A 57,671-nucleotide genomic window follows, 5' to 3' on the forward strand; every position below is an offset into this window, starting at 1 on the left:
GTAGGACAGGTCGGCCAGCGCCGCGCCGTCGTACTCGCCGAGCACCTCCGGCTCCTCGCCCAGTTCGCGGCTGTAGTGCGACAGACGTTCGGCGGCGAGCAGATAGCGCTTGTCGTCGGCGCCACGCACGTGCACGTAGCGCACGTCGGGGTGCACCGCGATCGCGAGGTTGGACGGGAGGGTCCACGGCGTGGTGGTCCAGATCAGCGCGTTCGCGCCGTCCAGCGCGGCGAAGGGGTGCTCGGCGGGGACGGACAGGCGCATGTCGACGGTGACCGCGGGGTCCTGACGCATCTTGTACGCGTCGTCGAGGCGGGTCTCCTGGTTCGACAGCGGCGTCTGCTCGTACCAGCTGTAGGGCAGCACGCGGAAGCCCTGGTAGATCAGGCCCTTCTCGTGCAGCGACTTGAACGCCCACATGACCGACTCCATGAAGTCGAGGTCGAGGGTCTTGTAGTCGTTGTCGAAGTCGACCCAGCGGGCCTGGCGGGTGACGTAGTCGCGCCATTCACCGGTGTAGCGCAGCACCGACGACTTACAGGCGGCGTTGAACTCGGCCAGCCCCATCTCGTCGATCTGAGCCTTGTCGGTGATGCCGAGCTGCTTCTCGGCTTCGATCTCGGCGGGCAGACCGTGGGTGTCCCAGCCGAAGCGGCGGTCGACCAACTTGCCGCGCATGGTCTGGAAGCGCGGGATCAGGTCCTTGACGTAGCCGGTCAGCAGGTGGCCGTAATGCGGCAGGCCGTTGGCGAAGGGGGGCCCGTCGTAGAAGACGAACTCACCCTCACCATCGCGGTTGTCGATGCTGGCGCGGAAGGTGTCGTCGCGGGCCCAGTAGTCGAGCACCTGGGTTTCGAGCTCCGGGAACGTGGCGCCCGCAGCCGCGCCGAAATCGACCCGGGGGTATGCGCTACCGGTAGTTGTCTCGTCCGCCATCGCGGATTGCTCCTCGTGCCGCCGCGCCGTGAGCGCGGAATGTGGGCACGGGGACGATGTCGGCGCCGGTGCGCCGTACCGCGGTACCACCCCGTTTGCTCGCGCTGTCCCTCACCGAGGAGCGGCATGAGCCTCTCGTTGTGTGAGCTGTGACGGGCTCACCCGTTCGGTTCTACTGAGCGCTGCGCGCCGTTCTTCCGAAGGCTCCCCGGTGATAGCCGGATCGGCGCCATGTGTAGTTCGATTCTAACCGGACGCGTCCAGTCGATATTCCGCGCCCGTTCAGTTCCGCCGGGCGTGTCGGCCGGGTGGGACCGGTTCGTTCTCGGGTTTTCGGCTGGTCAGCGCGCTCACGAGCAAACTCGCGGCACCGACAACACAGATCAGAATGCACCCCCACGCCCATACCACCGAACCGGTGGCGAGCGCCGCGACGAGCAGTGCGAAGCCGATCGCCGCAAGAACAAGCGTCAAGACGAGCATGGTGACTCCCAAGCCAACCGAGCAGCCCGACGATAACTGGGCATTCCCGAATCACGCGACGCGCTGCGCCGCGCGACTCGGAAACTAGTTTACTTGCCGCCCTTGGCGAAGGAAGCGGGAGCCAGACTGTTGGCCGAACCGTTGGTGTCGCCCGCGAACTCGCCGCCGTCGACCGGCACGGCCGACCCACGGTTCTCGAGCTCTTCCAGCTGCGATTCCAGGTAGGACTTCAGGCGCACGCGGTACTCGCGCTCGAAGGTCTTGAGCTGCTCGATGCGACTTTCCAGCACCGTGCGCTGCTGGGTGATGGTGGCCATGATCTCGGCGTGCTGACGCTCGGCGTCGGCGGTGAGCGCCTCGGCCTTGTCCTTGGCCTGCCGGATCTGGGTGTCGGAGCGATTCTGCGCGTCGGACAGCATCGCGTCGGACTTCTGACGCGCGTCGGCGATCATCGCTTCCGAACGGGTGCGGGCGTCGCCGACCAGTCGCTCGGAGTTTGCTCGCGCGTTCGAGAGCAGTCCCTCGGCCTCGGTCTTGGCGTCGGTGGTGAGGCGGTCCGCCATCTCCTGCGCCAGGGTGAGCACCTTCGCGGCCTGCATGTTCGCGTCCGGGCCGTTGTTCTGCACCGGCGCCGCGACGGGCATCGGGGCGGGCGGCGCGACCGGGACCGGCTGCGGAACAGGTTCCGGCGCGGGAGGAGGTACCTGCTGCACGGGCGCCTTGGCGGCGCTGACCGGGGCAGGTCCGCGGTTCTTCTTGGCGTCGGCCAGCTCGGTGTCGAGTTCGGCGACCCGCTGACGCAAGTCGGCGTTCTCCTCGATCAGGCGCGAAAGCTCCTGTTCGACGAGATCCAGGAAGGCATCGACCTCGTCCTCGTTGTAGCCGCGCTTACCGATCGGCGGTTTGCTGAACGCGACGTTGTGCACATCGGCAGGAGTCAGCGGCATCGAAGGATCCCTTCACGCGTCTTTTGGAGAACTAGCAAGCGGTCTACTCGTTTCATTGTGTCACACGGAGGTCACGGGCTGCCCGAGCCTACCCACGATCGACATCAGGATGAAGACGAGGAAGAGCAGGACCATTATCGAAAGATCGAGACGAATCCCCCCAAGATTCACAGGAGGTATCAACCGCCTCAGAAGTTTCACCGGAGGGTCGGTAACAGTGAAGATCACCTCTAAGACGATCACCACTACACCAGTCGGGCGCCAGTCGCGCGCGAAACTGCGAATGAACTCGACGATCACCCGACTGATGAGCAACAGCCAGAAGATGAAAAGCACGAGGTACAGAACCGCGAACAGGGCCACGGCTTCACTCTGCCGCAAAATCGGCAGGGTGCAAAATGGCCGCGCCGCGCAGTGCGCGGGCGGCCATCTCGACATCGGGTGCGCGTTGTCTATTTCTGGTTGTAGAAGCCGTTTTCGGCGATACGGCGGCGTTCTTCCGCTGATACGTCGACGTCGGCCGGTGAGAGCAGGAACACCTTCGTCGCTACCTTGTCGAACGAACCACGCAGCGCGAAAGCGAGTCCGGCCGCGAAATCGACCAGCCTTTTGGCATCGGCATTGCTCAGGTCGACCAGGTCCATGATGACCGGATTCCCTTCACGGAACCGTTCACCGATGATCCTGGCCTCGCCGTAGTCGCGTGGACGCAGCGTGGTGATCTTGGACAAGGGACCTCCGTCCTCGAAGATCCCAGGACGCCGCGCGGGCGCGGGCTCGGGGCGCATGCGCTCCTCCAGCCTGCGCTCCTCGGCGTCGGGATCGACCGCGAGCGCACCACGAGTGGAGCCGCGCATACCGGGTGCGACGCCGCCTGCCCGGAAGGACCGGCCCGACGACGGCGCCGTTTCGATCCTGGTGGGGCGACGCGGCGTCTCATAGCGATCGTCGGCGTAGGTGTCGGCGACATAGTCGTCACGACGCGCCTGGTAGGCCGACTTGTACGCCGGCTGTGGGAAGTCGTCGGCCTCGTCCTCGAAACGGTCGGAGCCGTACCGGTCTTCGGCATAACGGTCGTAGCTGCGCGGGCGGACGCGACCCGCGCGCTCCTCCGCGCCGCGAGGGGCATGATCGTCGACGTAGTCGTCTTCGTACTCATCGAGCGGAACCATGCCGAAGTACGCCTTGAACTTATGCAGGGTACTCATCTGGTCGACCTTCCTTCGGCCCCGGTGGCGGCCGGGTGTTGAAGTTCTTGCTCAGCGCCTCTTCAGCCCAATCGTATGTGTCGAATGTGACTGGTGAGGTTTCTTTGCTACGCCGAGGTTATCGGTCGGGCGCCCATCAAGGCGGTTCCGACACGCACACACGTCGAACCGTGTTCGACCGCAATCTCCAAATCACCCGACATACCTGCAGAAAGGTCGGTGGCCTCGGCGTGTTGCGCAAGCAGCGAAGTGTGCAATGTCGCAAGATTCGCAAACGACACATGACTCGGGACGTCAAGGGGCGGAATCGCCATCAGACCGGCCAGATGCAGGCCGGGCGCCTTCGCTACCAGGTCGGCCAGGGAGAGCAGATCGGCCGGTGCGACACCCCCGCGTCCGGGGTCGGCGTCCAAGCTCACCTGCAGCAGCACCCGCAGCGGCGCGATACGCTCGCCGGCTGCCAGTGCGTCCTGCGCGGCACGGTCGAGAGCGTTTGCCAGCCGTTCGCTGTCGACCGAAGCCACGGTGTGCGCCCACCGCGCCACCGCGCGTGCCTTGTTGCGTTGTAAACGGCCGATCATGTGCCATTCGACGTCGTCGTAGCCGAGCTGATCGACCTTCGCGGAGGCTTCCTGCTCGCGGGACTCGCCGAATTCGCGTCGGCCGAGGGCGTGCAGGATGGCCACGTCGGTGGCGGGAAAGAACTTCGTCACCGGGAGAAGGCTCACCGAACCCGCCGGGCGACCCGCCGACTCGACGGCGGCGTCGATGCGGGAGAGCAAGCCGTCGAGACGAGCTGAGAGCTCCGCGGCGCGTCCCGTCTCGGTCATGCGGCGGAGTCCATCCAGATCACTCCGGCGATGCGGCCGGTGGGCGCGCCACGGCGGTGGCTGAAGAGGGTTTTGTCCTCGATGGTGCAGCGTGGGTCAACCGCGATTCCGCTGACACCCGCCTCGGTGAGCTGCCGGCGGATACCCGCCCGCAGGTCGAGACCTGGGGTCTTTCGGACGGTGGTGGTCGCGCTGCCGGGTAGGTGGGCTTCGACGTCGGCGCGCATGGCTGCGGGGACTTCGTATTGGCGGCCCGAGGCGGCGGGGCCGAGGAACGCGCCGATGCGGTCGACGCGGGCGCCGACCGAGACCATCGCGTCGAGCACGCGCGGCACGATGCCGATCCGGGCGCCGATGCGCCCCGCGTGGACGGCGGCGATGACGCCCGCCTCGTCGTCGGAGAGCAGGATCGGCACACAATCGGCGGTGAGTACCACCAGCGCGAGTCCCGGCACGGTCGTGACCAGTGCGTCGGTCACCGGTACCGGTTCGGCGCGGGGGCCGTCGACGATCTCGACGGTGCGCCCGTGCACCTGCTCCATCCACACCAACCGATCAGGGGTGAGGCCGATGCCTTCTGCCAGCCGAACCCTGTTGCGGCGCACAGCTTCCGGATCGTCACCGACGTGGTCACCCAGGTTGAACGAGTCGTAGGGCGCGGCGGAGAAGCCACCGGTGCGAGTGGTGGTCACCCGGCGAACGGTCACGGTAGGAGGTGCGGAAGTCATGTGTTCGAGCGTAGTGCCGTTGTGAGGCCGCGCGGTCCGCGCCCGGGGTGACGTCGGTCAACCCGGGTAGGAGGTCGCCGATCACGCGGACGAATCGGCGCCGTCGAGATCGCCGAGCCTGCGGGCGATGCCCGCGCGGCCGGTCAGTCCCAGTTTGCGCAGGACCCGGCCGAGATGGTCCTCGACGGTGCGGGGGCTGAGGTAGAGGTGCTCGGCGATGGCCTTGTTCGTGTGGCCGTGGGCGGCCAACTCGGCGACCTCGCGCTCGCGCCTGGTCAGGGCGGCGGGCGCGCCGACTCGCTGGGCGCCTGCGAGCCTGCGCTGCGCGGTCGTCACCTCGTCGAGCAGGCGGATGGCGCCGGTCTCGGTGAAAGTCGCACGGGCGGCGGCGAATCGGCTGGTCGCCTGGCCGAAATCACCGCGTCTGCCCGCGATCGCACCGGCGAACAACTCGGCTTGCGCACGGTGTACCACCATTCCGGCACGCGCGAACGCCGCGATCGCCACCTCGGCCGCCGCGGCCGCTGCCGCGGTATCGCCGATGGCCGCGGCGTAGTCGGCGCGTGCCAAGGCTGCCGCGCCGACCTGGCTGCCGAGTCCGTCGACTGCCCGACTCGGGGGCGCTCCATCGGGGGCAGCAGGGTCGCCGGTGATACAGGAGACGAGCTCTGTGCCTGTGTTCGGGCGCTCGGCCGCTGCCAGTGGAAACTCCGCGTCCACAGTCGCGTCACCGACCGGGGCAGATGCGTCGGGGAGGCGGGCGCCGTGGGTGGTGGCCGTCGCCGAGGCGGCTGCTTCGGCTCGGGTGATCAAGGCGTCGGCGGTCGAGAGATCGCCGGTGACAATCGCGGCGTGGGCCGCTCGGGAGAGGTGGGTCGGGTGCAGAGGGCCCGGGCGGTCCTCGGGGGGCATCGGGCCGGGGACGGCTCGGGCGGTATCGGAGAGGGTTGTCTCCACGACTTGTCGCCACCAGCGCATGGTGGGGCGTGGAAGGGCGGCAACGGTGTGCCACTGGGCGGCGACCGCTGCGGGCGCAGCGGTCAGTTGCAGGGTGCGCAGTTTCAGTGCGCCGGCGAAAGAGAGCAGGTCGGGGTAGTGGAAGGTGGTCGCGGCATCGGTGGCTTCGTCGGCGGCGGCGATGGCGTCGGTGAGGCGGCCGAGTTTGGCCAGGCAGTAGGCACGGACGGTGTGGAGTTCGGCGAGGGCGTAGGTGCGGCCGAAGCGGCGGCTCACCGCGATCGCGCGATCCAGCTGACGTAGGCCGCTCGCGTCGCGGTCGAGGAAGTACGCGCACCAGCCGAACACGGGAGCGGCGTGGACGACTTCGCGCAGGGCGGTGTCGGTGAGCCGGCCGAAGGCACGGTCGCAGGGGTCGTAGAGCTGTGCTGCCTCGACGATTCGCGCGTCGGCGAGCAGCCCGAGGCAGCGCAGGGCGGTCGCGGCGGCGCGCACGGCCGGGTCGTCGATGGCATCGGAGTCGAACAGGGCGGTGAGGCGGGCTCGGCCTTCGGAGTCCTGGTGGTCCTGCGTTTCCAGGATCGCGAGTTCCAGTTGCACCGGTCCGTCACCGGGGCGGCGAGGCAGTGTCGCACCGTGGGCGAGCAGTGTTCGTGCCTGATCGATGCGGCCGAGCATGCGCGCGCACCGGGCCGACAGCAGCAGCGCCTCCAATTGGTGCCTGCCCGCGGTGGCCGCCGCCGGTTCGAGCGTCTCCCCCGCCTGCGCTGCCGCACCGGACAGCAACTGGGCCCGGCCGAGTGCCAGAGCTTCGGCGAGTGGGTCGTCGGTCGCGGGGGCGACGCGCGCGGCGGCCGAGAGCCAGCGCGCGCTCGCCGCCGGTGCGTCGGCGAGCACCTGCTCGGCGGCCAGTCGCAGTTCCGCGCCCGCGATCTCGTCCGCGCCGAGGAGCGCGTGCTCGAGATGGCGTGCGCGCGAGGGCATCGACGCGTCGCGGGCCCGCAGTGCGAGGGCGGCCCGGCGGTGGGCCATCGCGCGCCATCCGTGGCCGGACACGCGATAGGCGGCGGTGCGGATCAGCGGATGGGCGAACGTCACCGCGCCGTCGGCCACACCGACCACGCCGCGCCCGACCAGGCCGTCCACCGCCGCGACCACCACGGACTCCGGCAGAGCAGCTGTCGCGCACAGCAGTTCGAAATCGGGTGGAACCCCACACACCGCGATGGCCTGCGCGACCAGCCGCTCGGTTTCCGGGAGCTGGGCCAGTTCGGCGCGGATCGTCCGATCCAGCGCCGCGAAGTCGTTCGACGCGGGATCGGGTTCCTCCCCGCGCAGCGCCCGGTCCAATTCGCGGTCGGGAAGATCGGCGAGCAGCGTCAGATACAGCGGATTGCCATGGGAGGCACTCAACAGTCTGGCCCGCCGACGCGGATCCTCCCCCGGCAGCAGACCGTCGACATCGGCTTCGGTGAACGGCGGAACCCGCACCTGCACGGTCCGCACCCGCGGCGCCCGCACCAACCGGGCGATCGACGGCGGGCAACTATTTTCGCGGAAGGCGAGCAGCAGCCGGAATCCGCGGACGGGGCGGTTGCGAATCAGAAAGCTCAGCAACCGCAACGATTCGAGGTCCGACCATTGGAGGTCGTCGACGACGAGCAGGGTCGCCTTCGCGCCGAGCGCACGTCGCACCCGTCGAGCCAAGTCGGCACCGTCGGGCGCCGATGGCGCGATCTCACTGCTGTCCAGCGCGGCGAATTCCGGTGCGGCCGGCGCCTCGTCGGCGTCGACCGGGCTCTCGTCCAACTGCTCGACGATGTCGTCGGCGAGGTAGCGCGGTTGGGCCCTGGCGTCTTCGGTGCCGGTGACCATCAGCACTCGACAGCGGGCGGCGCCGACGAACTCGGCGATCAAGCGAGACTTACCGATTCCGGCCGGACCGTCGACCAGCAGCAACCAGGGTGCGTCGGGACCGGTGAAAGTCGTGGTCAGTGCGGCGAGTTCGGCGGCGCGGCCGACGAATGCGCGTTCGAACATGACACTCCGTAGCTCACTGGCGAAATCGGCCGTGAACGGCCGGATCAGAGCATAACGGTGCCACCTACCCGGAATTACCGTGGTTTCCCGGATGCTCGGCGGCTCGGGGTGAGGTTGGGTGATCGGGGCCTACACCGCCGAAGGGTCCGCGGTGAGGTTCTGCAGAAAGAAGGTTCGCATGACGTTCACCGGCAAGGGCATGGTTTCGCGGTTCTCGCTCGCGCTGCTGGCGGTCACGGCACTCGGTGCCGCGGGTTGCTCGGCCATCGACAAGGTCTCCGAGGTGGCCAAGGACGCGAGCAAGTCCGACACCGCCCGCTCGAAGGTCGGTGAGTGCATCAACGTGATCTCGGCGTCGATCATCGACTCCAAGACCGAGCCGGTCGCCTGCTCGGCCGAGAACGCCGTCTACCAGGTCGTGCAGGTCCACGACCAGAAGGTCGAGTGCCACGAGGACTACACCTCCTACGAGGAGACCTTCGGCAGCGGCGGCACGGTGGCGTTCCTCTGTCTCGCCCCGAACTTCAAAGAGGGCAGCTGTTACAACGAGGGCATGATGACCGGCTACAAGTTCGTGCCGTGCACCGCCTCCGACGCCAGCTTCAAGGTCCTCACCCGCGTCGACGGTCAGGTCGACGACCAGCTGTGTGGCGAGGACGCCGACCAGGTGCTCGTGGTCAATGATCCGAAGATCACTTATTGCCTCGGCAGCGCCAAGGGCTGATCCCCCGCACAACGCGAAAGCGCCCGGACTCGACAGGAGTTCGGGCGCTTTCGTGTCTGCGAATGTTATCGACGCATGAAGTCCGGGACGTTGATCTCGTCGTCGTCGTCGCCTTCGTGCACTTCCGGGTTGTTGACGCGGTTCATGGCCGCCTCTGTCACCCGCTGACGCTCCGACTCCCGGTACCGCTCGGTATCGCGGTAGTTCGGCGCCGCGGCCCGACCACTGGACACCCCGGCCGTGGCGGGCTCGGTGGGACGCGACGGCGCCTCGGACGGACGTCCTTGGCCGATCTCGCCCGCGCGACCCGAACCGATCGGGTTCGACCCGGTCCGGCTGGTGGTGACCGCGCTGGTCTCGGTATTGCGGCGAGACGGGCCGCCACCGTCGAAGCCCGCGGCGATGACGGTGACCCGCACCTCGTCGCCGAGCGAATCGTCGATGACCGTACCGAAGATGATGTTGGCCTCGATGTGGGCCGCCTCCTGCACCAGCGAGGCCGCCTCGTTGATCTCGAACAGGCCGAGATCGGAACCGCCCGCGATCGAGAGCAGCACGCCGTGCGCACCATCCATGGAGGCTTCGAGCAACGGTGAATTGATCGCCGTCTCGGCCGCCTTCACCGAACGACCCTCACCACGCGCCGAGCCGATGCCCATGAGCGCCGATCCGGCACCCGACATCACGCTCTTGACGTCGGCGAAGTCGACGTTGATCAGACCGGGGGTGGTGATCAGGTCGGTAATACCCTGAACACCGTTGAGCAGCACCTCATCCGCGGAGCGGAAGGCGTCCATCAGACTCACCGCCGCGTCGCCCAGCTGCAGCAGCCGGTCGTTCGGAATGACGATGAGGGTGTCGCACGACTCGCGAAGTAGGTTGATCCCTACTTCGGCCTGGTTCCCGCGCCGCTTGCCCTCGAAAGAGAACGGCCGGGTGACGACCCCTATAGTCAGGGCGCCCAATTTTCGGGCGATACTGGCGACGACAGGGGCGCCACCGGTACCGGTGCCACCTCCCTCGCCTGCCGTGACGAAGACCATGTCGGCGCCCTTGAGCACCTCTTCGATCTCGTCCTTGTGGTCCTCGGCGGCCTTGCGGCCGACTTCCGGATCGGCTCCGGCACCGAGACCTCGGGTGAGTTCGCGGCCGACATCGAGTTTGACGTCGGCATCGCTCATCAGCAGGGCTTGCGCGTCGGTATTGACCGCGATGAACTCGACTCCCTTGAGTCCTTGTTCGATCATTCGGTTGACGGCGTTCACGCCGCCGCCGCCGATACCGACGACCTTGATCACTGCAAGGTAGTTGTGCGGGGGCGTCATGGGCTCTCGCCTTCCTTCGATCTTAAACCCTCAACCTCAACCATAGGGTTGGCGTTATGTCAAGTATCCGACTGCTGCGGAACGCTATTCGCAGCCACTGCGATCGCGGCGCAGGCGCGCCGAGATGAGAGCCAGAATCTTGTGCCACAAAGAATGTCGCTCACTTTACCGTGACCAGATTCGGACTCGAAACGTCGAACACGGTCCCCTCACGGGTCAGTAGCGGCAACACGACGGCAGCTTTGCGCTCGCCGTCGCCCGTGCCGCCCCACACTACCTTCCTGCCATCGCGAAGGCTCAGCGAGACGTCCGAAATCGACCGTGCGACAACCTCGCCCACCTGCACCGACAAGGCGGGCGGCAGGGTGACCAGGACATCCACCGCCGCCCTGGCCGCCGCCGGCCCGGTGAACGAGCCCTCGGTGAGCAGTTTCGGCACCCCGATGGGCTGTTCGGGCTCGATCGCGAATTCGACGCTCTCGGCGTCGATCAGGTGGGCGCCGTCCGGGGCGTCGAAATACACCACCGGTGTTCGCTCCACGACGGTGACCAGCACTGTCGAGGGGAATTTACGCTGCACTCTGACCGAGCGCACCTTCGGGATCGCGGCCACGCGCTGGGCGATCGCGGTGGTATCGATCCGTAACATCGAACGGCCGTCGGGAATTTCGAGTCGACCCCGCACCTCGGCGTCCGGCACCGCCGACAGGCCGTCGATGCGCACGGTGCGCACCGACAGGGCCGGGGTGAACCAGGCCAGTGCCACCAGCAGGGTCACCACGACCACCCCGACCACCGTCCAGAGACGGTAGCCGTGCCACCCGCGCGCGGCGGGCATCGGCAATCTCACCGGCCGCCCTGCTGCGGCCTGGCCCGCAGGCCGTCGAGGATCTGGCTGCCGAGCATCGTGACATCGCCCGCGCCCATGGTGATCACGACGTCGCCGTCGCCCGCGAGCCCGGCGACCTGCTTGCCGACCTTGGACATATCCGGCTGGTAGTGCACGGGTTCGGTCACCGATTGGGCGACCAGCGCGCCGTTGACGCCGGGCAGCGGGTCTTCGCGGGCGCCGTAGACGTCGAGCACGACCACCTCGTCGGCCAGGCTCAACGCGGCACCGAACTCCGTGGCGAAAGTGGCGGTGCGGCTGTAGAGATGCGGCTGGAACACCACGATGACCCGGCCGCGCTGCAGGCGGGCGCCGTCACGCGCTTCCTGGGCGACCAGTTGGGCGGCGGCCTCGAGCACCGCGCGGACCTCGGTCGGGTGGTGGGCGTAATCGTCGAAGACACGCACCCCGTTTTCCCGACCGGTGAACTGGAACCGGCGATGCACGCCGCCGAATCCCTCCAGGCCCTGCACGATCTCGTCGATATCGGCGCCGGTCGCGCGGGCGGCCAGCAGCGCCGCCAGCGCGTTGAGCGCCATGTGCCTGCCGGGCACCGACAGTCGCAACGACCGCGGCACCGTCTCGCCGTCGAGCTGGAACTCCACGATGCCGCCCACGTCCCGCGGTTGCCAGTCGATCAGCCGGGCGCCGACGGGCACGGGAGCGTCGGCCAGATCGCCGGAGCCGTAACCGAGCACCTCGATTCCGCGTTCGGCCATGCGCGGTGCGACCCGCTGGGCCAACGCGAACGAGCCGGGATCGTCGAGGCACACCACCAGCAGACCGCCGGGTGCGAGCCGGTCGGCGAAGTCGTCGAAGACCTGGATGTAGGCCTCGTCGGTGCCGAAGTAGTCGAGGTGATCGGATTCGATATTGGTGACCACGGCGACGTCCGGGTCGTATTGCAGCAGTGAGCCGTCGGACTCGTCGGCCTCGGCGACGAAGATGTCACCGCTGCCGTGGTGGGCGTTGGTGCCCGCCTCGTTGAGCTCGCCGCCGACCGCGAACGACGGATCGGCGCCGCAGTGCTGCAACGTGACGATCAGCATCGAGGTGGTCGAGGTCTTGCCGTGGGTGCCGGAGACCAGCAGTGTCCGGTGCCCGCGCATCAGCGCGGCGAGCACAGTCGGGCGCATCAGCACGGGGATGTCGCGCCGATTCGCCTCGACCAGTTCGGGGTTGGTCTTCGGGATGGCGGCATAGGTGGTGACGACGACCGTCGGGCCGCCGGGCAGCAGATCGAGCGCGTCGGCGGAGTGGCCGATGCGGACCTCGGCGCCGCGAGCCCGCAGCGACAGCACACCGCGGCTCTCGCGGGCATCGGAACCGGAGACCTGCCCGCCGCGCGAGAGCAGGATGCGCGCGATCCCGGACATGCCTGCACCGCCGATGCCGACCATGTGCACGCGTTGGAGTTCGGGGGGCAGGGCCGCGCCGGTGGACTCCCCGATCTCCTGTTCCGGCTTGCTCATCGGGCGACCTCGGTGACGATCCTGGCCACCGTGTCGGCGGCGTCGCGATGGCCTGCGCCTGCGGCGGCGCGGCTCATCTGCGCGAGTCGAGCGGGGTCGAGCAGCAGCGGAATCACCTCATCGATCACGTATTTCGGGGTCAGCTCGGCGTCGGCCACAATTGTGCCACCACCCTGCGCGACCACTGGTCGGGCGTTGAATTCCTGTTCGCCGTTGCCGTGCGGCAGCGGCACGTAGAAGGCGGGAAGTCCGACCGCCGACACCTCGGCCACGGTCATCGCGCCGGATCGGCACACCACCGCGTCGGCGGCGGCGTAGGCCAGGTCCATCCGCGACAGGTAGGGCACCGCCACATACGGCGCCGGCGCGTCGGCGGTACTCACCTCCACGCTGTTCTTGGGCCCGTGCGCGTGCAGCACCGAGACGCCGGCGGCCGCGAGTTGCGGTGCGGCGCCGGAGACTGCCTCGTTGAGGCTGCGCGCGCCCTGCGAGCCACCGAACACCAGCAGCACCGGGCCCTCGGCGGGCAGTCCGAAGTGCGCGCGAGCTTCCGCGCGCAAAGCGGCACGGTCGAGTTCGGTGATGGACGCGCGCACCGGAATGCCGACGACCTGCGCGCCCGCCAGCCCGGAATCCGGAACGGCGGCGAGCACTTTCGCCGCGAGTTTCGCGCCGACCTTGTTGGCGATACCGGCCTTCGCATTGGCCTCGTGCACGATCACCGGCACCTTGCGCTTGCGACCGAACAACCCGCCGCGCGCGGCAAGATACGCGGGTAGCGCGACGTAGCCGCCGAACCCGATGATCACGTCGGCCTGCACATCGTCGATCACCGCCCTGGTCGCCTTCACCGAGGCGAGCACCCGGCCGGGCAGTCGCAGCAGATCGGCGGAGGGCTTGCGCGGCAGCGGCACCGGCGGAATCAGTTCCAGTGGGTACCCGCGTTCGGGCACCAGTTTCGTCTCGAGTCCACGCTCGGTACCCAAGGCGGTCACCCGGATCGAGTCGTCGAGTCTGCGCAGCGCGTCGGCGACAGCCAGCGCGGGTTCGATGTGGCCTGCGGTTCCCCCGCCTGCGACGATCACCGACAACCCGGATCGCGGGTTACTCACCTGGATCTACCTCGTTCTCTCTGTCTCGAATCGATCTCGCGAAGGCGGGCGTCATGCGCCGCCGCCTCCGCCGGTCCGCCGTTTCACCGGGCGGTGTGGCATCGGGTAGGTCGGTTCCCATGCTCGTGTCGACCGTAGCGAACTCGTGCCGCGGCTCTCCGGTGCGCGTCGCCTGCGGTCGGCGGGCGGCTGGCGGCGAGGTGCCTGACGTGGGCGTTCGGTTCTGGGGCGCGGCGCGACTTTTCGCGGCGCGGGCGGGGTGTACACCTCGGGCACCGGCAGTCGCAGCAGCCTGCTGAGTCGGCCGTCCTGGCCCGCCTTCAACGCCGAGACCGCTTCCGGTTCGTGCCGGGCGGCGCTGGCGATGATGCCGAACATGAACAGCGTGATCGCCAGCGACGAACCACCGGCCGAGACCAACGGCAACTGCAGACCGGTCACCGGCAGCAGCCCCACGACATAGCCGATGTTGATCAGTGCCTGCGCGGTGATCCAGGTGGTGGCGGTGGCGGTGAGCAGGCGAAGGAACGGGTCGACCGAGCGCAGCGCGATGCGGATGCCCGCGTAGACGAACAGCGCCAGCAGCGCCAGCACCAGCATGCAGCCGAGGAAGCCGAGTTCCTCGCCGATGATGGCGAAGATGAAGTCGTTGTGCGAGTTGGGCAGATAGCTCCACTTCGCGCGACTCTGTCCGAGGCCGCGGCCCCAGATGCCGCCGTCGGCGAGGGAGTACTTGGCCTGACGCGCTTGATAGTTGGCGCCCTGCGGATCGTCACCGGGGTTGAAGAACGCGCGCACCCGGTCGGAGCGGTAGCCGGCCGACAGCGCCAGCACCGACGCGGCCACCAGGCCGGTCACCATGATCCCGACGAACAGCCGCACCGGCAGCCCGCCGAACCACAGCAGCGCCATCAGCACGATGCCGAGCGCGATGGTGGTCGACAGGTTCGGTTCGAGCACCACCAGCAGGCACACCAGCAGACCGGCGGGCACCAGCGGCACCAGGATGTCCTTGAGCGCCGCACCGCGTCGCGAGGCGAGCAGGTGCGCGCCCCACACCACCAGGGTCACCTTGACCACTTCGGACGGCTGGATCGACAGCGGACCGATGTCGAACCAGCGCCGCGCGCCACCGTGCATCGAGCCGATGCCGGGGATGAGCACCAGCACGAGCGCGAGCACCGAGATGCTGAAGAACGGAAACGACCACTGCCGCAACAGCCGCAACGGCAGCCGCAACGCCACGTAGAAGGCGATCGCGCCCAGCCCGGCGAACATGGCCTGCTGGATGAACAGCGCGTAGGCCGAACCGCCACCGGCATAGGCCTCGACGCTCGACGCCGACAGCACCATCACCAGACCGAGCACGGTGAGCAGGGTCGCGATGGTGACGATCAGATGGAACGACGCGAGCGGCCGGGCCAACCAGGCTCCGAAGCGCTCCCCCGCCCAATTCGGTTGCCCCGAACCGCGTCGGGTGGCACCCGCGCTCTTCCCGACCCGACTGCTGTCGACGCTGCCCCGGCTCTTACCCACGCTGCCCCCTTTCGGGCGACGGGTCGGCCGGGCGCGCCTTCGTCACAGCGCCCGCCCGATGTCACCATCTTCCAGTGCCGTCACCGCATCCACGAAACAGCGTCCGCGATGGGTGTAGTCGTCGTACATATCCAGGGAAGCGGCCGCGGGCGCGAGCAGGACGGTGTCTCCGGCGCCGGCCAGGCCCGCCGCGGCGCGCACCGCGCGGCCCATGACCGCCTCGGCTCGCTGGGATCTGGACGACTCCATGTCTGCATCGTCTCCCGCATCCAGCTCGATGACCGGGACTTCGGGCGCGTGTCGCGCCATCGCGGCGGCGATCACCGGCGCGTCGGCCCCGAACAACACCGCGCCGACCAGTCGATCACCGATCTCCTCGATCAGGTCGTCGACACTGGCGCCCTTGAGCAGACCACCAGCCACCCACACCACCTGCGGGTGCGCCATGATCGCGGCGCGTGCGGCATGCGGGTTGGTGGCCTTGGAGTCGTCGATGAACTCGACGCCACCCAGTTCGCGGACGAACGCGGTGCGGTGCGGGCCCACCTTGTGCTCGGCGAGACCTTCCTTGACGAACTGCGGCGCCACATCGATGGCCCTGGTGAGCGCGGACGCGGCCAGCGCGTCGGCGATGCCCGCGGGTCCCGGCGGGCTGATGTCGCTGGTCTCGGCGAGGATCGCGGCCTTGGTGAAGGCGCGGTCGAGGAGCTTGCCGTCGACCACGCCCAGCTCACCGTCGGCGGGGACACCGATGCGGAAACCGACCGTGCGGCGGGCCTTGGCTTTACGGGCCAGTGCGCCCGCGACCGGATCATCGAGGCCGACGACGCCGACCCGACCGGTCAGCGCGCGCGCTTTCGCGGCGGCGTAGGCATCGAGACCGCCGTGCCAATCCAGGTGATCCTCGGCGACATTGAGCACGACGCCTGCCTCGGGGCGCACCGACGGCGCCCAGTGCAGTTGGAACGAGGACAGCTCGACGGCCAAGACCTGCGGACCGGGGTTGCGGCGCAGTGCGTCCAGGATCGGCAGGCCGATATTGCCGCAGGCCACGCTGGAGATGCCCGCGGCGCGCAGGATCGAGTGCGTCATCTGGGTGGTGGTGGTCTTACCGTTGGTGCCGGTGATCACCAGCCACTTGCGGACCGGGCCGTAGATGCGGGCCTGATCGACCCACCAGGCGAATTCGACGTCACCCCAGACAGGCACGCCGTCGGTGACCGCGGAGACCAGCACCGGCGAATCCGGTCGCCAGCCGGGGCTGGTGATCACCAGCGCGAACCGGCTCAGGTCGGCGCCTTCGAGTTCGACGCTGGTGGCGATCTCGAGGCCGAGTTCGGCGGCTTCGGCCAGTGCCTTGGCGCCGTTGTCGGTGACCACCGGGTGCGCGCCGATATCGCGCAGCGGTTCGATCAGCGAGCGTCCGGAGACGCCCCAACCGGCGACGAGAACGTCACGACCACGCAGGAATTCGAGCATCGGGCCCGGGGACCGCAGGGCGCGGGGCGAGTGTTCGACCATGTCTCTACTCACCCGACCTGTGACAGATATTCGCTGTAGAACAGGCCGAGGCCCACTGCGGCGGAGATGCCCGCCAAAATCCAGAACCGGATGATCACCGTGGTTTCGGCCCACTTACTCAACTCGAAGTGATGGTGGAACGGCGCCATCTTGAACAACCGATTGCGCGTGGTGCGGTATACCGCCACCTGCAGCATCACCGATGCCGCCTCGGCGACGAACAGCGCGCCGATCACGGCCATCAGCAGCTCGGTGCGGGTGGTGATCGACAAGCCGGCGATCAGACCGCCGAGCGCCAGCGAACCGGTGTCGCCCATGAAGATGCGCGCGGGCGCGGCGTTCCACCAGAGGAAGCCGATGCACGCGGCGGCCGCGGCGGCGCAGACCAGGGCCAGATCGAGCGGGTCGCGCACGTCGTAGCAGCCGGGGCCGGGGTTGGTGGTACAAGCCTTGTCGTACTGCCAGAAAGTAATGATCACGTAGGCGCCGAGAAGCATACTCATCGATCCGGCAGCCAGGCCGTCGAGACCGTCTGTCAGGTTCACCGCGTTCGACCAGGCTACGACCAGGAACAGCACCCAGATCACGAAGATCACGGCGCCCATCGACACCGTGCTCCAATCGCGCACGTACGAGAGGTGCTTGCTGGCCGGGGTCAATCCATCCGGACTCCGGAACTGCAGCGCCAAGACAGCGAAGATGACTGCCGCGGCGGTCTGTCCGATGTACTTGCCCGCGGCCGAGAGTCCGAGGTTGCGCTGCTTGCGCAGCTTGATGAAGTCGTCGAGGAACCCGACGATGCCGAGCGCGGTGGTGAGCCCGAGCACGAGCAGACCCGATGCCGTCGGACCTTCCGCGTTGTACCCGATACCGATCAGGTGCGAGCCGAGATAGCCCGCCCACATACCGATCAGGATCGCGACGCCACCCATGGTGGGGGTACCGCGCTTGGCCTGGTGACTGGCCGGACCGTCGACCCGGATCTCCTGGCCGAAGCCCTGCCTGGCGAACACCCGAACCAGCAACGGCGTCAACAGGATCGACACCGCCAGTGCGATCCCCGCCGCGAACAAGATCTGCCTCACGACTGCGCCTCGCTAACGCTCGGCTCCGTCGTAAGGCCATCGGCCGCTGCGCACATGATTCGTTCGCTACGCTCACTCATCGAGCTGTATTACCTTCCGCTGCCCCGGTCAGGTGCTCGGCGACGGCCCACAGGCCCACCGCCTTCGACGCCTTGACCAGTACCACATCGCCTGCGGCGATCTCGTCGTCGAGCAGCGCGATCGCCGCGTCGATATCGGGAACGAGGATCGATTCCTCGCCCCATGAGCCTTCCATCACCGCTCCCTGGTGCATGCCGTGGGAGGGTCGTCCGGTGCCGATCACGATCAATCGGTCGACATCGAGGCGCACGGCCAGGCGTCCGATCGCGTCGTGTTCGATCACCGAGGTGTCACCGAGTTCGCCCATCTCGCCGAGCACGGCCCAGCTGCGCCGGGGTTCCGAGCTCGACTTCGCGAGGGTGACCAGCGCTTTGAGCGCCGCGCGCACCGAGTCGGGGTTGGCGTTGTAGGAGTCGTTGATGACGGTGACGCCCGCGGGCGTGGTCGTCACATCCATCCGGCGGACCGAGGCCGCGGTGGCGCCGGACAGCGCCGTGGCCACAGTCGCCAGATCGGCGCCACATTCGAGCGCGACCGCCGCGGCGGCCAGGGCATTGCCGACCTGGTGTTCGCCGTGCACCGCGAGCTGGATCGGGATCGATTCGCCCGCCGCGTGCAGGGTGAACCGGGCTCGGGCCTGGTCGTCGGTGATCACGTCGGTGGCGCGGATGTCGGCGTCGCCGGACAGGCCGACCTTCACCACACGTGCCTTGGTCCGCGATGCCATGGCCGCGACGTTGGGGTCGTCGGCGTTGAGCACGGCCAGCCCTTCGGCGGGCAGTGCTTCGACCAGCTCGCCCTTGGCCTGTGCGATCGCCGCACGGCTACCGAATTCCCCGAGGTGGGCGGTACCGACATTGAGCACCACGCCGATCCGGGGCGGTGCGATGCGGGCCAGTTCCGCGATGTGTCCGCGACCGCGCGCGGACAGTTCCAGGACGAGGAACTTCGTGTCGGTGCCCGCGCGCAGGGCGGTCCACGGATGGCCGAGTTCGTTGTTGAACGAGCCGGGCGGCGCGACCACCGCGCCCAGCGGCGCCAGCACCGCCGCGAGCAGGTCTTTGGTCGAGGTCTTGCCAGAGGACCCGGTGACGCCGACGACGGTGAGCCCGGTCCGTTCGGCCAGCCGCTCGGTGCTCACGCGGGCCAGTTCGGCCAGCGCCGCCAGCACGGCGGCACCGGAACCGTCACCGTCGGCGCTGAGCGCGACCGAGCTCGCGGGCACCGAGCCGAGATCAGGGGCCACGACGATCGCGGGCACGCCGACCGGGCGGGCGGCGAGTACCGCGACCGCCCCGGCTGCGACAGCGGTCGCGGCGTAGTCGTGTCCGTCGGAGTTGGCTCCGGGTAGGGCGAGGAACAGATCGCCGGAACCGATTCGGCGCGAATCGAATTCGACCGAACCGGTCACCAGTGCCTGGGGGTCGGGTACGTCGTGCAGCTCGCCGCCGACAACGTCCGCGATCTCCCGCAGTGTCATCTCGATCATGAAACCGTCAAGTCCTCCGAGTCCGTGTGCGGACTGTGTCGTCTCCGTAAGGCGTCCAGCGCCGCCGCGACCACCTCGCGGTCGTCGAAGGGATGCTTGACGCCCTTGATCTCCTGCCCCACCTCGTGGCCCTTGCCCGCGACGAGTACCACGTCGCCCGAACGCGCCCAGTCGAGTGCCGCGGCGATGGCCGCCGCGCGGTCACCGATCTCGCGGATCTCGCCGCGGTCGGTGGCCGGGAGTTCGTGCGCACCGGCCACCACGGCGGACCTGATGTCCGCCGGGTCCTCGGTGCGTGGGTTGTCGTCGGTGACGATCAGCAGGTCGGCACGGGCCGCCGCGGCGCCCATGAGCGGGCGTTTGGCCACGTCACGGTCGCCACCGGCGCCGAGCACGACGGCCAGCCTGCCGACTCCGGCTTCGGTGAGGTGGCCGCGCAGGGTCGTGACGACCGATTCGATGGCGGCGGGCTTGTGCGCGTAGTCGACGACGGCGAGGAAGTCCTGGCCGTGCTCGACGCGCTGCATCCGGCCCGGCACATCGACAACGGCGAGGGCCGGGGCCGCCACGGCGGGATCGACGCCGGCCGCGGCGCAGGTGGCGACGGCCAGCAGCGCGTTGGCGACGTTGTAGCGACCGGGCAGGCGCAGGCGCACCGTCAGTTCGCCGTCGGGTCCGGCGGCGGTGAATTCCTGTTCGCCGCCGGTGGTCTTGACGTCGCCGCTGACCTGCCAGGTGGCCGCGCCGGTCGTCGACACGGTGACCGGCTCGACCAGGTCACCGGCCAGGCGGGTGCCCCATTCGTCGTCGACGCAGATCACCGTGGTGCGCGCGGCGACCGGCGAATCCGCGTCGAACAGCCGACGTTTCGCCGCGAAGTAGTCCTCGAAGTCCTTATGGAAGTCCAGATGATCCTGGGAGAGATTGGTGAACGCGCCGACCGCGAATCGCACACCGTCGACCCGGCCCAGCGCGAGCGCGTGGCTCGACACCTCCATCACGACCGCGTCGACGCCCTGCTCGACCATCGCGGCGAACATCGCGTGCAACTGCGGCGCCTCGGGCGTGGTGAGCGCGCTCGGCACCCGCTGCCCGCCGATGCGGGTCTCGATGGTGCCGATCAGCCCGGTGGACAGTCCGGCCGCGGCCAGACCGGCCTCCACCAGATATGAGGTGGTGGTCTTGCCGGAGGTGCCGGTGATGCCGACGATGCGCAGCCGATCGCTGGGATGGCCGTAGATCTCGGCGGAGAGTTCACCGAGTACCGCGCGGGGCTGCTCGCGCACCAGCACGGGTACCGCGACGTCACCGATCAACTCGGCGCCCGCGGCATCGGTGAACACCGCCACCGCGCCGTTGGCGATCGCGTCGGCGGCGAATCGGGCGCCGTGCGCGTTCGCGCCGGGTAACGCGGCGAACAGGTCACCGGCGCGCACCGCGTTGGATCGTTGCTCGATGCCGGTGACGCGCACCTCGGCGGACGCCGGAGTCGCCGTCGTGGCGCCGGTGAGGTCCGCCACGGCCTGCAGCGACGTCGACAGTGGAGTGGTTGGCCGGAGCGCGTGCGGGCTGGACTGCGCGGGCACAAGGCTCCTCTCTGAGAGTGATCGAGCGCGTAGGCGAGACGAGCAGTCAGGTTACCGACGCGCGGTGTCGGTCGGACAACGCGGGTTGAGTTAATTGTTGTTCTCGGCCCGCCCGCCTCTGGACTGAGTGGAGGGTGCGACGAAGGAGTACCCGGAGGGAGGGAAGAGGCGGGCAACCAGGGGCCGAGAACTGCGGCACCAGCCGTTATGTCACCGCCTCCAGCACCAGTCGCTTGGGCTCCGGCGACGGCGGCACGCGGTCGCGCTGCAACGCCCAGGAGGCGATGCTGTGGAACAGCGGGGCGGCGGACCCGCCGCCGGTGCCGTCGGAGCTGCGCACGGGCGCGTCGAGCATCATGCCGATCACGTAGCGGGGATTGTCGGCGGGCGCCATCCCGGCGAACGTGCTGTAGAACGCCGAGGTCGAATAGCACCGGCACGCGGGGTCGACCTTCTGCGCCGTGCCGGTCTTGCCCGCCACCTGATATCCCTCGATCGAGGCCGGTACGCCGGTCCCCATCTGGACGCCCATCGGGTCCTTCTGCACGGTCGCCTGGAACAGCTCGCGCAGGGTGTGCGCGGTCTGCGGGCTCACCACGCGCACGCCGTCGGGCTGCAATTCCTCGGTGCGGGTGCCGTCGGGGGCGACCTTGGCCTTGACGATGCGCGGCGGGATTCGCAGGCCGTCGTTGGCGATGGCCTGGTACATGGCGGTCATCTGCAAGGTTGTCATCGAAAGGCCCTGACCGATGGGCAGATTCGCGAAGGAGCCGCCGGACCACTGGTCGCGGGCGGGCACCTGGCCGCCGCTCTCGCCGGGCAGACCGACGCCGGTGCGCTGCCCGAGCCCGAACCGGCTGACCATATCGGCGAACCGGTCCTCACCCACACGCTGGGCGAGCATGAGAGTGCCGACGTTGGAGGACTTTCCGAAGATGCCGGTCGTCGTATAGGGCGCGACGTCGTGTTGCCACGCGTCGTTCACGGTGACGCCCGACATGCGGATCGAGCCCGGCACCTGCAGCACCTCGTCGGGCGTGGTCACGCCGTATTCGATGGCGGCCGCCGCGGTGACGATCTTGTTGACCGAGCCGGGTTCGAAGGGTTCGGCGACCGAGGGGTTGCCCATCTTGCCCGAGGCCCAATGATTCGGGCCGAGTGCGGGATTGAAGGTGCCGTCGTTGGCCATAGCGAGCACCTGGCCGGTCTTGGCGTCGAGCACCACCGCCGAGGCCGAGGACGCGCCGGACACCTGTTTGGCCTGTTGCACCTGCTGCTGCACGTAGTACTGCAGGTCCGCGTCGAGGGTCAGCTCCACGCCGTAACCGTTCACGGCGGGCTGCAGGTCACGGTAGCTACCGGGGATCACCGCACCGTCGGAGCCCTGGTCGTAGGTGCGCGAGCCGTCGGTACCCGACAGCACCGAGTCCAGTGCCGATTCCAGGCCCATCTGACCGTGCCGGTCGCCGCCGATCGCACCGACGACATTCGACGCCAGCGAACCACCGGGATACTCGCGCAAGTCCTGCCGTTCGGCGCCGACCTCCGGGAATTTGGCGGTGATCTCGGAAGCTACCCGCGGATCGACATTCTTGGCCAGGTAGTGGAACTTCTTGTCGCTGCGCAGTTTGTCGAGCAGTTCCTGCTCGGTGGGTGCGCCGAGCTTCTCGTGGATGAACTTCGCGATGTCCTCGAGCCGCTGCTCCGGATCCGGTGCGCTCGGCTTGAGCTTCTTGGCTTCGGCCAGTTGCTCGCGCACCGTCACCGGTTGGAAGGTCAGGGCTTTCACGGTGAGCGTGAAGGCGAGCTGATTGCCGTGCCGGTCGGTGATGGGACCGCGCACGGCCGCCTCGGTGGCCTTGATGGTGCGCTGTGAGGCCGCCTGCGCCGACAGCGCGGGGGCGGCGAAGCTCTGGATGTAGAGCAACTGCAACGCGACCACCGCGAGGGTAGCCAGCAGGGTGACCCGGCCGACGCCGAGGCGAAGGCGGATCGGCCGGTCCGGCGAGAGCGAGCCCGAGCGACGGGCCCTCGACGAGACCGGCCCGCGTCGCTGCTGCGACGCGGGCCCGCTCTGCTTCATCGAGGACCATCCTGCGATTCGACGACCTGCGGCTGTTCGCTCGGCGGTCCGGCCGCGGGGGCTCGTTGTCCGGGGGCCGGCGCGGCGACGCCCGGCGCGGGTAACGGCGCGTCGACCGGAGCCGACGGGTCGGCCACGACACCCGGTGCGGGCAGTGGCGTGTCGGCCGAGACCAGCGGTGCACCCTGACCTGCGACGTCGATCCGATCGGGCACGGTCGTCGGGGCGAGCGGAGCCGGGGCGCCGCCGTCCACCGGCGCGGGAACCTCGCCGTTCGACGGAACGGGGACGGCCGCGTCGACCGGAGCCGGCGCGATCGGGGCCGGGGCGGCCGCCGGCTGCGGCGCGTTCACGACGGGGGGTGTCGGCGCGGCCGGTGACGCGAGCACGTTCGCCGGAACGCTGCTGGGCACAGCGCCGCGGGGCGCGCTCGCGGTAGCCGCACCGGGCTGCACCGGCACCACACGCTCACCCTGCGCCTGGGCGTGGCCCGGCGCCGGATTCGGCGTGGTGGTCGGCGGTCCGTTCAGCGGCGGCACCGGCGCGCCCTGTGCGGGCGTCGGGTTACCGATCACGGTGACCTCGCCGTCGGGGCCGAGTACCAGCCGGGCCGGATCCTTCGCGGGGATCATGCCGAGTTCACGTGCGCGGGCGGCCAATTCGGGAGCGGAGTCGGCGGCGGCGACCTCGCGCTGCAGCGCGGCCCGCTCGTCGTCGAGCTTGCGGTTGACCGCCCTGGCGTCACCGAGCTGGTAGCTGTCCTCGGCGGCACGGGTGGTGAGCAACAGGGTCAGGGCGAGGCCGCAGCCGAGCAGTCCGATGATCGCGGTGACGAACGGGATCCGCCCCGCCATCGTCGAGGACGGTTCGGGCAGTTCGATGCCGTCGAGCAGCTGTTCCCTGGTGCGCTTGCGGGCATAGGCCCGCTCTGCCGCACCGGACTTCACTCGTTCGGCCGCCTCCACGCGCCGGGCAGTCTTGCTCGGCACCGCGACTGTGCTCGTCCGCACGCTCATCGTGTCCCCTCCTGTGTCCTCCCTGACCTCTCCGCGATTCGTTCAGCCGCGCGCATCCGCACCGGCGCGGATCGCGGATTGACCTCGATCTCGGACTCGGTCGCTTTTTCCGCTCCACGGGTCAGCATCCGGAATTCCGGGCCCATGCCGGGCAGTTCGACCGGCAGGTCCATCGGCGACCGGGAGATGATCCGTGGCGCGAGTTCGTGTTTGACCAGCCGGTCTTCGAGCGACTGGTACGACATGACGCAGATCCGTCCGCCCACACGCAGTGAATCCAGTGCCGCGGGCAATGCCGCCCGCAGCGAGTCGAGCTCACCGTTGACCTCCACCCGCAGCGCTTGGAACGAGCGCTTGGCCGGATGTCCGCCGGTGCGGCGCGCCGCGGCCGGAATGGTCGCGTAGAGCACCTCGACGAGTTCGGCGCTGGTGGTGAACGGCTTGACCGTCCGCCTGCGCAGCACCTCCGACGCGATCTTGCCCGCGAACCGTTCGTCGCCATAGGTTTTCAGCACCCGGGCCAGATCTCCGTGGCTGTAGGTGTTGAGCACGTCGGCCGCGGTGATTCCGGTGGTCGGGTCCATCCGCATGTCCAGCGGCGCATCGACGGAGTAGGCGAAGCCGCGCTCGGCCTCGTCGAGCTGCATCGACGACACTCCGAGATCCATGAGAATGGCTGAGACGGAACCGGTTTCGTCCAGCCCCGCTTCGGCCAGCGCCGCCGGGATGCCGTCGTAACGGGTGTGCACCAGCGTGATCCGGTCGGCATAGGGCGCCAGACGCTCGCCCGCCATGCGCAACGCGGTGGTGTCACGATCGAGACCGACCAGACGCGCCTGCGGGTAGGTGCGCAGGAAATGCTCGGCGTGCCCGCCCAATCCGAGGGTCGCGTCGATGTAGACCGCGCCCGGCTCACTCAGCGCGGGGCCGAGCAGATCGTCGGCGCGCTCGAGCAGAACTGGCACATGACGGGGGTTCTCGGCGTCATGGTTCACCTCGACCTCCCGGGATACTGCCTCGCGTCGCAGACAGGTCGCCTTGCCACACAGTGCTTTTCGAATGAGTGCTTGTCGAACGAGTGGGTGATGCGAATGCTTCGAGGTCTCTGACCGGGGCAAGGCACCTGGCGTCGGGGAAGTACGTCAGGGTCCACGCCCGGGCAGAGGCCTCGCAGCACTCGCGTGCTCAGGGTCAGAAGATTCCGCCCAGCGACTCGTCTCCGGCTTGCGCGTAGTCCTCCTCGTGTTCTTCGAGGTAGGTCTCCCACGCCTGCTTATCCCATATTTCGAGGAAGTCGACCGAACCGATCACCACGCAATCCCGCGAGAGGTTCGCGTAGCGCCGATGATCCGGCGACAGCGTGATCCGGCCCTGTGCGTCCGGACGTTGCTCATCGGTGCCTGCCGCCAGCGCTCGAACGAAAGCCCTTGCCTGCGGGTTACTTCGGGACGCCGACGCGGCTCGCCGCGCGAGCGCGGTGAACTCGTCTTTGGGATACACGGCCAGGCTGTGGTCTTGGCCTTTCGTGACCATCAACCCTCCCGCCAGATCGTCTCGAAATTTCGCAGGCAACGTCAGCCGCCCTTTGTCGTCCAATCGGGGGGTGTAGGTACCGAGGAACATCTCGGCCACCTCCCTACTGGATTCACCTCGCCGTACGGCCTCTCCTGTAGTGCGCGACCCACATTACCCCACTTTCCCCCACTTTCAATCGAAACCCTGAGTGATCCTGCTCCCCGCAAACACAATTCCGCAGGTCATCCCAGCTATCACTGAGATTCGCGGTTATCCGGTGTTCGGGCAACCCGCGCGGGTCGGCAACCTGCGGTTCCGACAACGTTCAGCAAACATCGCAGGTGCGACGGGGGCCGGACGCCCGGGTGGGGGAAGTGTGGGGAGCGGTGGGGAAGGTGGGGGAACCGCCCTGACCGTGCGCCATCAGCGCGGGGACCCACAGACGCACGAAGGCGGCGCCCCACCCGGTGCTGGGTGGGGCGCCGCCTTCGTAGTCGGCTAGGTCTGAGCTATTCCTGCTCGAACCGTCGTCGGAATCGGTCTTCCATTCGCTCGGAGAAGCCGCCGGACTTGCGCTGGCGACCACCTCGGGCGGCGGGTCCCGTCGCCGGGCCGCTGCCCGCCGCGGGAGACTCGGTCGCGTCCGGTCGGGCGGCGCGACGCGAGGTGCCGATCATCAGCAGGACACCAGCGCCGAACATGGCGATGAATCCGACGAGACTGATGATCGGGAAACCGCCCGGTTTGAACGGGGCGGCGATGCCGGCGACGAGCAGAAAAAGGCCGACGGCGAACAATGCCGCAGCTTGGAGTCTGCGTCGACTCGACGTGGAGCGAAGTCGTCCGCCGCGAACTGACGAGGCGAACTTCGGATCCTCAGCATAGAGAGCGCTCTCGATCTGTTCGAGCATGCGCTGCTCGTGCTCGGAGAGTGGCACGGTACCTCCCCCGGCACTAGGCGTGGCTGGTCGCCTCCGGGTAGGCGACGGGTAGCCGACCTTGGCGGCTATCTGCTCCCCATGATACGAGTTCGATCGGCGGCGTACCACCTACTCGGTCATAACTAAGCGGTCATGTCGCGGCCACGACTCGGCTGCGGGAGGCTCTTAGCCGTGGCTACCAGCGCATCGTCGACGTCGTAGAGGAATGCGCCCACCCGTGAGCAGAACTCGTCAGCTTGTGTGTCGGTGATCGCGCGGTCCAATCCGGCCTCCAACGCGGCCCGTAATTGCGAGTGCGCCTCGAAGTAGTCGGCCCACATCACGAATTCCGGGCTGGCGCGTCTCAGTAACACCCAGGCGCTGCGTGAGCGTGCCCGCGGCGCCCGGTCGGCGCCGGTGAGCGCGATCATCGAGCCCGCGCCACGCAGCGCGGCCAGGTAGGCGGTGCGGAACCGCTCCCCCGGTTCGTGCTCCCACGCGGAATCGGTGAGCAGGGCATCGGCCTGGCGTAGTAGTCCGCCGGCCCGCCCATCGTGGCCCGCGTGTGCTCGACCATCGTTGTGACCAGCCATCTGCTGCCCCTTTCGCCCCTCGCACTGATCGAACTAACATTCGAACGTTTGAATTGAGATTGAATATAGGGACACCCACCGACAACTTTCCGCGTCCGCGCGCCATCGACGAGAGCCATGACAGCCGTCAAGCCGAATCACACCCCCGCACCCGTCGTCGTCGACCTCAGCGTCGCCGCCCTGCGCGCACGCCTGCACGACGCCCTGTCGGTCTATGTCGCCGCCATGGATTACCCCCGCGGCACCGAACACCATCGCGCCCCGATGTGGACCGAACACACCACACGGGCGGGCTGGCGGGCGGTCGCCGCGGTGCTGCCCGACGATTCGGGCGGCGTCGACCTGCGCACCGCGCCCATCCTTGCCATCGCCTACGGCTACAGCGGCGCACCGCGGCAGTGGTGGCATCAGCAGGTGCAGACCGGGATGCGGCGCTGCGGGTGGCCCGATGCCGCCGCCCGCGACCTGCTCGCCGACTATTTCGAACTCACCGAACTGCACGTCCACCCGGCCGCGCAGGGGCGTGGGATCGGGGCGCGGCTGCTCGAGCGATTGCTGGCCGACCGCGCCGAGGCGGCCGTGCTGCTGTCGACGCCGGAGGTCCCGGAGGAGGCGAACCGCGCCTGGAAGCTGTACCGACGAGCCGGATTCACCGATGTGATCCGCAATTTCGTGTTCGCGGGCGATACGCGTCCGTTCGCCATCCTCGGGCGCAGGCTGCCGATGCCTCCCACGCACCCGTGACGACAGTAGTGGTCGGTTCGGGCCACAACGCACTGGTCGCGGCCTGTTATCTGGCGAGAGCCGGGCAGCGGGTAGAGGTGCTCGAGCGCGATGAGGTGCCCGGTGGCGCGGTGTCGACCGTCGAGCGGTTCCCGGGGCATCTCGTCGATCGCGGATCTTCGGCGCACATCATGATCCGGCACACCGGGATCATCGAGGAGCTCGAGCTCGAGCGATTCGGGTTGCGCTATCTCGACTGTGATCCATGGGGGTTCACACCGTCCGACGGTGTACGCGCGCCGATCGTGTTCCACCGTGATCTCGACGAGACGTGCGCGTCGATCGCGGCGGCCTGTGGCGTCAAGGACGCTGACGCATATCGGCGTTTCGTCGGCGTGTGGGGCGAGCGCAGCGCACGGGTGATGCGCTCGTTCGGTGGGCCGCCGACGCCGGGCAGGCTTCTTCGCTCGTTCTGGGGGCTGGACGCGCGGGCCGGTGGGTCGGCGTTGTCGCGGGAGTTCTTGCAGACCGGTGACGCGCTGCTGGACTTCTGGTTCGACGACGAACGGCTCAAGGCCTCGCTCGCATGGTTCGGCGCGCAGTCGGGTCCGCCGATGTCGGAACCGGGGACGGCGTCGATGGCCGGGTTCGCGGCGCTCATGCATACTTTGCCGCCCGGTCGCGCGGTGGGTGGCAGTGGGGCGCTCAGTGCGGCGTTGATCGCGCGCCTTCGTGCCGACGGTGGCGAGCTGCATACCGGTGACGCCGTCACCTCGCTGCGCCGTTCCGGCAGCGGTTGGCAGGTGGCGACCGAGTCGGGCCGGACTCTGCGGGCCGACACGGTGATCGCGGGTTCCCACATCCTGTCGACGCTCGACCTGTTGCGCGCGGGCGATTTCGACGCCGCTGTCCTCGACGATTGGCAGCGCCGCATCCGGGTGGGCCCCGGCATCGGCATGGTGGTGCGGCTGGCCACCGATCGGCTACCCGAATACCCCGGGGCTTCCCCCGCCGAATCCGCCCGTGGTCTGCAGTTTCTCGTCTCGGATCGTCGACAGCTCCGACTGGCCCACGGCGCCGCGCTGGCCGGTTCACTGCCGCCACGTCCGGTGGTGCTCGCGATGAGTTTCAGCGCGCTCGACCCGTCCGTCGCGCCCGCGGGCGAACATCAGCTATCGCTGTGGGCGCAATGGCATCCCTATGAGCTCGCCGACGGCGGCGACTGGGCAGCACACGCCGAGCACGAGGCCGATCGGATCGTCGCCGAGGTCGAACGGTACGCCCCGGGTTTCACCTCGTCGGTGCGTCGACGATTCACGCAGACGCCGGTCGATCTCGAGCGGGAGATGGGTCTGCGCGGCGGCAATGTCATGCACGTGGAGATGTCGCTCGATCAGATGATGATGTGGCGCCCGCTGCCGGAGTTGTCGGGCCAGCGCGTCCCCGGCGCTCCCGGTCTGTATCTGACCGGCGCGTCCACCCACCCCGGCGGCGGAGTGTCCGGAGCCAGCGGGCGCAGCGCGGCCCGATTGGTGCTGGGTGATCGCCGTAAGCGCCGCTTCACCCTGCCGTACAAGCGATGAAAGCGTCGTCGTCGTACCGCCTGAGTCCGTTCGGGTGCACACCGCCGCGAACTCGCGGGGTTCGGGTCGATCCCCGCCGTGCGATTCCCGCGGTCATCGCGCTGGCGCTGGTGCTCGTGCAGATCACCTATCCCCTGAGCGCGGGTGTGGCACGCGATCGGATCACCGTTGCCGTCGTGGCCCTGTCGGCCGCGACGGCCTTGTCGCACGCGGCGACGACTCGCGGATTGCGGTGGGCCTGCGGATTCTTCGTCATCGTGTCCGGACTGGGGCTCATCGCGGAGATCGTCGGCACCGCGACCGGATTCCCTTTCGGCAGCTACGCCTATGCCGTCGATCGGCTCGGGCCGGCGTTCGTCGATGTTCCGCTGGCGGTGCCGTTGGCGTGGACCGGCGGGCTGTACCCGATCTGGATCGTCGCGAGCATGCTGGTGTCCGACGGGCCCCCGGTCGGGTCGAACGTCCGGCGCGTGGGGCTGTTCGCCCTCGGTGCGGTCGGCTGGGATCTGTTCCTCGATCCGCAGATGGTCGCCGACGGCCAGTGGACGTGGGCGGTCACCGACGCCGGTCTCCCCGGTCTGCCCGAGATCCCGTACACGAACTATCTGGGCTGGGCGCTCGTCGCCGGGATCATGGCAGTGCTGCTCACCGTGCTCGATCAGCGCCTCGCGCCGCCGCACGACTCCTCGGTGGCGGTCCCGGTCGCGGTGTTCGGGTGGACCTGGCTCGGCTCGGCCCTCGCGCACGCGGTATTCCTCGGCCTCCCGGCGTCGGCGATCTGGGGTTTCGCCGGTCTCGGCGTGCTCGGATTCCCCTTGTTTCGGCGCGCGCGGCCATGGGCAACGCGCGTTCTGAGCAACCGACCCCGCCGAGACACACCCCGATTCCGGGCGAAAACGCCTGATCGGCACGGGTGAGCGGTGCGCGGTGGGCCCGTCGTGTGGGCTCTGGGGCCTGAGCCTGGCACGATGTCAACCGTGCAGCCGAGTCCCGTCGCCGAGATGCCCGCTCCTTCGCCGCGTCGTTCCGTGCCCGCGCGGCGCGTCGCGGCCGTTGCCGTCCTGCTGGCATTGCTCGTGCCCGCGCTGACCGGGTGCCTGCGGGTGCAGGTGTCGATGGGGGTGTCGTCGAACGACCGCGTGTCGGGGCGGATCGTCGCCGCAGTGGTGCCGACCGGGCCCGAGGACAAGGGACCCCAGCTGAAGGCGCCGGAGTCGTTGGCGGCGAAGGTGCGGGTGGAGAACTACAACCAGGACGGGTACATCGGCACCCAGGTGTTCTTCGACGATCTGTCCTTCGGCGAGGTCGGCCAGCTCGGCGGGCTCTCGGATCAGACGCAGGGCATGTTCACCCTCGACTTCCAGCGCAACGGCGATCTGGTGAGTCTGACCGGGCGGGTCGATCTGGAATCGGTCCCCCCACACGGCTCGGATGTGCAGTTCTCCGTAGCGTTCCCGGCCCGCGTCGCCAAGACCAACGGCACCCGCGAGACCACCGACAGCGAGAACACCGTGTCGTGGAAACTGCCCGCGGGCGAGGTGTCGACCATGCGCGCCGAGGTGAAGTACGCCGACCCCAACACCCGTTCGTTCGCGGGCTGGGCGGGCATCGTCGGCGGCATCACCCTCGCGGTGGCCGCGCTGATCGCGGGTCTGGCGTTCCGTGATCGCAACCCCGGCCCGCCGAACGCGCCGCGCGGCGGCTTCTCCCCCTCCGAGATGTGGCGCGAGATCTCCAGTCGCAGACTGGGCCGTTGACGTGGGCGCGGCGGCCCGCTACCTGACCTGGGCGGGCACGGGTCTGGCCGTGCTCGGCGCGACCACCGCCGCCTACAACCTAGTCACCCTGCGCACCCTGCCACGCGGAGTCGCGGGCGTGATCGAACCGGTCACGGTGTGCGTCCCCGCCCGGGACGAAGCCGCCCGTCTGCCCGCGCTGATCGCCGACCTTCGCGCCCAAACCGGCGTCCCCCGCATGAATGTGCTGATCCTCGACGACGCGTCCACCGACGACACCTACGAAGCCGCACTGGCCGCGATCGCCGCAGACGAGCGCTTCACCGTCCTGCGCTCCGCCGCCCACCCCGCCCCCGGCTGGACCGGCAAAGCCGCAGCCTGCGCGCGCCTCGCCGCCCGCACCGACGCGGCCGCCCTGGTCTTCGTCGACGCCGACGTCCGCCTCGCGCCCCACGCCGTCGCCGCGGCGGTGACCGAATTACGCAGGCGCTGTGCGGGTTTGGTGTCGGCCTGGCCGATCCAGGAAGCAGGTTCGACCACCGAGCGCTTGGTCCAGCCGTTGCTCGCGTGGTCGTGGGCGTCGTCCCTACTGGTCGGCCCGGCCAATCACAGTCTGCGACCGTCCACCGCCGTCGCGTGCGGGCAGTTCCTCGCCGTCGACGCCGGGGCCTACCGCGCGGGCGGCGGTCACGCGGCCGTCGCCGCCAGTGCCACCGAGGATCTCGACCTCGCCCGTGCCGTGCGTCGCGCGGGCCACCGCACCGCGCTGGTGACCGCGGGCCCGGCCGCCAGAACCCGAATGTATACCGGCCGAACCGAGCTCACCGACGGCTACACCCGCTGGCTGTGGTCGGCCTACGGCGGCCGTCTCGACACCGGCGCGGCCATCGCCATCCTCGCCGCCCTTGCCTATTGGATCCCCCCACTGGCAGCGATCTTCGGCCGCGGACGCACCCGTCGAGCAGGTCTGCTCGGCTACCTGGCCGCCGTCACGAGCCGACTCACCGCCCGCACCATCGAAACCCGGCGAGCGCCTACCGGTCCCGACGCGGCCTCGGCCGTTGCCCACCCACTCTCGGTGGCCCACTACCTCAGCCTGTGGACCCGCTCCCACCATCGTCACCGCACCGGCCGCCTGCGCTGGAAACAGCGCCCCCTGGTCACTCCCGACAACCCGATCGCCCAACACGCCTGAGCCGCTTCGAACCCCACCGCCGGCCGGCGAGCGCACTCACGCCACTTCGGTGATCCCGATGGTCGGAAAGAAGAAGCAGGACCGGCCCGCATTGTCGGTGGTGCCGAAGACAGCGGCCAGCACAGTGCCCCGACCGGTATCGACGGGCACAGCACGAACACCGCCGACCGGGATCGCGGCGAAGAGGAAGTCACGAATGGCGGTCTCGGCGAGCGGACGCAACTCGACCGGAACCTCGGGCGGCACCATCGCGCGCACGATGTCGGCGATCGGACCCATCGAGGCCATCCCGCCCCGACCGGTGCTGATATTGAGCCAGGCCACCTGCATACCGGAGGTCTTCGTGGCGGCGGTGTCGGGAGCGAGCCCGTAGGGCAGGAAGGTGAACAGTGTCTGGCCGGATTTCACGGCCGAGAGATCGAGTCCGGGTATCGGGAGGGTGTTCGTCGGCCACGGGCCGGGGACCGCGCCCGCGACGGCCGGGACGAGGCCCGCACCGTCACCGGTGCAGTTCGCGGCGACCGTGGGGTAGAGAAACGGCTGGATACCCATGGCTTTCAGCGTCTCGACGACGGTTTGGTAGGCGCCGAGCAGATCACCCGGCCCCGCCGCGGGAGTGGCGTTCGGTGCGTCCCTGGTGACAACAGGCGTCACCGGCGCGGCCGGTTCGCCGGCGGCCGACGGCACGCCGAGCAGCAGCGCGGCGGCACAGGCCACCAGCGAGGTCAGTGTGGTGGAACGACGCGGCATGATCACGACGTACTCCTCATCGACGCAGAGGAGCCCGACGCTACCGCGTGCGAGGTGTGAATCAGGCCAGGTGAAGTAACCGGCCGTTCGGCGCGTCGCAATCTCGCAGCGACCGCAGCTCGGCGTCCGCCGGCAACTCGCCACCCGATCCGGCGACCACCGCGCAGCGCTCCCACGCCACCCGCCTGGACGACCGATCGTCTCGCCCCCCGATCACGGCCGTCCGCGGGTCACTGACCACGCCGAACCGGGGCAATTATGACTGCGTATACGGCCGACTCCAAGCTCTGCGCTCACGATGATTTCTACCGTTGTGCGCAGTCGCGCATATGCCACATGCTGATTCAGCTCGGGCCACGAACCCGGGGCGCAACCATCCAGAGCGACCGAGAGACCTGGCTCGATGACGTCGCAGCAACCCGCCCGTTTCGGGGTGTGGGTGCTTCTGCCGGGATCGATGGAGGAGATTTTCGTGCTGAACGTGGGCTACCGCCGCCGACATATCGACCAGTGCCGGGTGACAGCGACGGCGTGTCGGGTCTGAGCGCCGCCAGATCGCGAACCCGTCGCTGGCCGGGTGGAGGTCACCGTGCCTCGTTCCACTGTTTTCCGAAGGACTCCCATGACCGCGTCTGCCGTATCCGGCGCCGAGACCGCGCCCTTACCGCCCGGCGACGCTCCCCCCACTGAGCCGGAATCCGCCGACAAGGCGCCCGAGGACATCCCCCGGATCGCCGGATCGTGGCACCCGTGGCGTTGGGTCGTCGGGGCGGTCGCGCTGCTGGTGGTGGCCCAGTTCGCGCACGGTCTGATCACCAATCCGGGCTGGGACTGGGGCACTTTCGCCCAGTACTTCACCGCGAAGTCGGTGATGGCCGCGCTCCGGGTGACCATCGAGCTGACCCTGTGGGGCACCGTTCTCGGTTTCGTGCTCGGCACGCTGCTGGCGATCGGGCGGGTGTCGAACAATCCCGTACTGCGGGTGATCGCGTGGACCTACATCTGGGCGTTCCGTTCGATCCCGCTGATCGTGCAGCTGCTGTTCTGGTTCAACATCGCCTACCTGTATCCCCGCCTGTCGGTGGGCATTCCGTTCGGTCCGGCCTTCTTCGATTTCGAAGTCAACGGCGTCATCAGCGGTTTCACCGCGGCGGTGATCGGCCTGGCCCTGCATCAGGCGGCGTACTCGGCCGAACTGATCCGGGCGGGTCTGCTCGCCGTGGACGACGGTCAGCTCGAAGCTGCCGCCGCGCTGGGCATTCCGCGCTGGCGACAGTTCCGCACGATCGTGTTGCCGCAGGCGATGCGCTCGATCCTGCCGAACGCGGCCAACGAGGTGATCAGCCTGTTCAAGGGCACCTCGATCGTGTCGGTGATGGCGATCGCGGAGCTGTTCTACCAGGTCCAGGTGATCTTCGGCCGCAACGGCCGAGTGGTGCCGCTGCTCATGGTGGCGACCGTCTGGTACATCGTGCTCACCACGGCTCTGTCGATCGTCCAGTACTACATCGAACGCCACTACGCCAAGGGCGCACACCGTGAGGTGCCGCCGACACCGTGGCAGCGGGTCCGCGCCAAGGTCACCGAGATCGCCGCCGGTGCGGCCGCACCCCGAGGAGCAACCCGATGACCGCAGCGGTGCTGGCACGCGGAATCCGCAAGTCCTACAACGGCACCGAGGTACTGCGCGGCGTGGATCTGGCGGTGGACACCGGCGAGGTGGTCGCCGTGATCGGACCGTCCGGCTCGGGCAAGTCGACCCTGCTCCGGGTGCTCAACCATCTGGAAGCGCAGGACGCGGGCACGGTGCACGTCGACGGTGAGCTGATCGGCTACCGGCAACGGGGCAACATCCTGCGTTCGCTGCCCGACCACGCGGTGCGCGCCCAGCGCAGCCACATCGGCTTCGTGTTCCAGCAGTTCAACCTGTTCCCGCATCTCACCGTGCTCGACAATGTGGTGCTCGCCCCGATCTCGGCGCAGCGCCGCCCGCGCAGCGAGGTGGTCGCCGAGGCGAAACAGCTCCTGGATCGGGTGGGTCTGGCCGATTTCGTCGACGCCTACCCCCGGCGGCTCTCCGGCGGTCAGCAGCAGCGCGTGGCCATCGCGCGGGCGCTCGCCTTGAAACCACGGCTGATCCTGTTCGACGAGCCCACCTCCGCACTCGACCCGGAACTGGTGGGCGAGGTCCTCGCGGTGATCCGCGATCTCGCGCACAGCGGCACCGCCCTGGTGATCGTCACCCACGAAATCGGTTTCGCCCGTGAGGTCGCCGACACCGTGGTGTTCCTCGACGAAGGACAGATCGTCGAACAGGGCCCGGCGGCCACCGTTCTCGACCAACCGACACATCCACGCACGCAGGCATTCCTGTCGCGCGTGCGCTGATCATCCCCTCCCACGAACAGGTTCGACACTGATGAAGCTCTCCACACTGATCGGCATCGTCGCGGCAGCCACGCTGTTGACGGCCGGCTGCACCGCCGATCCCGAGGCCGCCGACACCGTGCAGGCCGGTGCGGTCACCTACGACCTGTCCCCCGCCCAGGAGAGCAGGGTGCGCGCCGCCAAGGTCGACGCGATCGCCGCCGAGGTGCCCAAGGCCATCCGCGACCGCGGCACGCTGGTGGTGACCGGTCCCGCCGGTTCCGTGCCGCCGCTGCGGTTCTACGCCACCGACGACCGGACCGTCATCGGCTCCGAGGTCGACTTCGCCACCCTGGTGGCCGACATCCTGGGCCTGAAGCTCGACATCCAGGTGGCGGACTGGTCGCAGAACTTCGTGCGCGTGGATTCCGGTGAGGTGGACGCGTTCATCTCGAACGTGACCGTCACCGAGGAGCGCAAGGAGAAGTACGACTTCGCCACCTACCGCACCGACACCGTCGCCCTCGAGGTCCCGAAGGACAGCCCGCTGACCTACACCGACCGCAAGAGCCTGGCGGGCAAGCGGATCGGGATCGGCGCGGGCACCAACCAGGAACAGCTGCTGGTGAGCTGGAACGAGAAGAACGTCGCCGAGGGTCTGCCCCCGGTCGACATCGCCTACTACCAGCAGAGCACCGACTACTACCTGGCGCTGGCTTCCAAGCGCATCGACGGCTACATCGGCCCGAACCCCGCGGCCGTGTACCACTCCGCCACCAGCGACGGCAAGATCATCGCCACGTTCTCGGGCGCGGGTGAGCAGCTACAGGGCGAGATCGCGGCGCTCACCAAGAAGGACAACGGCCTGATCGGCCCGATCCACAAGGCGCTGCAGCACGCGATCGCCGACGGCAGCTACCAGAAGATCCTCGACCGCTGGGGCCTGGATTCGGAGAAGGTCACCGAGTCGCGGATCAACCCGCCCGGTCTGCCGAAGAAGCCCGCCGCATGAGGACATTCGACGAGCGGGGAGTCGGCGCATGAAATTCCTGCTGATGACGCTGATCACCCGGGTACCCGATCCGGTCACCGGCGTGGTGCCGTCGACCCGCGATCGCCTGCACGAGGTGATCGAACAGGCCAGGCGCGCCGAGGAATTCGGCTATGACGGCTTCGCTGTCGGTGAGCGGCACGAGGATCCGTTCCTGTCGGCCGCTCCCCCGGTGGTGTTGAGCCATATCGCAGCCGTCACCTCCCGGATCAGCCTGTTCACCGCGGTCACCACCTTGAGCCTGCTCGATCCGGTGCGCGCGTTCGAGGACTACTCCACCCTGGACAACCTGTCCGAGGGCAGGCTCGAACTGATCATCGGCAAGGGCAACGGCGCGGCACAGGCGCAGCTCTACCACGTCACCACCGAGGATCAGTGGGCGCGCAATCGTGAAGGGTACGAACTGTTCCGGAAGCTGTGGGACAGCGACGAAGTGACGTGGTCGGGACAGTTCCGGCCCTCGCTCACCGCCGCCAAGGCCCTGCCGCGACCGCTACAGCCGCGATTGCGGATCTGGCACGGCAGCGCGACGAGCAAGGAATCGGTGGAACTGGCCGCCCGCCACGGCGACCCGGTGTTCTCGGCGAACGTCACCAACCCGATCGAGCCGTACGCCGAACTGATCCGCCACTACCGCGAGCAGTGGGCGCACCACGGTCACGACCCGGCCGATGCGCTGGTCGGCGCGGGCACCGCGGGTTTCCACGTCGCGCGCACCTCGCAGGAGGCCGTCGAGGTGTTCCGGCCGCTCTACGAGGCCCGCACCTCCTTGCAGCGCAAGATCGGCAATCCGGTCGTGTTCGAGACCATCGAGGACTTCGTCGCCCGCTCCTCGGCCTTGATCGGCAGCCCGGAGCAGGTGATCGACAAGGTCGGCCGCTATCACGAGCAGTTCGGGCACGAGGTCATCCACCTGTCCGCCGAACGTGACGGCCGCACCGACAACCACTACCTGGACAGCCTCGAACTGTTCCAGGCCGAGGTGGCGCCCGAACTGCGCCGCCGCATCCCCAGCCGTCCCCTGGCCACCGGCCGTGAATTCTCTGGAGTCATCTCGTGATCCGACATCGTCTTGCTGCCCTCGCGGGCGTACTCGCCGCCGCTACCACGGTGGTCGCGTGCGGCAGCGATACCGGCGGCTCCGGTGGGCAGGCCGGCCCGCCGCAGCCCGGCGGTACCTTGCGCTACGGGCTTTCCGGTGCGCCGACCTGCTCGGATCCGGCGCAGTCGGGCACCAACCAGACCATCTATGTGGCCCGCCAGATCGTCGACTCGCTGACCGATCAGGACCCGAAGACCGGTGCGATCACCCCCTGGCTGGCCAAGAGCTGGGAGGTCAGCCCCGACGCCAAGGTCTTCACCTTCAAGCTCGCCGACGGGGTCACTTTCAGCGACGGCACCGCGCTCACCGCCGACTCGGTGCGCGATACCTTCGACGCGGTGGTCAAGCTCGGTGCCGCCAAGGCCCAGCTGGGAGCGAGCTACCTGACCGGCTACGTCGGCACGACGGCGGTCGACAAGCTCACCGCCCGTGTCGAATTCAGCGCGCCGAACGCCCAGTTCTTGCAGGCGTCCTCGACCGCCCAGCTCGGCATCCTGGCGCAGTCCACCAACGCCAAACCGGCCGAGGCCAGGTGCGCGGGAGACAACATCGGCAGCGGGCCGTTCACCTACGCCTCCTACAAGCAGGACACGTCGGTGACCCTGGTCAAGCGGGCCGGATACAGCTGGGGCTCTGCCGCGTTCGGCCACCAGGGCGAGGCCTACCTGGATCGGATCGAGTTCACCGTCGTACCCGAATCGGGTGTGCGCACCGGCAGCCTGGCCTCCGGCCAGCTGGACGCGGTCAGCGACGCACTGCCCCAGGACGCTCCGCAGATCGAGGCTGTCGGCGGGCGGATCCTGTCCACCTCCAACCCCGGCACACCGTTCGGCCTGCAGCTCAACGTGACTCGTGGCCCGCTGCGTGATCCGGCGGTCCGGCAGGCGCTGCTCCCCGCCATCGACCGCAAGCAGCTCGTCGAGACCGTGCTCGGTCCGCAGTTCAAGTCGGCGACCTCGAGCCTGGCGTCGGCGACCCCGGCGTATCTGGATCAGTCGGCACGGCTCGCCTACGACCCGGCCAAGGCGAAGTCGATCCTCGATCAGGCGGGCTGGGTGCTCGGCGCCGACGGCGTGCGGGCCAAGAACGGTGAGCGGCTGAGCTTCGCGGTGACGTTCAGCCAGGTGTTCGCGGGCAACCAGGCGATCCTGGAGCTGGTGCAGCAGCAGCTGCGCCAGATCGGTGTGGATCTGAAGCTCGATCTCGTCTCCACCCCGGAGGCCATCGCCCGACAGAACGCCAAGGACGTCGACGCCGGCTACGGCAACTCCACCCGCGCCGACGGCGACATCCTGCGCACGTCATTCGGCCTGGCCGGTCGCAACATCAACGCACGCGGCCCGATCCCCGAGTTCGACGAGACTCTCGACCGACAGCTCGCCACCAGCGACCCGGCTGCCCGTGCGCAACTGCTCGCGACCGCGCAGCGGCAGGTACTCGACAACGGGCTCTACGTCCCCACGATCGAGTTGTCGCAGGCGATCGGCGCGGCCGCGCAGACACAGGATCTGAAGTTCGAGGCCTCGGCGCGCCTGCAGTTCTTCGACACCTGGTTGAGCGGGCACTGAGATGAGTGGGCTGGTCGGGACTCTGCGGCGCGTCGGCGCGGGTAGCGCTGTTCGGCGCGCCGGCAGCCGGACAGACGTCGGACGGTACGTGGGTTCTCGGGTACTGCAGGCGATCTGGGTGCTGTGGGCGGCGTTCACGATCTCGTTCGTGGTGCTGTATCTGCTGCCCGCGGATCCGGTGTCGATGGCGGCCGACAGTGCGGGCACCGGCGCGCCGGTAGACCAGGTGGCGATCGCGGAGTTGCAAGCTCGCTACGGGTTGGACAAGCCGTTGTGGGAGCAATACGTGACCGCGCTCGGCAATGCCGTCACCGGCGATCTGGGACGCTCCATCAACACGGGTCAACCGGTCACCGAAGCCCTCGGCGACGTCATCCCGGCCACGCTCGGACTAGCCGCTCTCGCACTGCTTTTCGCGGTCATCGGCGGAACGATCCTCGCTTTCGCCGCCACCTATACGCGGCGCCCGTGGCTACGCAACACCTTGAGCGCGCTACCGCCACTGGGTGTTTCGGTGCCGACGTTCTGGACCGGGCTACTCCTGTTGCAGCTGTTCTCGTTTCGACTGCACTGGTTCCCTGCCTTCGGGGGGACCGGGCTGCGCGGGACGCTCCTGCCCGCACTGACGCTGGCCTTGCCGATCGGTGCGGTGCTCGCCCAGGTCTTGGCCGCCGGGCTGGAACACACGTGGCGTCAACCGTTCACCGACGTGGCGCTGGCAAAGGGCGCGTCCCGCTGGTGGGTGCAGCGCCGCCACATCGCGCGGCTGGCGAGCGTGCCCGCCTTCACCATCGCCGGTGTGCTGGTCGGCACCATGCTGGCCGGATCGGTGGTGGTGGAGTCGGTGTTCGCCCGCGCGGGCGTCGGGCGGCTCACCCAGACGTCCGTGCTCAACCAGGACATCCCCGTGGTCCAGGGCGTGGTGCTGCTCTCGGCATTGATCTTCGTGGCCGTGAATCTGGCGGTCGACCTGCTGTACCCGCTGCTCGATCCACGCATCACCGGTACTCGACGCCGTCGGTCCGTCGCCGGTACTCCCGCCGAGGCCGTCGCCGTCACAGGCAAGCCCCGCGACCCGGACGAGACCGGCACCGGCACCGGCACCGGCACCGGCACCGAAAGGAGTGAACGTGGTTGACATCCTCGTGCGCCGAACTGCAGTGACCGAACGGCCCGAAACGACAACCGGTCCCGACGTCGCGCGCGTGCACCGAGTCGCCCGAACTGCCCGCTGGGCCCGCACACACCTGGGTCTGGTGGTTTCGGGTGCGGTGCTGGCCGTCGCGGTCGGCTGGGCGGTGGCGCCGTCGCTGTTCGCTTCCGGAGATCCGCTCACCGGCGTGCCCGCGCAGAAGTTCCAGGGGCCGAGCGCCGCACACTGGTTCGGCACCGACAATCTCGGCCGCGACCTCTACACGCGCATGGTGCACGGTGCCGGACTTTCGCTCACCGCCACGCTCACCGCGGTCGGGATCGCACTGGTGGTGGGATCGTTGTTCGGGCTGTTGTCCGGGGCGGCCGGTGGCATCGTCGATACCGCGATCATGCGGGTGGTCGATGTGCTCTTGTCCATCCCCTCGCTGCTGCTCTCGCTCGCCCTCGTCACCGCCCTCGGTTTCGGCACCCGCAATGTGGCTATCGCCGTGGGCATCTCGCTGATCGCGAACTTCGCCAGGGTGATGCGGTCGGAGGTGCTGCGGGTGCGGCACGCGCCCTATGTCGAGGCCGCGCACGCGTCCGGGGTGCGGTGGTACGCGGTCCTCATCCGTCACGTCCTGCCCAATTCCTTCCAGCCCGTACTCGCGTTGGCCGCCGTCGAATTCGGTATGGCGGTGCTGGCCGTGTCGTCGCTCAGCTTCCTGGGCTACGGCACCAAACCGCCTACCCCCGAATGGGGTTCGCTGATCTCGGAGGGGCGCAACTTCCTCGCCTCCGCCTGGTGGCTCACCACACTGCCCGGCCTCGTCATCGTCGCCGTGGTGTTGTCGGCCCAGCGTCTCGGCCGCTTCGCGGGAAGGACCGAAAAACGATGAACGACAAGAAGAACGCAACGCAGCGCTCCGCGACGGACGGGCCCTTGCTCCAGGTGGAGGACCTGCATATCGCGTATCGCACCGGCGCGGGGCCCGTCGCTGCGCTGCGCGGGGTGTCGATCGAGGTGGCGCGCGGAGAGGTCGTCGCTCTCGTCGGCGAGTCGGGGTCGGGGAAGTCGACGTTGGCGCATGCGGTGATCGGGCTGCTCGGGGATTCGGCGGAGGTCGTCTCCGGCAAGGTCGAATTCGCTGGTGAGCGGGTCGATCCGGCTGACGAGAAGGCCCTGCGGCGGCTACGCGGGGCGCGGGTGGGGTTCGTGCCGCAGGATCCGGGCCTGTCGCTCAATCCGGTGCTGCGGGTCGGTGATCAGGTGGCCGAGGCGCTGCTGGTGCATCGACTGGCCGACCGGCGCGGGGCGGGCCTGCGAGCGCTCGATCTGCTGGAGGAAGTCGGGCTGGATCAGCCGGAGTTGCGGGCACGGCAGTATCCGCACGAGTTGTCCGGTGGACAGCGGCAGCGGGTGTTGATCGCGATCGCGCTGGCGTGCGGACCGGAGTTGATCATCGCGGACGAGCCGACGAGCGCCCTCGACGCGACGGTGGCACGGCAGGTGCTGGATCGGCTGGCCGAACGGATCGCGGCCCGCGGCACGGCCGTGCTGCTGATCACTCACGATCTGGCCGTTGCCGCCGAACGGGCCGATCGGCTGGTGGTTCTCGAGCAGGGCAAGGTCGTCGAATCCGGCACTACCGCACAGGTGCTGACCCGACCGGCACAGCCGTACACGCAGCGTCTGCTCGCCGCGTCCCCGGCGCTCTCGCCCACCGAATTCCGGCCCCTACGTTCCAGAGCGGAAACACCTTTGCTGTCGGTTCATGCCCTGCACAAGCGATTCCATGCGGGCTCGGGCTCCATCACCGCCGTGGACGAGGTGGAGTTCAGCCTCGATCGCGGGGAAACGCTCGCGCTGGTGGGCGAATCCGGTTCGGGCAAATCGACGACCGCGCGGATCGCCCTGCGGCTCACCGAGGCCGACAGCGGAACGGTCACCTTCGACGGCCACAACCTCAGCAGTGCCCGCCGCAATCGCCTGCGCGCGCTGCGCAAACGGTTCCAGGTGGTGTATCAGAACCCGTACTCCTCGCTGGACCCGCGCTGGGAAGTCGCCGACATCATCGCCGAACCCTTGCGCGCCTATGGCGTCGGTGACCGCGCCGCCCGCACCGCACGCGTGTCCGAGCTCCTCGAACAGGTCGCGCTCCCCGCGGATTTCACCACTCGCAAGCCCGCCGAACTGTCCGGCGGGCAGCGACAGCGGGTGGCGATCGCCCGCGCGCTGGCCCTGCGCCCCGATCTGCTCGTGCTCGACGAACCGGTCTCCGCGCTCGACGCCTCGGTGCAGGCGCAGATCCTCGACCTGCTCGACGGCCTCCAGACCGAGCTCGCCCTCGGCTACCTGTTCATCTCCCACGACCTGGCCGTGGTGCGCCGCATCAGCGACCGGGTCGCGGTGATGCGCCACGGCCGCATCGTCGAAACCGGGCCCACCGCAACCCTGTTCACCGATCCACAGCACGCCTACACCAGGGAGCTGCTCGCGGCGATCCCAAGACCGGGTGTGCGCATCGATCCCCTCGACGGAAAGGACATCACCCGATGAGTGAGCCAGCACTGTTCCTCGGCATCGAAACCGCGGGGACCGGAACCCATCCCGCGTCCTGGCGGCGCGCCGACTCCGGGGCCGAGGACCTGTTCACGGGCGGATACTGGACCGCCGTGGTGTCGTCGGCCGAGCAGCTCGGGTTCGACGCGGTCTTCCTGCCCGACTCGTTCGCCATCCAGGAGGGCGGCGCTGCTGTGACCCGCGGCCGACTCGACGCCGTCGCGATCGCCGCCCGCACCGCGCCACCCACCGGCCGGATCGGCCTGATCCCCCAGGCATCGGTCACCCACACCGAACCGTTCCACGTGTCGAAGGCGGTGAGCGCATTGGACTTCGCGAGCCGAGGGCGCGCCGGCTGGGAGGTGACGGTGTCCACCGACCAGGCCGAGGCGAAGGCGTTCGGCCGCAAAGAGGTTCAGCAACCCGAGTCGCTGTGGCACGAGGCCGACGAAGCGATCGAGGTGGTGACCCGACTGTGGGACAGCTGGGAGGACGACGCCGAGATCCGCGAGGTCTCCACCGGCCGGTTCATCGACCGCGACCGCCTGCACTACATCGACTTCGCCGGTGACAACTTCTCGGTGAAGGGCCCGTCGATCACCCCGCGATCCCCCCAGGGACAGCCGCTCGTCACGGTCCGCGCCGATGACCCCGAGTCGACCGAGGTCGCCGTTCGCCGCGCCGACATCATCCGGATCATCGCGCCCGATCTCGCCACCGCGACCGAACGACGCCTGGCCCTGCGCGCTGCCGTCGCCGCCGCGGGCCGCGACCCGGAAACAGTGCGGATTCTGTTGGATCTGCCTGTTCACCTGGCTGATTCGGCCGACGAGGCGCGGGCAGCGGTAGGTGAGCTCGACCGGTGGGCGGCACGGTCCGACGCCGCCACCGAGCAGCCGCCTCTCGAGACCGGTCTGCTCCACCATGTGGGCACAGCCGCCGCGCTCGACGATCTGCTCGGCGAGATCACGCGGTCCGGCGTCGTCGACGGCATAGTCCTGCGACCACTGGCCCTGCGCGCCACGCTGACCGCGCTCACCGCCCACCGCCCTGCTGCCGCACCGCACGACACCGGCGCGCCCCGCACCATGCGCGACCGCCTCGGTCTCCCCCGCCCACTCAGCCGATACGCCACGACAGGAGCAGCGCTGTGACCTCGAAACCGCGCAAGCAAGTCCGCCTTGCCGCGCATTTTCCCGGCGTCAACAACACCACCGTCTGGGCTGATCCGGCGTCGAAGTCGCAGGTCGACTTCGCGTCCTTCGAGCATCTGGCGCGGACCGCCGAACGCGGCCTGTTCGACTTCTTCTTCCTGGCCGAGGGGCTGCGGCTGCGCGAGCATCGCGGGCAGATCCACGACCTGGATGTGGTCGGCAGGCCCGACACGTTCACCGTGCTCAACGCGGTGGCGGCGGTCACCGAGCGGCTGGGGTTGGCGGGCACCATCAACAGCACCTACAACGAACCGTTCGAGGTGGCCAAGCAGTTCGCCTCACTCGATCACCTCTCCGGCGGCCGGGCCGCGTGGAACGTGGTCACCTCCTCGGACGCGTTCACCGGGGAGAACTTCCGGCGCGGGGGCTACCTCGAACACGGTGAGCGGTATCGGCGGGCCGAACAGGTGGTCGCCGCGACCAGGGCGCTGTGGGACAGCTGGCCCGCCGACTCGCTGGTGATCGATCGGGAGCGCGGCGTCTTCGCCCGCGAGGTTCCCGAGACCACGTTCCGCAGTACGCAATTCGACTTCGCGGCGCCGTTCGTCGTGCCGCCGAGTCCGCAGGGACACCCGGTGTTACTGCAGGCGGGCGATTCCGACGAAGGACGCGAGTTCGGCGCGAAGACCGCCGATGCGATCTTCACCGGGCACGGCACCCTCGAGGCGGGCCAGAAGTTCTATGCCGATGTCAAAGGTCGGCTGGCCAAATACGGTCGCGCACACACCGATCTCTTGGTTCTGCCCGCGGCCACGTTCGTCCTGGGCGACACCACCGAGGAGGCGAACGAGCGGGCCCGCGCCATCCGCTACCAGCAGGTGAGCCCGCAGACCGCCATCGCCTTCCTCGAACAGGTCTGGGGCCGTGACCTTTCCGGCTACGACCCCGACGGCCCGCTGCCCGATGTCGAGCCCGACGCCGCCGCCGAGATCACCCGAGGCCGGGTCAGGCACGCGAAAGATCCGCTGGCCGTGGCGACAGCGTGGCGTGAGCAGGCCGAGGCGGGCAACCTCAGCATCCGCGAACTGATCATCGAGGTCACCGCCCGTCAGCAGTTCATCGGCACGCCGGCCCAGGTCGCCGAGCAGATCGACCGCTACGTGCAGTCCGATGCCGCCGACGGTTTCATCCTCGTCCCCCACCTGACGCCCGCCGGACTCGACGAGTTCGTCGACACGGTGGTCCCCGAACTGCAGGAACGCGGCAGTTTCCGCACCGAATACACCGGCACCACGCTGCGCGACCATCTCGGTCTGCGTCACCCCCACCACCACACCGTCGCCGAAGGAGCACGCGCGTCATGACAATCACCGTCGAGAACCCGACCGCCACCACGACATTCGCCGACGACTGGGCGCGCTGGCACCATGCCCGCGAAGACGGCCTGCGCGATCCGCTCGGGTGGCTCAGCCTGGCCGGGCTGCACTGGCTCACCGACAGCCCGGAGCGCCTCGACGGCGTCCCCGGCACCTGGTGGGTCACCGACGAGAAGGTGTTCATCACCGCGCAGCCCGCGGACCGGCTCGATGTCGACGGCGAGCGGATCGGCGGCGTGCAGATCGTGGTCCCCGTGGAGGGCGCGCCGGGGGTGAGCGTGCTCAACGAGTCGAGGGTTCTCGAGGTGATCCGCCGCTCCGGGCAGTACGCGGTGCGGGTGCACGATCCGGCCGCTCCGACGCTGACAGCCTTCACCGGAGTCTCGGCCTATCCGGCCGACCCGCGCTGGGTCGTGACCGGGCGTTTCACCGCGTTCGAGCAGGCGCGCACCATCACCACGGGCGCCGTGGTGGACGGGCTCGAGCATCAGCACAGCGCCGCGGGGATCATCGAATTCACGATCGGCGACAGCCACGAAGCGCTGCTCGCCTTCGGCACCCCCGCCGATCTGAAAGTGCTGTTCACCGACGCCACCAGCGGCGTCACCACCTACCCGGCCGCCCGTTCGCTCGCCGTCGGAGCGGTCGAGGCCGACGGCACCGTCACCCTCGACTTCAACCGGGCGGTGAACTTACCGTGCGCGTTCACCGATTTCGCCACCTGCCCGGTGGCGCCACGCGAGAACCGGCTGCGCGTGGCGATCGAAGCGGGAGAACAGGATCCGAAGCTATGAGCGTTCCGCTGTCGATCCTCGATCTGTCGCCGATCAGCGAAGGGTCGAGTGCCGCACAGGCATTGCGCAATACCGTCGACCTCGCCCGGAACGCCGAGCAGTGGGGATATCACCGATACTGGCTGGCCGAACACCATTTCGTGTCGGTGGCGAGTTCGTCGTCGCTGACGCTGCTCGGCTTGGTCGCCGCGGCCACCTCACGCATCCGGGTCGGGACCGGCGCGGTGCAGGTGGGCCATCACACGTCCGCCTCGATCGTGGAGGCGTTCGGCACCGTCGACGCGCTGTATCCGGGACGACTCGATGTGGGTCTCGGCCGGTCAGGACATCGACGCAGCCAGTTCGGCGCCGAGACCGCGACCACACGGGGCGGACGTCCGGTGCTCGACGCGGTGACCGGACGCACCGAGATCCGCGACGGCGTGGTGGTTCCCCCGCCGTTCGATCCGCGCCGGGTCACCGACCGCACGAAGTTCCTCGCCTCGGCGGAGGCGCTGCAGCAGCCCGGTGCGGAGTCGCTGGACTTCGCGGACCAGGTGGCCGAGGTGCAAGCGCTGATCGAGGGCCGCTACTTCACCCCCAAGGGCGTGGAACTGCACGCGGTTCCGGGTGAGGGCATCGATGCCGAGCTGTGGCTGTTCGGCAGTTCGGCGGGTGAGAGTGCCGAGCTGGCGGGCAAATCGGGGTTGCCGTTCGCGGCGGCTTACCACGTCGCGCCGGGCACCGCGCTGGACGCCGTCGCGGCGTATCGGGCGGCGTTCCGACCATCGGAGCAACTGGCCGAACCGCGCGTCATCGTGTCGGCGGATGTGGTCGTCGCCGCCGATGACGACACCGCAGGTCATCACGCGAGCAGCTACGGGCACTGGGTGCACAGCATCCGCAGCGGAGGCGCCACCGAATACCTCGACCCCGCAACAGCGTCCCCCCTCACCCCGGACCAGCTGCGCCTCGTCGCCGATCGCCTGGCGTCCCAGATCGTCGGCTCGCCCACCACGGTGGTCGAGCGGCTCGACGCCCTCCAAAAGGTCACCGGCGCAGACGAACTGCTGATCACCACCATCACCCACGACCACGCCGACCGCCTCGAATCCCACCGTCTGCTGGCCGAGGCGTGGGGACTGCGAGCCGCCCGCGCCGCCTGACCACGCCGACCGGCCCATCGGACCGATGAGGGCGCCCCGCGATGTCGACTCGACTACGGGGCGCCCTCGTGTTGTCTGTCCATCGCCGTGCGCAATCGCCCGAGCAAACGCTCGAATTCCGCGAGCTGGGCGGGCTCGTATTCGGCCAGGATCGCGTCGTGCTCGGCATTGACCGGGTGGAAGTACTCGTCGGCCAGCTGTCGAGCACTCTCACTACACCGCAAGGTCACGACCCGCCGATCGCTGTGCTCGCGGCTGCGGGTGATGTAGCCGGCCTGCTCCAGCCGGTTCAGCAGGGTCGTCATCGCCCCTGATGTCAGGGTGATCCGCTTGCTCAGCAGCGCGGGAGACAGCGGCTGCGCGGCATGTTCGGCGGCGGCGATCTCCATCAGCGCGAAGGCGTCGGTGGAGTGCACGCCGAGCGTTTCGGCGAATCGGCGGCCCAGTTCGGTGAAGCTCTTGCCGTAGTCGATGAGCCCCGCGGCGAGTCGCTGCCGCCGCATCACGACATCGCCGGATGTCTGCTCCACCATCTCGTCCTCTCGTCGACCGCCCGATTGACAACTTACCGCCCGACATTTACCTTCATCGTAAAGTACCTTTATGACGGAGGTATTGTGCGGACAGAAACCGAGACTCCACCGCTGCGCCTGTGGCTGGGGCTGATCGCCGTCTCGCTCGGCGTCGCGTTGATCGTGGTCGACCTGACGATCGTGAACGTGATCCTCGCGCCGATCGTCGAGGATCTGGCGATCACCTCGATTCAGGCTCAATGGATCCAGGAGTCGTACGCGATCGTCTTCGCGGCGCTACTGCTGGTCGCCGGCCGGCTCAGTGACCTCTACGGCGCGCGCAGGCTGTTCCTGATCGGACTGGTGGTCTTCGGCGCCACCAGCCTGCTCGCCGCGCTCGCACCGAGCGGCGGCCTACTCATCGCGGCCCGTTTCCTGCAGGGCATCGGCGGGGCGATGATCCTGCCGACCTCACTCGCCCTGGTGAACGCGGCCTTCACCGGAAAGGCTCGCGGGCAGGCCTTCGCGATCTGGGGATCCACGATCGGCGCGGCCGCGGCGGTCGGTCCGCTACTCGGCGGCTGGCTCGCCGACTTCTCCTGGCGGTGGGCCTTCGGCATCAATATCCCGGCGGTCGCGCTGATCATGGTGGCCGTGCTGATCTATCTTCCCGCCGCACCGAGGAACGCCGGTCGCGTCGATTGGCTCGGGGCGGCCCAATCCGCGCTCGGTCTGGGCCTGCTCGCCTTCGCCATGATCGAGGGACGGCACTATGGCTGGCTGGTCGTCGCCGAGCCGTTGAGCATCGGCGAATTCGCTTGGCGCAGTGGGCCTTCACCGGTTCTCGTCGCGTTCGTCGGCGCCGCGCTCGCCCTCGGACTCTTCTGGCGGAGGCAGACGATGCTCGGTCGCGCCGATGGGCAGCCACTGGTCGATGTGCGGCTGTTCTCGATCGATTCGTTCCGCCGGGGCAATGTGGTGACGCTGATCGTCGGCGTCGGCGAGTTCGGCATCATCGCGGTGCTGCCACTGTGGATGCAATTCGCCCTCGACTACACCGCACTGCAAGCGGGGCTCGCCCTGATGCCGCTCGCGATCGGCAGTTTCGTCGCCAGTGGCGCGAGCTTCTCGCTGACAGCCTCGGTCTCGGCCCTAGGGCAGGTCAGGATCGGCTTGGCGCTGGAAGCAGCCGGGCTGGCGTTGCTCGGCGTGTTCGCCGCGGCGGACAGCAGTTGGTGGTCGATCGCGCTCGCGCTGTTCATCTACGGCATCGGCGTCGGCTTCGCCACCGCCCAGGTCACCAATATCGTGCTCGCCGACGTGCCGGGTGAGAGCGCGGGTCAGGGCTCGGGAATTCAAAGCGCGGCAAGGGAACTCGGCTCGGCACTGGGCATCGCGGTCCTCACCACCGTGTACTTCAGCACGGTCGGCACCGGCCTGCGCGAGCGACTGGCCGATGATGGTTTGCCCGAATCCGAAGTGCGGCAACTGGAGTCGACCGTCACCGACAGCGCGGGTGCGGCGATCGGAGCTCTCGCCGAGAATCCGCACACACTGCCCGTCGCGGAAGCGAGTCGCGCGGCCATGGCCGCGGGCATCGAGGTGGCGAGCTACCTGTGCGCGGGCCTGCTCGTCCTCGCGTTGGCCACTACCGCCTTCGTCAAACCCGCACGACAGGAGTAGCACCACCGAGCGCGGGGGCCGCGGACTCGTGCCGCGGCCCCCTCGCTCGTCAAGCCCGCGTCCGTCACACCTCCACCTTCTATACGTAGGCGTATATCAGCGGTATTCTCGAGTTATACGCAGCCGTACACATGGAGGTTCCGCAATGCGACTACCCGAATCGGCCCACACCGGCCAGCCCTGGCGCATCCACGAGATCGCCCCCGACTTCGACGTCGAGGACATCTGGCAGTTCCGCACTCCAGGCGGCGGCCCCGACGACTTCCCTGCCCTACTGGCCGCCCTCCAGGCCGAACGCGCCTCCGAGTCCACCGGCGTCAGCGGCCTGCTGTTCAAGATCCGCTGGAAGCTGGGCGAACTGTTCGGCTGGGACCGCGAAGACGCGGGCACCGGCACCCGAGTCACCTCCCTCCGCGACCGCCTCCCCGCCGACCTCCGCGACACCGACGTCCCCGCCGAGGACAGCCCCCTCACCGCCCTCTACGTCCTGGACAACGAATACGCCGCCGAAATCGCCAACGGCACGATGCACGGCATCATGCACCTCGGCTGGGTCCCCGACACCACCGGCTACCACCTACAAATGGCCGTCCTGGTGAAGCCCAACGGCTGGTTCGGCCGCGTCTACATGGCCCTGATCAAGCCCTTCCGCTACGGCATCGTCTACCCCGCGATGACCCGCAGCTGGGAACGAACCTGGAACGACCTCGCCGTCACGCGGTAGTCGACTCGACTTCAGCCGGATGGACAGCTGCTGCTACTTCGCGCAGCACGCGAACCCGTCCCCAGTCGCTGAGCGGCCGAGATCGTAGGGAACGCACTCAGGTGCCGTTCATCACCGCGAGCACATCCGGAGCAGCGAAGAAGCGGGTACGGGCTCGGGTGACTTCGACGAGGATCCCCGCCTCTACTAGCTTTTCGACATTCAAGGTCGCGGAGCGGTGGGTGACATCGAGGGCCTTCATCGCGTTCGCAATGCCGATGATCGGAGACCGGAACAGCTCGTCGACCAGGATCGGCAACAGGCCGGATGAGCGGGCTCGCGCGACCCGCAGCCTGAGTTCGGTACGCAGCGCATCCAGCCGTACGGCGCGGGCGAGGCTGTCCCGGGCCTGCTCCTCGATGACTTCGAGAAAGAAGTCGAACCAGCCGAGCCAGTCGCCATCGGTCGAAACACGCAGCAAACCTTCGTAATACCGGTCCCGTCGTGGCTCGATATAGGACGACAGGTCGAGCAAGGGCCCCGGCAGCAATCCCCACTCGACCAGGAGCATCACCGCGAGCAACCGGCCGATGCGGCCGCTGCCGTCGATGAAGGGATGGATCGCCTCGAACTGATAATGCACTGCGGCGATCGCCAACAGCGGCGGCAGTTCCCCGTCCACATGCAGGAACTTCTCGAAGGCATCCAGCCCCAGCCACAGCGATTCCGGCGGCGGCGGAACGTATTTCGCGGTGTCGATCGTAGAGCCGGGAGGGCCGATCCAGTTCTGACTGTGCCGGAATTCGCCGGGGGTGGCGTAGTCGCCACGAACGCCCGTCATCAGGATCCGATGCGCTTCCCGCAACAGCGACAGACTCAACGGCAAGCGCCGACCCGGATCGAGAACATGATCCATCGCGCTCATGTAGTTGAACACTTCCTGGACGTCACCCCGAGGGTGGGCGGGACGCTCGACCTCATACAACGCCACGTCCGACAACGACGCGACGGTGCCCTCTATCCGGCTCGACAACACAGCTTCGCGACGCACCAGCGCCCGGCCGAACAGCTCGGGACTGGGCAGACCGCGCCCGAGACCGGCCAGCTCGCCGACCGCCCGATCCGCGCTGGACAGTCTGCGGACGAGCTTCGGAGACATCTGGACGATCGGCGGCAGCGGTGGTGGCACGAACGCGCAATATCCATTTTCCGCGCGCACCAGGTTCACCTGCTGCGCCGTGGAGAAGTCCTCGATGAGCATCAGCACAACCCCTCGGATCGGCATTCAGTGATACTTTTCGGCCGAAAAGTATCACTAATGAAGGGTAGTGCTACTTAAGTAACACCGCCAGCCAGTTGTGCTACTTTTCGCGCGAAAAGTAGCACAAGAGCCCAGTGCTACGCGCTGAGCGGGGCGGCGGTTACTCCGTAGCCGAGGTTGGTGAGGACTTCGCTGGTGGCTTTGGCGAAGTTCAGGGTGATGAAGTGGAGGCAGGGGGCGCCTTCGTCGGTGAGGCGTTGGGCCATTTCGGTGGCGATCTGGATGCCTTCGGCGCGGACCGCGGCGCGGTCTTCCTCCGGGCCGGTGCCTGCCGCGCGGGTGAGGCGGGCTACGACGTCGGCGGGGACGGGGCGGCCGCTGAGTTCTTCGGCGCGGGCGACGGTGCGCAGGGAGGTGATGGGCATCAGCTCGGGGATGATCGGCTTGGCGCCCTCGATGGGGTCCATGGCGATCACGCGGTCGCGCAGGCGCAGGTAGTGCTCGACGTCGAAGAACATTTGGGTGATCGAATACTCCGCTCCCGCACGGAGTTTCGCGGCCAAGTGGCGTGTGTCGTGGTCGAGGTCGGGCGAGCGGTGGTGGCCCTGGGGGAACGAGGCGACGCCGACGTGGAAATCGCCGAGGTCGCGCACGATGCGAACCAGTTCCTCGGCGTATTCGACACCGCCGGGGTGCTTGGCCCATTCGCCCAGTGGGTCGCCGGGCGGGTCGCCGCGCAGGACCAGGACGTTGCAGATGCCCGAGTCGGCGTAGGAGCCGATCAGGGAGCGCAGTTCGGCGATGCTGTGGCCGACCGCGGTGAGGTGGGCGACCGGGAGCAGGGTGGTTTCCTGCGCGAGGGCACCGGTGATGCGCACGGTGCGGTCGCGCGTGGAGCCGCCCGCGCCGTAGGTCATCGACACGAAGGCGGGATGCATGCGTTCGAACTCGCGGACCGCACGCCAGAGCCGAGCCTCGCCCGCCGCGTCACGCGGGGGGTTGAACTCCACGGAGAAGGGCACATTACTGCCCGAGTGAGTGCGCAGACTCTGCACCACCGAGGGGGTGTTCGAGACGATCGACGGCCGCTGGGCGGGTCGATCTGGGGTCGAACTTCCCCGTCCATTGTCGAAATCCACCGGCTCAGTCTAGTGGGAAGCGATGACGCTCCGGCACCGACTGGGAATCCGGCCACCGAACACCGAGCATTGTGTCAAGTCCGATGGACGGGCCGCGGCGACAGAACCCACCGAAACGCCGGGTGTGGGCTGCGTCGCAGCGGCGCTGTGCGCCGGGAGCCCGCCGAGCCCGCCCGCGTATCGTTCGACACAACGCTGGTGACCGCACCACCGAGTGCCCAACCGGTCCCGCTGTTCGCCCACTTCGCCCCTGGAGGCCGCCCTGTCCGCCGGAATCGGTACCCCGCTCTCCCGGTCCGCCGCCGACGCTCTGACCTCGGTCGATCTCGTCGCGCTGACACCGGGAACACCGGCCTTCGTCGCCGCTGTCGAACAGGTGCTGACCAGTTTCTTCGCCACCCGGCGGGAGATCGTCGAGCCGCTGGGACCCGTCTTCATCGATGCCGTCGAGGCGCTGGAACAGTTCGTTGTCCGCGGCGGCAAGCGGACGCGGCCCGGGTTCGCGTGGACCGGGTGGCTGGGCGCCGGTGGCGACCCCGCGGGGCCCGACGCCGCCGCGGTACTCACCGCCTGCTCGGCGCTGGAATTGGTACAGGCGTGCGCGCTCGTGCACGACGACATCATCGACTCCTCGCGGACGCGGCGCGGGTTCCCGACCGTGCACATCGACTTCGAGGATCGGCACGAGGCGGCGGGCTGGCCCGGCGACGGCGCCGCCTACGGCTCGGCCGTCGCGATTCTGATCGGCGATCTCGCGCTGGCCTGGGCAGATGATCTGGTCAACGAAGCCGGGTTGAACCCACACGCGCTGGCCCGGTTCGCACCGGTGTGGGCGCGGATGCGGACCGAGGTGCTGGGTGGGCAGCTCCTCGACATCAACGGCGAGGCCGGTGGCGACGAATCGGTCGAGGCCGCCTTGCGGATCAACCGGTACAAGACCGCCGCGTACACGATCGAACGGCCGTTGCACCTGGGTGCGGTGCTCGCGGGCGCCGACGAAGCGCTGGTGGACGCGCTGCGGACCTACGGGACCGACGTGGGAATCGCGTTCCAGCTGCGTGACGACTTACTGGGCGTGTTCGGCGACCCGGTGGTAACCGGGAAGCCGTCGGGCGACGACCTGCGGGAAGGCAAGCGGACCGTGCTGATCGCCGAAGCGCTGCGCCGTGCCGACCAGGCATCCGCGGACCTGATCCGCACGGGCCTCGGCACCGACCTCGACGATGCCGCCGTCGATCAGCTGCGCACGGTGCTCACCGACCTCGGCGCGGTCGACGAGGTGGAGCGGCGGATCGCCGAGCTCACCGAGACCGGGCTCGCCGCGATCGCGACCAGTTCCGCGACGCTGGAAGCCAAGCAGTTGCTCCACGCCATGGCGTCGGCCGCTACTCGCCGCGCAGCCTGATAGGAAAAGTGTTGTGGGACAAGCGAATCATGTCGTCGTAGTCGGAGCCGGGCTGGCAGGTCTGGCAGCCGCGCTGCATCTGCGGGGCGCGGGCCATCGGGTGACGGTGCTGGAGCGGGCCGATCATCCGGGCGGGSGGGTGGGTCGCTACCGGTTCGACGACTACGAGATCGACAGCGGCGCAACGGTACTCACCCTGCCCTCGGTGATCGACGACGCACTGGCCGCCGTCGGGCACACCAGGGAGAGCGTCGACCTGCGCATCCACCGTCTCACCCCCGCCTATCACGCACGCTTCGCCGACGGCAGCGCCATCCGCGTCTTCGACGATGCCGAGCAGATGGCCGCCGAGGTCGAAAGTGCTTGCGGGCCCGCCGAAGCGCGCAACTACCGGCGACTGCGCGACTGGCTCGGTCGCATCTACGACGCCGAGTTCGACGAGTTCATGAACGCCGATTTCGATTCGCCGCTCGATATGGTGCGCACACCGCGCGCCAGGGCCGCGTTGGTCGCGCTCGCCAAACTCGGCGGGTTCGGCAAGCTGGGGCCTCGCGTGCGGTCCTACCTGCGCGACGAGCGGCTGACCAGGCTGTTCACCTTCCAAGCTCTGTACGCGGGCATGTCCCCGGATGACGCGCTGGCGGTCTACGGCGCGATCCCGAACATGGACACCTGCCTCGGGGTCTATTTCCCCGAAGGGGGGATGCGCGCGATCACGGCCGCGCTCGCCGAGGCCTTCACCGCCGCGGGTGGTCAGCTCGTTCTGAACGCCGAGGTCGACGGCATCGACTACGGGACGCGCAACCGGATCGCGAACACCGGTGGCCGACGTGCCGAAGTCGTTCGCACGACAGACGGCGGCACCTATCCCTGCGACGCGGTGGTGCTCACCGCCGACATCGGCGCATTGCCTCGATTCGGCCTGCGTCATCGCCGCGGCCTGCGCGCCTCACCGTCAGCGGTGGTCGCCCACGGCACCGTCCCCGCCGAGATCGCCGCGACCTGGCCCGTGCAGGCGCACCACACGATCGAGTTCGGCGCCGCGTGGGCGCAGACGTTCGCCGAGATCGCCGCGCGCGAGGGTCGCGGCCGGCTCATGAGCGATCCTTCACTGCTGCTCACGCGGCCCGCGCTGACCGACGCCGCCCAGTTCGTCGACCGGGCGACCGGCCGCTTCGAACCGCTGTCGGTGCTCGCACCCTGCCCCAACCTGACCGCCGCCCCGCTCGACTGGGAACGCCTCGGCCCGGCCTATCTGCGCGAACTGCTCGCGGTACTGGAGCAGCGCGGCTACACCGGGATCACCGAGCATTTCCGCGTCGACCACCTCGACACACCTGCCACCTGGGCCGCCCAGGGCATGATCGCCGGCACGCCGTTCTCGATCGCGCACCTGTTCCGGCAAACCGGCCCGTTCCGGCCACGCAATCTGCCAAGGGGTGTGGACAACGTCGTTCTCGCAGGTTGCGGCACCACTCCGGGGGTGGGTGTGCCCACCACGCTGCTGTCGGGCAAGCTGGCTGCGGCACGAATCACCGGCAGCCGGGCACACGCCGGTACCGACCACCGGGTTAGTGTTCCCACTTGAAGCCGTAAACTGACGGCCGACTTATCAGCTCGCGGTTGCGACCGCCGACCATCCGGGGGGACCGACCGAACATGCCGCCCTCCGAGACGACCGTAGGCACAATGGACAACACGCGCACACTCGAGCGCCAGCGCCACCTACCCGCTCGAACCGACCCCGGCGTTCGGACATGGCTGCGCACCGCAGGTGAGTTCGCCAGGAGCCCCGAAGGCCACGCGGCCATCATGGGATTCTTCGGCGCCGCCATGATCACCTTCGGTGGCTTCGGCGCGGGCGCTGTCCGCAAACGCGACCCGCTGCTCGAGGCGCTGCATCTGTCCTGGCTCCGGTTCGGCCACGGGTACGCGTTGTCGTCGATCCTGATCTGGATCGGCGTGTTGATGATGATCACGGCGTGGGTTCGACTCGGCCGGATCACCAGCAGCAAGGGCGAATCGACGGTCACTCTCAACGAGTTGCGGGCGATCGTCGGAATCTGGATCACGCCACTGCTGTTCGCGGCGCCGATGTTCAGTCGCGATGTGTACTCCTACCTTGCCCAGGGCGCGCTGCTCCGCGACGGTTTCGACCCCTATCAGGTCGGGCCCGTCGCCAATCCGGGTGTGCTGCTGGACAACGTGAGCACGGTCTGGACCACCACCACCGCACCCTACGGTCCGGTGTTCTTGCTGATCGGCCGAGCGATCACCTCGATCACCGGCGACAATGTGATCGCCGGGACCATCGCCCTGCGCTTCGCGATGCTGCCCGGGCTTGCGCTGATGATGTGGGCCGTGCCGTATCTGACCAAGCATCTCGGCGGGAAGCCGACAGTGGCGCTGTGGTTGGCGGTGCTCAATCCGCTGGTGCTGGTGCACCTGATCGGCGGCGTGCACAACGAGATGCTGATGGTCGGTCTGATGTGCGCGGGCGTCGCGCTCGTCCTCGAACGCCACCATGTGGCGGGCATCGTGGTAGTGGCCATCGGCGTCGCGATCAAGGCGACTGCCGGGGTGGCGTTGCCGTTCCTGGTGTGGATCTGGATTCTGCACGAGAAGGAACGGCGAGCCGCCGAGCGTCGAGCCGTGGTGGATTCCGATGCCGCGCTCGCCGAGGAGCAGAAACACCCCGACGCTGCCAGACCGTCTCCGGATATGCCGCACCCACTGCTCGTCTTCGCCAAGATCGCTGGTATCGGCGTGGGCGTGTTCGCGCTGGTGTTCGGCGCGGCGTCGGTGATCGCGGGGGTCGGCTTCGGCTGGGTCACCGCGTTGCAGGGTTCGAACAAGATCATCAACTGGCTTTCGTTACCGACGATTCTCGCGCACATGGTCACCTGGGTGACCCCGCTGGATCGCGACGCGGTACTGCAAGTAACCCGTCCCCTGTGCCAGATCGCCATGGTGGTGTTGCTCGTCGCGACGTGGTGGCGGTTCCGCCACAGCGAGCGTGAGGCCGTGATGGGCATCATCATCGCCTTCGTCGCGATCGTGCTGCTCTCCCCCGCCGCCCTGCCCTGGTACTACTCGTGGCCGTTGGCGCTGGCCGCCGCGTTCGCCCTGTCGACCACGACGTTGATGTGGCTGGTGGGGATCTGCACGTGGTTGATGCTGGTGTTCCAGCCGGACGGGTCGATCGGGCTCTACAACTTCTGGCACGTAGCGCTGGCGACGTTCGCCGCCGTGGTCGCGGCGGTGTCGCTGCGGACCGTTGATCCGCTGCGTCTGCGTTCGGCCACGTCGAAAGCTGTGGCCGGTAAACCTGCGCCGACCGTCCGAGCATGAGTGGTGCGCGGGAGCGCCAGGCATGATCGCGCACTCGGTACTGCCCGAGGCCCTACCGTCGAGCGGCGATCTCGACGCCGCCTATGCGAGTTGTCGGCGGATTGCCGCCGAGCACGGGCGCACGTACTTCCTGGCGACCACGCTGCTCTCGCCGGAGCGTCGGCGGGCCGTGCACGCGCTGTACGCGTTCGCGCGAATGGTCGATGACATCGTCGACCACGTCGACGACCCCGCCCGTGTCCTCGACCCGCGCGACGGCGCACGGCAGGTCCTCGACGTCTCCCCCGCCGCGCATCTCGA

The 57,671-nt window shown here is 68.6% G+C and carries 51 protein-coding genes and 1 riboswitch (2 of these 52 cut by a window edge); of the genes, 24 read left to right on the forward strand and 27 right to left on the reverse strand.

Annotated elements, in window-relative coordinates; translation table 11 throughout:
- The 8 genes from ileS to ASD42_RS14155 form a co-directional block, all read right to left on the reverse strand.
- Positions 1-936: the start of an isoleucine--tRNA ligase gene (gene ileS / locus ASD42_RS14120; RefSeq protein ID WP_056816425.1), read on the reverse strand. The gene continues 2,199 nt to the left of window position 1, outside the view; the window shows 936 of its 3,135 coding nt (coding positions 1-936); the start codon lies at positions 934-936; the stop codon falls past the left edge of the window.
- A gap of 282 nt (positions 937-1,218) precedes the next feature.
- A complete protein-coding gene (locus ASD42_RS14125) occupies positions 1,219-1,419 on the reverse strand; it encodes a hypothetical protein (RefSeq protein ID WP_056816428.1) in 201 nt (66 codons plus the stop codon).
- Positions 1,420-1,508: 89 nt separating this feature from the next.
- Positions 1,509-2,366, reverse strand: coding sequence for a DivIVA-like cell division protein Wag31 (gene wag31, locus ASD42_RS14130; RefSeq protein WP_056816433.1), 858 nt, complete (start codon positions 2,364-2,366; stop codon positions 1,509-1,511).
- Positions 2,367-2,426: 60 nt separating this feature from the next.
- Positions 2,427-2,729: a YggT family protein gene (locus tag ASD42_RS14135; protein ID WP_056816435.1), complete on the reverse strand. Its 303-nt coding sequence runs from the start codon at positions 2,727-2,729 to the stop codon at positions 2,427-2,429.
- 89 nt (positions 2,730-2,818) lie between these two features.
- A complete protein-coding gene (locus ASD42_RS14140; RefSeq protein ID WP_056816438.1) occupies positions 2,819-3,574 on the reverse strand; it encodes a cell division protein SepF in 756 nt (251 codons plus the stop codon).
- 107 nt (positions 3,575-3,681) lie between these two features.
- The gene (locus ASD42_RS14145) at positions 3,682-4,404 is read right to left on the reverse strand and encodes a YggS family pyridoxal phosphate-dependent enzyme (RefSeq protein WP_056816440.1); all 723 of its coding nucleotides are present in this window, start codon (positions 4,402-4,404) and stop codon (positions 3,682-3,684) included.
- Positions 4,401-5,132 carry a peptidoglycan editing factor PgeF gene (pgeF, locus tag ASD42_RS14150; RefSeq protein ID WP_056816443.1) on the reverse strand — a complete coding sequence of 244 codons (732 nt, stop codon included), beginning with the start codon at positions 5,130-5,132 and terminating at the stop codon, positions 4,401-4,403. The genes ASD42_RS14145 and pgeF overlap by 4 nt, the downstream gene beginning before the upstream one ends.
- Before the next feature lie 81 nt (positions 5,133-5,213).
- Positions 5,214-8,129 carry a helix-turn-helix transcriptional regulator gene (locus tag ASD42_RS14155; protein WP_056816446.1) on the reverse strand — a complete coding sequence of 972 codons (2,916 nt, stop codon included), beginning with the start codon at positions 8,127-8,129 and terminating at the stop codon, positions 5,214-5,216.
- 178 nt (positions 8,130-8,307) lie between these two features.
- On the opposite strand from ASD42_RS14155, the gene ASD42_RS14160 reads away from it, so the two are divergent.
- The gene (locus ASD42_RS14160) at positions 8,308-8,853 is read left to right on the forward strand and encodes an LppU/SCO3897 family protein (RefSeq protein WP_056816805.1); all 546 of its coding nucleotides are present in this window, start codon (positions 8,308-8,310) and stop codon (positions 8,851-8,853) included.
- A 65-nt stretch (positions 8,854-8,918) separates the two neighbouring features.
- On the opposite strand, the gene ftsZ is transcribed toward ASD42_RS14160, so the two are convergent.
- The 15 genes from ftsZ to ASD42_RS14235 all read right to left on the reverse strand — a co-directional run bounded on the left by ftsZ (position 8,919) and on the right by ASD42_RS14235 (position 27,076).
- Positions 8,919-10,178 carry a cell division protein FtsZ gene (gene ftsZ, locus ASD42_RS14165; protein ID WP_056816448.1) on the reverse strand — a complete coding sequence of 420 codons (1,260 nt, stop codon included), beginning with the start codon at positions 10,176-10,178 and terminating at the stop codon, positions 8,919-8,921.
- A 160-nt stretch (positions 10,179-10,338) separates the two neighbouring features.
- A complete protein-coding gene (locus ASD42_RS14170) occupies positions 10,339-11,016 on the reverse strand; it encodes a cell division protein FtsQ/DivIB (RefSeq protein ID WP_056816807.1) in 678 nt (225 codons plus the stop codon).
- An 8-nt stretch (positions 11,017-11,024) separates the two neighbouring features.
- Complete coding sequence (gene murC, locus ASD42_RS14175; protein ID WP_056816451.1) at positions 11,025-12,539, reverse strand: UDP-N-acetylmuramate--L-alanine ligase; 1,515 nt, start codon at positions 12,537-12,539, stop codon at positions 11,025-11,027.
- A complete protein-coding gene (gene murG, locus ASD42_RS14180) occupies positions 12,536-13,651 on the reverse strand; it encodes an undecaprenyldiphospho-muramoylpentapeptide beta-N-acetylglucosaminyltransferase (RefSeq protein WP_056816454.1) in 1,116 nt (371 codons plus the stop codon). The genes murC and murG overlap by 4 nt, the downstream gene beginning before the upstream one ends.
- Before the next feature lie 51 nt (positions 13,652-13,702).
- The gene (gene ftsW, locus ASD42_RS14185; RefSeq protein WP_056816457.1) at positions 13,703-15,076 is read right to left on the reverse strand and encodes a putative lipid II flippase FtsW; all 1,374 of its coding nucleotides are present in this window, start codon (positions 15,074-15,076) and stop codon (positions 13,703-13,705) included.
- Positions 15,077-15,229: 153 nt separating this feature from the next.
- Positions 15,230-16,666 carry a UDP-N-acetylmuramoyl-L-alanine--D-glutamate ligase gene (gene murD / locus ASD42_RS14190; RefSeq protein ID WP_056816461.1) on the reverse strand — a complete coding sequence of 479 codons (1,437 nt, stop codon included), beginning with the start codon at positions 16,664-16,666 and terminating at the stop codon, positions 15,230-15,232.
- 50 nt (positions 16,667-16,716) lie between these two features.
- On the reverse strand, positions 16,717-17,793 hold the full coding sequence (gene mraY, locus ASD42_RS14195) for a phospho-N-acetylmuramoyl-pentapeptide-transferase (RefSeq protein WP_056816464.1): 1,077 nt from the start codon (positions 17,791-17,793) through the stop codon (positions 16,717-16,719).
- Between the two features lie 76 nt (positions 17,794-17,869).
- On the reverse strand, positions 17,870-19,363 hold the full coding sequence (locus ASD42_RS14200) for a UDP-N-acetylmuramoyl-tripeptide--D-alanyl-D-alanine ligase (protein WP_056816467.1): 1,494 nt from the start codon (positions 19,361-19,363) through the stop codon (positions 17,870-17,872).
- Positions 19,360-20,949: a UDP-N-acetylmuramoyl-L-alanyl-D-glutamate--2,6-diaminopimelate ligase gene (locus tag ASD42_RS14205; protein WP_056816469.1), complete on the reverse strand. Its 1,590-nt coding sequence runs from the start codon at positions 20,947-20,949 to the stop codon at positions 19,360-19,362. The genes ASD42_RS14200 and ASD42_RS14205 overlap by 4 nt, the downstream gene beginning before the upstream one ends.
- A 205-nt stretch (positions 20,950-21,154) precedes the next feature.
- Entirely contained in the window at positions 21,155-23,032 is a 1,878-nt protein-coding gene (locus tag ASD42_RS14210) for a peptidoglycan D,D-transpeptidase FtsI family protein (RefSeq protein WP_200950449.1), read from the reverse strand.
- Positions 23,029-24,048: a hypothetical protein gene (locus ASD42_RS35265; RefSeq protein ID WP_063893638.1), complete on the reverse strand. Its 1,020-nt coding sequence runs from the start codon at positions 24,046-24,048 to the stop codon at positions 23,029-23,031. The genes ASD42_RS14210 and ASD42_RS35265 overlap by 4 nt, the downstream gene beginning before the upstream one ends.
- Entirely contained in the window at positions 24,045-25,043 is a 999-nt protein-coding gene (gene rsmH, locus ASD42_RS14220; RefSeq protein WP_131816764.1) for a 16S rRNA (cytosine(1402)-N(4))-methyltransferase RsmH, read from the reverse strand. Before rsmH ends, ASD42_RS35265 begins: the two co-directional genes overlap by 4 nt.
- A 196-nt stretch (positions 25,044-25,239) precedes the next feature.
- Positions 25,240-25,671, reverse strand: coding sequence for a division/cell wall cluster transcriptional repressor MraZ (gene mraZ / locus ASD42_RS14225; protein WP_056816815.1), 432 nt, complete (start codon positions 25,669-25,671; stop codon positions 25,240-25,242).
- A gap of 401 nt (positions 25,672-26,072) precedes the next feature.
- The gene (locus ASD42_RS14230) at positions 26,073-26,501 is read right to left on the reverse strand and encodes a DUF3040 domain-containing protein (protein WP_056816472.1); all 429 of its coding nucleotides are present in this window, start codon (positions 26,499-26,501) and stop codon (positions 26,073-26,075) included.
- Positions 26,502-26,626: 125 nt separating this feature from the next.
- Positions 26,627-27,076, reverse strand: a complete 450-nt coding sequence (locus ASD42_RS14235; protein ID WP_056816477.1) for an SAV_6107 family HEPN domain-containing protein — start codon at positions 27,074-27,076, stop codon at positions 26,627-26,629.
- Between the two features lie 117 nt (positions 27,077-27,193).
- On the opposite strand from ASD42_RS14235, the gene ASD42_RS14240 reads away from it, so the two are divergent.
- From ASD42_RS14240 to ASD42_RS14260, 5 genes are all read left to right on the forward strand, one after another.
- Positions 27,194-27,820 (forward strand): GNAT family N-acetyltransferase, encoded by a 627-nt coding sequence (locus tag ASD42_RS14240; protein WP_056816480.1) that lies wholly within the window; start codon positions 27,194-27,196, stop codon positions 27,818-27,820.
- Positions 27,817-29,382 carry a phytoene desaturase family protein gene (locus ASD42_RS14245; protein WP_056816483.1) on the forward strand — a complete coding sequence of 522 codons (1,566 nt, stop codon included), beginning with the start codon at positions 27,817-27,819 and terminating at the stop codon, positions 29,380-29,382. The genes ASD42_RS14240 and ASD42_RS14245 overlap by 4 nt, the downstream gene beginning before the upstream one ends.
- Positions 29,379-30,299, forward strand: coding sequence for a carotenoid biosynthesis protein (locus ASD42_RS14250; RefSeq protein ID WP_084787138.1), 921 nt, complete (start codon positions 29,379-29,381; stop codon positions 30,297-30,299). Before ASD42_RS14245 ends, ASD42_RS14250 begins: the two co-directional genes overlap by 4 nt.
- A gap of 84 nt (positions 30,300-30,383) precedes the next feature.
- Positions 30,384-31,139 (forward strand): LppM family (lipo)protein, encoded by a 756-nt coding sequence (locus ASD42_RS14255; protein ID WP_084465704.1) that lies wholly within the window; start codon positions 30,384-30,386, stop codon positions 31,137-31,139.
- Between the two features lies 1 nt (position 31,140).
- Positions 31,141-32,313, forward strand: coding sequence for a glycosyltransferase (locus tag ASD42_RS14260; protein WP_056816485.1), 1,173 nt, complete (start codon positions 31,141-31,143; stop codon positions 32,311-32,313).
- Positions 32,314-32,349: 36 nt separating this feature from the next.
- On the opposite strand, the gene ASD42_RS14265 is transcribed toward ASD42_RS14260, so the two are convergent.
- Complete coding sequence (locus ASD42_RS14265; RefSeq protein WP_056816824.1) at positions 32,350-33,063, reverse strand: hypothetical protein; 714 nt, start codon at positions 33,061-33,063, stop codon at positions 32,350-32,352.
- Between the two features lie 370 nt (positions 33,064-33,433).
- Positions 33,434-33,527: riboswitch (SAM riboswitch) on the forward strand.
- Positions 33,528-33,685: 158 nt separating this feature from the next.
- Between ASD42_RS14265 and ASD42_RS14270 the strand changes: the two genes are divergently transcribed.
- The 12 genes from ASD42_RS14270 (at position 33,686) to ASD42_RS14325 (ending at position 47,317) form a co-directional block, all read left to right on the forward strand.
- Positions 33,686-34,693 (forward strand): amino acid ABC transporter permease, encoded by a 1,008-nt coding sequence (locus tag ASD42_RS14270; RefSeq protein WP_082844249.1) that lies wholly within the window; start codon positions 33,686-33,688, stop codon positions 34,691-34,693.
- Positions 34,690-35,451, forward strand: coding sequence for an amino acid ABC transporter ATP-binding protein (locus tag ASD42_RS14275; protein WP_056816489.1), 762 nt, complete (start codon positions 34,690-34,692; stop codon positions 35,449-35,451). Before ASD42_RS14270 ends, ASD42_RS14275 begins: the two co-directional genes overlap by 4 nt.
- 31 nt (positions 35,452-35,482) lie before the next feature.
- Positions 35,483-36,442 (forward strand): ABC transporter substrate-binding protein, encoded by a 960-nt coding sequence (locus ASD42_RS14280; protein ID WP_056816492.1) that lies wholly within the window; start codon positions 35,483-35,485, stop codon positions 36,440-36,442.
- Positions 36,443-36,470: 28 nt separating this feature from the next.
- Positions 36,471-37,541 carry an LLM class flavin-dependent oxidoreductase gene (locus ASD42_RS14285; RefSeq protein WP_056816496.1) on the forward strand — a complete coding sequence of 357 codons (1,071 nt, stop codon included), beginning with the start codon at positions 36,471-36,473 and terminating at the stop codon, positions 37,539-37,541.
- Positions 37,538-39,151: an ABC transporter substrate-binding protein gene (locus tag ASD42_RS14290; RefSeq protein ID WP_056816499.1), complete on the forward strand. Its 1,614-nt coding sequence runs from the start codon at positions 37,538-37,540 to the stop codon at positions 39,149-39,151. The genes ASD42_RS14285 and ASD42_RS14290 overlap by 4 nt, the downstream gene beginning before the upstream one ends.
- A gap of 88 nt (positions 39,152-39,239) precedes the next feature.
- Positions 39,240-40,289, forward strand: a complete 1,050-nt coding sequence (locus tag ASD42_RS14295) for an ABC transporter permease (protein ID WP_235569515.1) — start codon at positions 39,240-39,242, stop codon at positions 40,287-40,289.
- A gap of 67 nt (positions 40,290-40,356) precedes the next feature.
- Positions 40,357-41,184 carry an ABC transporter permease gene (locus tag ASD42_RS14300; protein ID WP_056816829.1) on the forward strand — a complete coding sequence of 276 codons (828 nt, stop codon included), beginning with the start codon at positions 40,357-40,359 and terminating at the stop codon, positions 41,182-41,184.
- Positions 41,181-42,845, forward strand: coding sequence for a dipeptide ABC transporter ATP-binding protein (locus ASD42_RS14305; RefSeq protein ID WP_056816501.1), 1,665 nt, complete (start codon positions 41,181-41,183; stop codon positions 42,843-42,845). The genes ASD42_RS14300 and ASD42_RS14305 overlap by 4 nt, the downstream gene beginning before the upstream one ends.
- Complete coding sequence (locus ASD42_RS14310) at positions 42,842-44,002, forward strand: LLM class flavin-dependent oxidoreductase (RefSeq protein ID WP_056816504.1); 1,161 nt, start codon at positions 42,842-42,844, stop codon at positions 44,000-44,002. The genes ASD42_RS14305 and ASD42_RS14310 overlap by 4 nt, the downstream gene beginning before the upstream one ends.
- On the forward strand, positions 43,999-45,366 hold the full coding sequence (locus tag ASD42_RS14315) for an NtaA/DmoA family FMN-dependent monooxygenase (protein ID WP_056816507.1): 1,368 nt from the start codon (positions 43,999-44,001) through the stop codon (positions 45,364-45,366). Before ASD42_RS14310 ends, ASD42_RS14315 begins: the two co-directional genes overlap by 4 nt.
- On the forward strand, positions 45,363-46,172 hold the full coding sequence (locus tag ASD42_RS14320; protein WP_056816510.1) for a DUF1684 domain-containing protein: 810 nt from the start codon (positions 45,363-45,365) through the stop codon (positions 46,170-46,172). Before ASD42_RS14315 ends, ASD42_RS14320 begins: the two co-directional genes overlap by 4 nt.
- Positions 46,169-47,317 (forward strand): LLM class flavin-dependent oxidoreductase, encoded by a 1,149-nt coding sequence (locus ASD42_RS14325; RefSeq protein WP_056816513.1) that lies wholly within the window; start codon positions 46,169-46,171, stop codon positions 47,315-47,317. Before ASD42_RS14320 ends, ASD42_RS14325 begins: the two co-directional genes overlap by 4 nt.
- A gap of 53 nt (positions 47,318-47,370) precedes the next feature.
- Here ASD42_RS14325 and ASD42_RS14330 read toward each other — a convergent pair whose 3' ends face one another.
- Positions 47,371-47,847 carry a MarR family winged helix-turn-helix transcriptional regulator gene (locus tag ASD42_RS14330; RefSeq protein WP_235569520.1) on the reverse strand — a complete coding sequence of 159 codons (477 nt, stop codon included), beginning with the start codon at positions 47,845-47,847 and terminating at the stop codon, positions 47,371-47,373.
- Positions 47,848-47,934: 87 nt separating this feature from the next.
- On the opposite strand from ASD42_RS14330, the gene ASD42_RS14335 reads away from it, so the two are divergent.
- Positions 47,935-49,512 (forward strand): DHA2 family efflux MFS transporter permease subunit, encoded by a 1,578-nt coding sequence (locus tag ASD42_RS14335; RefSeq protein ID WP_200950458.1) that lies wholly within the window; start codon positions 47,935-47,937, stop codon positions 49,510-49,512.
- A gap of 145 nt (positions 49,513-49,657) precedes the next feature.
- Positions 49,658-50,236, forward strand: coding sequence for a DUF2867 domain-containing protein (locus tag ASD42_RS14340; protein WP_056816519.1), 579 nt, complete (start codon positions 49,658-49,660; stop codon positions 50,234-50,236).
- A gap of 97 nt (positions 50,237-50,333) precedes the next feature.
- Here the strand turns inward: ASD42_RS14340 and ASD42_RS14345 are convergent, their stop codons facing one another.
- Both ASD42_RS14345 and ASD42_RS14350 read right to left on the reverse strand, forming a co-directional pair.
- Entirely contained in the window at positions 50,334-51,500 is a 1,167-nt protein-coding gene (locus ASD42_RS14345; protein ID WP_056816523.1) for a Fic family protein, read from the reverse strand.
- A gap of 113 nt (positions 51,501-51,613) precedes the next feature.
- A complete protein-coding gene (locus ASD42_RS14350) occupies positions 51,614-52,615 on the reverse strand; it encodes a methylenetetrahydrofolate reductase (RefSeq protein WP_371852126.1) in 1,002 nt (333 codons plus the stop codon).
- A gap of 250 nt (positions 52,616-52,865) precedes the next feature.
- Here ASD42_RS14350 and ASD42_RS14355 point away from each other — a divergent pair, with 250 nt between their 5' ends.
- The 4 genes from ASD42_RS14355 to ASD42_RS14370 form a co-directional block, all read left to right on the forward strand.
- Positions 52,866-54,020: a polyprenyl synthetase family protein gene (locus ASD42_RS14355; protein WP_082844255.1), complete on the forward strand. Its 1,155-nt coding sequence runs from the start codon at positions 52,866-52,868 to the stop codon at positions 54,018-54,020.
- 13 nt (positions 54,021-54,033) lie between these two features.
- Positions 54,034-55,608 carry a phytoene desaturase family protein gene (gene crtI / locus ASD42_RS14360; RefSeq protein WP_056816525.1) on the forward strand — a complete coding sequence of 525 codons (1,575 nt, stop codon included), beginning with the start codon at positions 54,034-54,036 and terminating at the stop codon, positions 55,606-55,608.
- 101 nt (positions 55,609-55,709) lie between these two features.
- Complete coding sequence (locus ASD42_RS14365; RefSeq protein ID WP_056816528.1) at positions 55,710-57,371, forward strand: alpha-(1->6)-mannopyranosyltransferase A; 1,662 nt, start codon at positions 55,710-55,712, stop codon at positions 57,369-57,371.
- Between the two features lie 22 nt (positions 57,372-57,393).
- A protein-coding gene (locus tag ASD42_RS14370) for a phytoene/squalene synthase family protein (RefSeq protein ID WP_056816531.1) crosses the window boundary here: on the forward strand, positions 57,394-57,671 show its 5' end (the start). It continues 712 nt past the right edge of the window; only the first 278 of its 990 coding nucleotides appear in the window; it begins with the start codon at positions 57,394-57,396; its stop codon lies off the right edge, out of view.

Source organism: Nocardia sp. Root136 (assembly GCF_001427185.1).
GTDB lineage: Bacteria > Actinomycetota > Actinomycetes > Mycobacteriales > Mycobacteriaceae > Nocardia > Nocardia salmonicida.

What these genes read in the sequence shown, in the direction of transcription:
- murC (WP_056816451.1), bottom strand. Translation starts at nt 12,539, where the DNA reads ATGAGCAAGCCGGAACAGGAGATCGGGGAGTCCACCGGCGCGGCCCTG.
- ASD42_RS14275 (WP_056816489.1), top strand. Translation starts at nt 34,690, where the DNA reads ATGACCGCAGCGGTGCTGGCACGCGGAATCCGCAAGTCCTACAACGGC.
- ASD42_RS14345 (WP_056816523.1), bottom strand. Translation starts at nt 51,500, where the DNA reads ATGCCGATCCGAGGGGTTGTGCTGATGCTCATCGAGGACTTCTCCACG.
- ASD42_RS14280 (WP_056816492.1), top strand. Translation starts at nt 35,483, where the DNA reads ATGAAGCTCTCCACACTGATCGGCATCGTCGCGGCAGCCACGCTGTTG.
- mraZ (WP_056816815.1), bottom strand. Translation starts at nt 25,671, where the DNA reads ATGTTCCTCGGTACCTACACCCCCCGATTGGACGACAAAGGGCGGCTG.
- ASD42_RS14285 (WP_056816496.1), top strand. Translation starts at nt 36,471, where the DNA reads ATGAAATTCCTGCTGATGACGCTGATCACCCGGGTACCCGATCCGGTC.
- pgeF (WP_056816443.1), bottom strand. Translation starts at nt 5,132, where the DNA reads ATGACTTCCGCACCTCCTACCGTGACCGTTCGCCGGGTGACCACCACT.
- ASD42_RS14170 (WP_056816807.1), bottom strand. Translation starts at nt 11,016, where the DNA reads ATGCCCGCCGCGCGCGGGTGGCACGGCTACCGTCTCTGGACGGTGGTC.
- ASD42_RS14250 (WP_084787138.1), top strand. Translation starts at nt 29,379, where the DNA reads ATGAAAGCGTCGTCGTCGTACCGCCTGAGTCCGTTCGGGTGCACACCG.
- ASD42_RS14155 (WP_056816446.1), bottom strand. Translation starts at nt 8,129, where the DNA reads ATGTTCGAACGCGCATTCGTCGGCCGCGCCGCCGAACTCGCCGCACTG.
- wag31 (WP_056816433.1), bottom strand. Translation starts at nt 2,366, where the DNA reads ATGCCGCTGACTCCTGCCGATGTGCACAACGTCGCGTTCAGCAAACCG.
- ASD42_RS14160 (WP_056816805.1), top strand. Translation starts at nt 8,308, where the DNA reads ATGACGTTCACCGGCAAGGGCATGGTTTCGCGGTTCTCGCTCGCGCTG.
- ASD42_RS14210 (WP_200950449.1), bottom strand. Translation starts at nt 23,032, where the DNA reads ATGAAGCAGAGCGGGCCCGCGTCGCAGCAGCGACGCGGGCCGGTCTCG.
- ASD42_RS14200 (WP_056816467.1), bottom strand. Translation starts at nt 19,363, where the DNA reads ATGATCGAGATGACACTGCGGGAGATCGCGGACGTTGTCGGCGGCGAG.
- ASD42_RS14125 (WP_056816428.1), bottom strand. Translation starts at nt 1,419, where the DNA reads ATGCTCGTCTTGACGCTTGTTCTTGCGGCGATCGGCTTCGCACTGCTC.
- ASD42_RS14310 (WP_056816504.1), top strand. Translation starts at nt 42,842, where the DNA reads ATGAGTGAGCCAGCACTGTTCCTCGGCATCGAAACCGCGGGGACCGGA.
- ASD42_RS14145 (WP_056816440.1), bottom strand. Translation starts at nt 4,404, where the DNA reads ATGACCGAGACGGGACGCGCCGCGGAGCTCTCAGCTCGTCTCGACGGC.
- ASD42_RS14270 (WP_082844249.1), top strand. Translation starts at nt 33,686, where the DNA reads ATGACCGCGTCTGCCGTATCCGGCGCCGAGACCGCGCCCTTACCGCCC.
- ASD42_RS14240 (WP_056816480.1), top strand. Translation starts at nt 27,194, where the DNA reads ATGACAGCCGTCAAGCCGAATCACACCCCCGCACCCGTCGTCGTCGAC.
- ASD42_RS14265 (WP_056816824.1), bottom strand. Translation starts at nt 33,063, where the DNA reads ATGCCGCGTCGTTCCACCACACTGACCTCGCTGGTGGCCTGTGCCGCC.
- murD (WP_056816461.1), bottom strand. Translation starts at nt 16,666, where the DNA reads ATGCTCGAATTCCTGCGTGGTCGTGACGTTCTCGTCGCCGGTTGGGGC.
- ASD42_RS14320 (WP_056816510.1), top strand. Translation starts at nt 45,363, where the DNA reads ATGACAATCACCGTCGAGAACCCGACCGCCACCACGACATTCGCCGAC.
- ASD42_RS14235 (WP_056816477.1), bottom strand. Translation starts at nt 27,076, where the DNA reads ATGGCTGGTCACAACGATGGTCGAGCACACGCGGGCCACGATGGGCGG.
- ASD42_RS14365 (WP_056816528.1), top strand. Translation starts at nt 55,710, where the DNA reads ATGGACAACACGCGCACACTCGAGCGCCAGCGCCACCTACCCGCTCGA.
- ASD42_RS35265 (WP_063893638.1), bottom strand. Translation starts at nt 24,048, where the DNA reads ATGAGCGTGCGGACGAGCACAGTCGCGGTGCCGAGCAAGACTGCCCGG.
- ASD42_RS14255 (WP_084465704.1), top strand. Translation starts at nt 30,384, where the DNA reads ATGCCCGCTCCTTCGCCGCGTCGTTCCGTGCCCGCGCGGCGCGTCGCG.
- ASD42_RS14305 (WP_056816501.1), top strand. Translation starts at nt 41,181, where the DNA reads ATGAACGACAAGAAGAACGCAACGCAGCGCTCCGCGACGGACGGGCCC.
- ASD42_RS14340 (WP_056816519.1), top strand. Translation starts at nt 49,658, where the DNA reads ATGCGACTACCCGAATCGGCCCACACCGGCCAGCCCTGGCGCATCCAC.
- ASD42_RS14140 (WP_056816438.1), bottom strand. Translation starts at nt 3,574, where the DNA reads ATGAGTACCCTGCATAAGTTCAAGGCGTACTTCGGCATGGTTCCGCTC.
- ASD42_RS14325 (WP_056816513.1), top strand. Translation starts at nt 46,169, where the DNA reads ATGAGCGTTCCGCTGTCGATCCTCGATCTGTCGCCGATCAGCGAAGGG.
- ftsZ (WP_056816448.1), bottom strand. Translation starts at nt 10,178, where the DNA reads ATGACGCCCCCGCACAACTACCTTGCAGTGATCAAGGTCGTCGGTATC.